37 protein-coding genes and 1 pseudogene are annotated in these 41,331 nt (G+C 72.8%); 28 read left to right on the forward strand and 10 right to left on the reverse strand.

Annotation, left to right across the window (positions count from 1 at the left end):
* Nucleotides 1-101 precede the first annotated feature (101 nt).
* Together ABZV06_RS26580 and ABZV06_RS26585 are read right to left on the reverse strand one after the other, a co-directional pair.
* Entirely contained in the window at nt 102-449 is a 348-nt protein-coding gene (locus tag ABZV06_RS26580; protein ID WP_355247584.1) for an Lsr2 family protein, read from the reverse strand.
* A 155-nt stretch (nt 450-604) separates the two neighbouring features.
* Nucleotides 605-973 (reverse strand): LuxR C-terminal-related transcriptional regulator, encoded by a 369-nt coding sequence (locus tag ABZV06_RS26585; RefSeq protein ID WP_355624892.1) that lies wholly within the window; start codon nt 971-973, stop codon nt 605-607.
* 142 nt (nt 974-1,115) lie between these two features.
* Here ABZV06_RS26585 and lon point away from each other — a divergent pair, with 142 nt between their 5' ends.
* Both lon and ABZV06_RS26595 read left to right on the forward strand, forming a co-directional pair.
* Nucleotides 1,116-3,446 carry an endopeptidase La gene (gene lon / locus ABZV06_RS26590; RefSeq protein ID WP_355624894.1) on the forward strand — a complete coding sequence of 777 codons (2,331 nt, stop codon included), beginning with the start codon at nt 1,116-1,118 and terminating at the stop codon, nt 3,444-3,446.
* A gap of 132 nt (nt 3,447-3,578) precedes the next feature.
* Nucleotides 3,579-3,983, forward strand: a complete 405-nt coding sequence (locus ABZV06_RS26595; RefSeq protein ID WP_355247576.1) for a DoxX family protein — start codon at nt 3,579-3,581, stop codon at nt 3,981-3,983.
* 48 nt (nt 3,984-4,031) lie between these two features.
* Here ABZV06_RS26595 and ABZV06_RS26600 read toward each other — a convergent pair whose 3' ends face one another.
* Together ABZV06_RS26600 and ABZV06_RS26605 are read right to left on the reverse strand one after the other, a co-directional pair.
* Nucleotides 4,032-5,753, reverse strand: coding sequence for a DEAD/DEAH box helicase (locus ABZV06_RS26600; protein WP_355247573.1), 1,722 nt, complete (start codon nt 5,751-5,753; stop codon nt 4,032-4,034).
* 64 nt (nt 5,754-5,817) lie between these two features.
* The gene (locus ABZV06_RS26605; protein ID WP_355624896.1) at nt 5,818-6,717 is read right to left on the reverse strand and encodes a hypothetical protein; all 900 of its coding nucleotides are present in this window, start codon (nt 6,715-6,717) and stop codon (nt 5,818-5,820) included.
* A gap of 131 nt (nt 6,718-6,848) precedes the next feature.
* Between ABZV06_RS26605 and ABZV06_RS26610 the strand changes: the two genes are divergently transcribed.
* From ABZV06_RS26610 to ABZV06_RS26640, 7 genes are all read left to right on the forward strand, one after another.
* The gene (locus tag ABZV06_RS26610) at nt 6,849-8,003 is read left to right on the forward strand and encodes a histidine kinase (RefSeq protein WP_355247568.1); all 1,155 of its coding nucleotides are present in this window, start codon (nt 6,849-6,851) and stop codon (nt 8,001-8,003) included.
* Entirely contained in the window at nt 8,000-8,605 is a 606-nt protein-coding gene (locus ABZV06_RS26615) for a response regulator transcription factor (protein WP_355247565.1), read from the forward strand. Before ABZV06_RS26610 ends, ABZV06_RS26615 begins: the two co-directional genes overlap by 4 nt.
* Nucleotides 8,606-8,687: 82 nt before the next feature.
* Nucleotides 8,688-9,197, forward strand: a complete 510-nt coding sequence (locus ABZV06_RS26620; RefSeq protein WP_355247562.1) for a 2'-5' RNA ligase family protein — start codon at nt 8,688-8,690, stop codon at nt 9,195-9,197.
* Between the two features lie 143 nt (nt 9,198-9,340).
* Entirely contained in the window at nt 9,341-10,309 is a 969-nt protein-coding gene (locus ABZV06_RS26625) for a DUF5715 family protein (RefSeq protein ID WP_355247559.1), read from the forward strand.
* 4 nt (nt 10,310-10,313) lie between these two features.
* Nucleotides 10,314-11,915 (forward strand): asparagine synthase-related protein, encoded by a 1,602-nt coding sequence (locus ABZV06_RS26630; protein WP_355247556.1) that lies wholly within the window; start codon nt 10,314-10,316, stop codon nt 11,913-11,915.
* A 55-nt stretch (nt 11,916-11,970) separates the two neighbouring features.
* Entirely contained in the window at nt 11,971-12,798 is an 828-nt protein-coding gene (locus ABZV06_RS26635; protein ID WP_355247553.1) for a MerR family transcriptional regulator, read from the forward strand.
* Between the two features lie 91 nt (nt 12,799-12,889).
* Entirely contained in the window at nt 12,890-13,366 is a 477-nt protein-coding gene (locus ABZV06_RS26640; protein ID WP_355624898.1) for a DUF1203 domain-containing protein, read from the forward strand.
* A gap of 6 nt (nt 13,367-13,372) precedes the next feature.
* On the opposite strand, the gene ABZV06_RS26645 is transcribed toward ABZV06_RS26640, so the two are convergent.
* Together ABZV06_RS26645 and ABZV06_RS26650 are read right to left on the reverse strand one after the other, a co-directional pair.
* Nucleotides 13,373-14,599: an SLC13 family permease gene (locus ABZV06_RS26645; RefSeq protein ID WP_355247547.1), complete on the reverse strand. Its 1,227-nt coding sequence runs from the start codon at nt 14,597-14,599 to the stop codon at nt 13,373-13,375.
* A gap of 139 nt (nt 14,600-14,738) precedes the next feature.
* On the reverse strand, nt 14,739-16,196 hold the full coding sequence (locus tag ABZV06_RS26650) for a hypothetical protein (RefSeq protein ID WP_355247545.1): 1,458 nt from the start codon (nt 16,194-16,196) through the stop codon (nt 14,739-14,741).
* Between the two features lie 140 nt (nt 16,197-16,336).
* On the opposite strand from ABZV06_RS26650, the gene ABZV06_RS26655 reads away from it, so the two are divergent.
* From ABZV06_RS26655 to ABZV06_RS26670, 4 genes are all read left to right on the forward strand, one after another.
* Entirely contained in the window at nt 16,337-17,035 is a 699-nt protein-coding gene (locus ABZV06_RS26655) for a DUF305 domain-containing protein (RefSeq protein ID WP_355247542.1), read from the forward strand.
* A 22-nt stretch (nt 17,036-17,057) separates the two neighbouring features.
* The gene (locus ABZV06_RS26660) at nt 17,058-18,260 is read left to right on the forward strand and encodes a histidine kinase (RefSeq protein ID WP_355247539.1); all 1,203 of its coding nucleotides are present in this window, start codon (nt 17,058-17,060) and stop codon (nt 18,258-18,260) included.
* Nucleotides 18,257-18,922, forward strand: coding sequence for a response regulator transcription factor (locus tag ABZV06_RS26665; protein WP_355247536.1), 666 nt, complete (start codon nt 18,257-18,259; stop codon nt 18,920-18,922). Before ABZV06_RS26660 ends, ABZV06_RS26665 begins: the two co-directional genes overlap by 4 nt.
* Nucleotides 18,923-19,069: 147 nt before the next feature.
* Nucleotides 19,070-21,556: an ABC transporter permease gene (locus ABZV06_RS26670; RefSeq protein WP_355624900.1), complete on the forward strand. Its 2,487-nt coding sequence runs from the start codon at nt 19,070-19,072 to the stop codon at nt 21,554-21,556.
* Between the two features lie 114 nt (nt 21,557-21,670).
* On the opposite strand, the gene ABZV06_RS26675 is transcribed toward ABZV06_RS26670, so the two are convergent.
* Together ABZV06_RS26675 and ABZV06_RS26680 are read right to left on the reverse strand one after the other, a co-directional pair.
* Complete coding sequence (locus ABZV06_RS26675; protein ID WP_355247530.1) at nt 21,671-22,933, reverse strand: nucleotide sugar dehydrogenase; 1,263 nt, start codon at nt 22,931-22,933, stop codon at nt 21,671-21,673.
* A gap of 104 nt (nt 22,934-23,037) precedes the next feature.
* Nucleotides 23,038-24,399: a protein kinase gene (locus ABZV06_RS26680; RefSeq protein WP_355247527.1), complete on the reverse strand. Its 1,362-nt coding sequence runs from the start codon at nt 24,397-24,399 to the stop codon at nt 23,038-23,040.
* Between the two features lie 503 nt (nt 24,400-24,902).
* On the opposite strand from ABZV06_RS26680, the gene ABZV06_RS26685 reads away from it, so the two are divergent.
* The 10 genes from ABZV06_RS26685 (at nt 24,903) to ABZV06_RS26730 (ending at nt 32,695) form a co-directional block, all read left to right on the forward strand.
* Nucleotides 24,903-25,607 carry an RNA polymerase sigma factor gene (locus ABZV06_RS26685; protein WP_355247524.1) on the forward strand — a complete coding sequence of 235 codons (705 nt, stop codon included), beginning with the start codon at nt 24,903-24,905 and terminating at the stop codon, nt 25,605-25,607.
* 16 nt (nt 25,608-25,623) lie between these two features.
* Nucleotides 25,624-26,394, forward strand: coding sequence for a hypothetical protein (locus tag ABZV06_RS26690; protein WP_355247521.1), 771 nt, complete (start codon nt 25,624-25,626; stop codon nt 26,392-26,394).
* A 177-nt stretch (nt 26,395-26,571) separates the two neighbouring features.
* Nucleotides 26,572-27,807, forward strand: coding sequence for an ergothioneine biosynthesis glutamate--cysteine ligase EgtA (gene egtA, locus ABZV06_RS26695; protein WP_355624902.1), 1,236 nt, complete (start codon nt 26,572-26,574; stop codon nt 27,805-27,807).
* A gap of 23 nt (nt 27,808-27,830) precedes the next feature.
* A complete protein-coding gene (egtB, locus tag ABZV06_RS26700; RefSeq protein ID WP_355624904.1) occupies nt 27,831-29,168 on the forward strand; it encodes an ergothioneine biosynthesis protein EgtB in 1,338 nt (445 codons plus the stop codon).
* A 28-nt stretch (nt 29,169-29,196) separates the two neighbouring features.
* A complete protein-coding gene (gene egtC / locus ABZV06_RS26705) occupies nt 29,197-29,943 on the forward strand; it encodes an ergothioneine biosynthesis protein EgtC (RefSeq protein WP_355247514.1) in 747 nt (248 codons plus the stop codon).
* 53 nt (nt 29,944-29,996) lie between these two features.
* On the forward strand, nt 29,997-30,962 hold the full coding sequence (egtD, locus tag ABZV06_RS26710; protein ID WP_355624906.1) for an L-histidine N(alpha)-methyltransferase: 966 nt from the start codon (nt 29,997-29,999) through the stop codon (nt 30,960-30,962).
* 218 nt (nt 30,963-31,180) lie between these two features.
* A complete protein-coding gene (locus ABZV06_RS26715) occupies nt 31,181-31,768 on the forward strand; it encodes a TMEM165/GDT1 family protein (protein ID WP_355247508.1) in 588 nt (195 codons plus the stop codon).
* Nucleotides 31,769-31,807: 39 nt separating this feature from the next.
* Nucleotides 31,808-32,170, forward strand: a complete 363-nt coding sequence (locus tag ABZV06_RS26720; RefSeq protein ID WP_355624908.1) for a DUF1622 domain-containing protein — start codon at nt 31,808-31,810, stop codon at nt 32,168-32,170.
* Nucleotides 32,167-32,490, forward strand: coding sequence for a hypothetical protein (locus ABZV06_RS26725; RefSeq protein ID WP_355624910.1), 324 nt, complete (start codon nt 32,167-32,169; stop codon nt 32,488-32,490). The genes ABZV06_RS26720 and ABZV06_RS26725 overlap by 4 nt, the downstream gene beginning before the upstream one ends.
* Nucleotides 32,491-32,494: 4 nt before the next feature.
* Complete coding sequence (locus ABZV06_RS26730) at nt 32,495-32,695, forward strand: hypothetical protein (RefSeq protein ID WP_355247500.1); 201 nt, start codon at nt 32,495-32,497, stop codon at nt 32,693-32,695.
* Nucleotides 32,696-32,716: 21 nt separating this feature from the next.
* On the opposite strand, the gene nhaA is transcribed toward ABZV06_RS26730, so the two are convergent.
* Nucleotides 32,717-34,078 carry a Na+/H+ antiporter NhaA gene (nhaA, locus tag ABZV06_RS26735; RefSeq protein ID WP_355624912.1) on the reverse strand — a complete coding sequence of 454 codons (1,362 nt, stop codon included), beginning with the start codon at nt 34,076-34,078 and terminating at the stop codon, nt 32,717-32,719.
* Between the two features lie 350 nt (nt 34,079-34,428).
* Here nhaA and ABZV06_RS26740 point away from each other — a divergent pair, with 350 nt between their 5' ends.
* A complete protein-coding gene (locus tag ABZV06_RS26740) occupies nt 34,429-35,892 on the forward strand; it encodes a polysaccharide biosynthesis tyrosine autokinase (protein ID WP_355247494.1) in 1,464 nt (487 codons plus the stop codon).
* On the opposite strand, the gene ABZV06_RS26745 is transcribed toward ABZV06_RS26740, so the two are convergent.
* Complete coding sequence (locus tag ABZV06_RS26745) at nt 35,873-36,427, reverse strand: low molecular weight phosphatase family protein (protein ID WP_355624913.1); 555 nt, start codon at nt 36,425-36,427, stop codon at nt 35,873-35,875. The two genes, ABZV06_RS26740 and ABZV06_RS26745, sit on opposite strands and share 20 nt — an antisense overlap.
* A 168-nt stretch (nt 36,428-36,595) precedes the next feature.
* Here ABZV06_RS26745 and ABZV06_RS26750 point away from each other — a divergent pair, with 168 nt between their 5' ends.
* From ABZV06_RS26750 to ABZV06_RS26765, 4 genes and pseudogenes are all read left to right on the forward strand, one after another.
* Nucleotides 36,596-37,852: a glycosyltransferase family 4 protein gene (locus tag ABZV06_RS26750; RefSeq protein ID WP_355624915.1), complete on the forward strand. Its 1,257-nt coding sequence runs from the start codon at nt 36,596-36,598 to the stop codon at nt 37,850-37,852.
* A gap of 179 nt (nt 37,853-38,031) precedes the next feature.
* Nucleotides 38,032-39,726 (forward strand): DUF4012 domain-containing protein, encoded by a 1,695-nt coding sequence (locus tag ABZV06_RS26755; protein ID WP_355247485.1) that lies wholly within the window; start codon nt 38,032-38,034, stop codon nt 39,724-39,726.
* Nucleotides 39,727-39,739: 13 nt separating this feature from the next.
* On the forward strand, nt 39,740-40,369 hold the full coding sequence (locus ABZV06_RS26760; protein ID WP_355624917.1) for a hypothetical protein: 630 nt from the start codon (nt 39,740-39,742) through the stop codon (nt 40,367-40,369).
* 624 nt (nt 40,370-40,993) lie between these two features.
* A pseudogene (locus ABZV06_RS26765) lies at nt 40,994-41,331 on the forward strand (hypothetical protein); the annotation flags it as partial.

Raw genomic sequence — 41,331 nt, forward strand, 5'->3', positions numbered from 1 at the left:
GACGACCCAGGAGGGCCTGCTCAGCGGTCGTGAGTTCGTGGTGGTGGCCACCCGGGGTGGCGGCTCGCCGAAACGGCGGGACCCCTTCGCTGTGTCGCGTGTCAGCGGCTCTTGTACGCTTCGACGACCTCTACCGGGATCCGGCCCCGCTCGGAAATCTTGTAGCCGTTCTTGACGGCCCATTCCCGGATCGCCCGGTTTTGTTCGCGGTCCATTCCCGCGCCGGTGGGTCGCCCCGGCCGCCGAACTGTCCGCGTGTTCTCCGCCGGGCCCCGACCGATCCGGCGACCCGCATTGATGTATGGGTCCAGCGCCTTACGCAGGACACCCGCATTCTCGTCCGAGACGTCGATGGTGTAGGCCACGCCGTCGAGACTGAACTCGACCGTCCGATCGGCCTTCCCGCCGTCGAGGTCGTCGGTCAGCACCGTGATTACTTTTCTCGCCATTGCCGATTACTCCCTGTGTGTGGCGGGATGTGTCCAAAGTCTGACCTACCACCCGGGGAATGCGCAACAATATGCGTCCCATTCATTTCGGCGCGTCGCGATTGGGTGCGGCACAAAACAGCGAACGGGCCGGAATCGCGGGCGTTGGCGCTGCGTCAATCGGTGAGCAGGCCCGCGTGACCGGCAACTGCCGCCGCCTCCGCCCGGTTGGAGACCCGCAGCTTGCGCAGCAGTGCACCGGTCATTCGTTTCACCGTCCGTTCCGAGACGTGCAGTTCCTCGGCGATGTCGACGGTGCTGCGACCGGCGGCGATCGCCCGCAGAAGGCGGCGCTCCTCGCCGTCGAGGTCGACGGACGCGGCCCGGGCGGGTCCGAGCAGGGCGCGTAGCAGCGCCGCCGGCAGGACCGCCCATCCGTCGAGGATGGCCAGCAGCTCCTCCGGCTCGCTGGTCTTGGGCAGGAACCCCTCCGTGCCGGCCCGCAACGCCCTCAGGGCTGGTGTCGGCTCGGTCGAACCGGACATGGCGACCACCCGTACGCGGAGAATGGCTGTTGCCGACCCGTCGACTCGCCCCGCGAAGTGGCCTGGGTCACACACCGGAACAAGGGGCACGCTTTGTTACTTGAGTGAGACACGCTCAACTCAACGCGATAGCAGGTGTTCGATGGCAACTCTTCCGGTACTTCCTCTGACCGACGCCGTGCTGCTGCCCGGCATGGTCATCCCGGTGACCCTCGACCCGACCACCCAGGCCGCCATCGACGCGGCGCGGGCAACCGGCGACCGCAAGCTGCTGGCCGTCCCGCGTATCGACGGCGAGTACGGCCCGGTCGGCGTGGTCGCCACCATCGAGAAGGTCGGCCGGCTCCCCGACGGTGAGCCCGCCGCGGTCGTCCGTGGCCTGTCCCGCGCGCGGATCGGCTCCGGCGTGCCCGGCCCCGGCGCCGCCCTCTGGGTCGAGGCGACCGAACTCGACGAATCCGCTCCCGCCGGCCGTGCCCGCGAGCTCGCCCGTGAGTACCGCGCCCTGGTGACCTCCGTGCTCCAGCAGCGCGGCGCCTGGCAGGTCATCGACGCCGTGGAGCGGATGACCGACCTGTCCGAGCTGGCCGACTCGGCCGGCTACGCGCCCTGGCTCACCCTGGAGCAGAAGACCGAGCTGCTCGCCGCGCCGGACGTCACCGCCCGGCTGGAGCTGCTGGTCGGCTGGGTGAAGGACTACCTGGCCGAGCAGGAGGTCACCGAGCAGATCAACAGTGACGTCCGCGAGGGCCTGGAGAAGTCGCAGCGGGAGTTCCTGCTGCGCCAGCAGCTCGCCGCGATCCGCAAGGAGCTGGGCGAGGACGAGCCGGACGGCTCGGCCGACTACCGCTCCCGGGTGGAGAGCGCCGACCTGCCGGACAAGGTCCGCGAGGCGGCCATGCGCGAGGTCGGCAAGCTGGAGCGGGCCAGTGACGCCTCCCCGGAGGCGGGCTGGATCCGTACCTGGCTGGACACCGTCCTCGAGATGCCGTGGAGTACGCGTACCCAGGACAACACCGACCTGGCCGCGGCCCGGGCGGTGCTCGACGCCGACCACGCCGGCCTGTCCGACGTGAAGGACCGCATCCTGGAGTACCTGGCCGTGCGCAACCGCCGCGCCGAGCGCAACCTCGGCGTGGTCGGCGGACGCGGCTCCGGCGCGGTGCTCGCCCTCGCCGGCCCTCCCGGGGTCGGCAAGACCAGCCTCGGCGAGTCCGTGGCGCGGGCGCTCGGGCGCAACTTCGTCCGGGTGTCGCTCGGCGGCGTCCGCGACGAGGCGGAGATCCGCGGTCACCGGCGCACCTACGTCGGCGCGCTGCCCGGCCGTATCGTCCGCGCGCTGCGCGAGGCCGGCTCGATGAACCCCGTCGTGCTCCTCGACGAGGTGGACAAGGTCTCCGCCGGTTACGCCGGCGACCCGGCCGCCGCCCTGCTGGAGGTGCTCGACCCGGCCCAGAACCACACCTTCCGGGACCACTACCTGGAGGTCGACCTGGACCTGTCCGACGTGCTGTTCCTGGCCACCGCCAACGTGGTGGAGTCCATCCCCGGCCCGCTGCTGGACCGGATGGAGCTGGTCATGCTGGACGGGTACACCGAGGACGAGAAGGTCTCCATCGCCCGTGACCACCTGCTGCCCCGGCAGCGGGAGCGGGCCGGCCTGACCGCCGACGAGGTGACAGTGGCCGACGAGGCGCTCGCGCTGATCGCGGGGGAGTACACGCGGGAGGCGGGTGTCCGGCAGCTCGAACGGTCCCTGGCGAAGATCCTGCGCAAGGTGACGGTGACGCTGGCGACCGACCCGACCCCGGTACGCGTCGACACCGACAACCTCACCGGCTACCTGGGACGACCGAAGTTCACCCCGGAGTCGGCCGAGCGCACGGCGGTTCCCGGTGTCGCCACCGGGCTCGCGGTGACCGGCGCCGGCGGCGACGTCCTCTTCATCGAGGCGACGAGCATGGAGGGCGAGCCGGGGTTGACCCTGACCGGCCAGCTCGGCGACGTGATGAAGGAGTCGGCGCACATCGCGCTGTCGTACCTGCGCTCCAACGGGCGTCGGCTCGGCATCGACCCGAACGCCCTGGCGGGACGGCGGATCCACCTGCACGTCCCGGCGGGCGCGGTGCCCAAGGACGGCCCCAGTGCCGGCATCACCATGGTCACGGCCCTGGCGTCGCTGGTCACCGGTCGTCCGGTCCGCCCCGAGTTCGGGATGACCGGCGAGGTGACGCTCTCCGGTCGGGTGCTGCCGATCGGTGGGGTGAAGCAGAAGCTGCTCGCCGCGCACCGGGCCGGCCTCACCGAGGTGATCATCCCGGCGCGTAACGAGCCGGACCTGGACGACCTGCCGACCGAGGTGCGCGAGGCGCTGACCGTGCACACCCTGGCCGACGTGGCCGACGTGCTCGCCCTGGCGCTGCGCCCGGCCGACGTCCAGGCACTGGACGGACCGGCGCTCTTCACGGTCTGACGCTCCACCACGATGACCCCCGCCGTCCATCGACGGCGGGGGTCATCGGCGTACGGGCATCGAGGGCTACTGTCTCGCTCGAAGCGTCAACCACCTCTCCGCCGCGAGGCGGTGCCCCCGGAGGTAACCCCCGTGAACCTGGTGCTCTGGATCATCCAGATCCTGCTCGCCGTCATCTTCGTCGGCGCCGGCCTGGCCAAGCTGACCCAACCCAAGGACAAGCTGCGCGACATGATGCGGTGGGTGGACCCGGTCCCGCCGTCGCAGGTCAGGGCCCTCGGCGCGGTGGAGGTGCTGGCCGCCGTCGGGCTGGTGCTGCCCCCGCTCACCGGCATCGCCACCGTGCTCACCCCGTTGGCAGCCGTCGGGTTGGTCATCGTCATGATCGGCGGCTTCCTGGTGCACCTGCGCGACAGGAAGAGGCGTGACACGGCGGCCGAGCGTCGGCTGGAGATCCAGGGCGCGATCACCTGCGCGGTGCTGCTCGTCCTCGCCGCCGTGGTGGCGTGGGGACGCTTCGGCCCGTACTCCTTCTGACCCGCGGCGCCGGCGACCGCCGTACCCGGTGGTCGCCGGCGGGCGCGTTCAGTGCTCGTCGCGTCCGCGGTCGCGGCGCACGGTGGCCTTGCGGCCCTTGATCGTGCTCTGGCGCAACCCGGAGATCACCTCGTCGGCCACGCCCTGCGGCACCTCCACCAGGGAGAACCGGTCGGCGATCTCGATCGAGCCGATGTCCCGGCCGCGGATACCGGTCTCGCCGGTGATGGCGCCCACCAGGTCCTGGGGGCGGACGCCCGCGCGTCGGCCCAGGCCGACGAACACCTGGACGGTGTTGCCCCCGCCGATGCGCGGCCGGCTGCCGCCGCGCCGGTCGCCGCCTCGGCCGCCCACCTCACCTCGACCCTCGCGTGGAGCGCGGACCGGAGCCTGCGGGATCTCCTCCTCGTCGTCGGAGCCCGGCGACGTCACCTCGTGGGCCAGCTTCACGGCGGCGAGGGCGACCTCCATCAGGTCGAACTCGTCGGTCAGCGTCTCGACGATCACCCGGTACGGGTCGAGGTCGTCCTCCAGCAGGCTCTCGCGCAGCGCCGCCTGGGTCAGCTCCAACCGCCGGGTACGCATGTCCGCCACGGTCGGGATCTTGTCGATGGTGATCCGCTGCCCGGTCACCCGCTCGATGGTCTTGAGCATCCGGTGCTCGCGCGGCTCGGCGAGGGTGATCGCCACGCCCTCGCGCCCGGCCCGGCCGACCCGACCGATCCGGTGCACGTACGACTCGGGGGCCGACGGCACGTCGTAGTTGACCACGTGGGTGAGCTGTTCGACGTCCAGCCCACGGGCCGCCACGTCGGTGGCCACCAGCAGGTCCGCCGTGCCCGCCCGCAGCCGGGACATCACCCGGTCCCGCTGCTCCTGGCTCATCCCGCCGTGCAGCGCCTCGGAGCGGTAGCCCCGGCCGTTCATCGTCTCGGTCAGCCGGTCCACCTCCTCACGGCTGCGGCAGAACACGATCGCCGCAGTCGGCGACTCCACGTCCAGGACGCGACCCAGCGCGGCCGGTTTGTGCGCGCGCGTCACGATGTACGCGCTCTGTCGGACCCGGGGCGCCTCACCCGCGACCTGCTGCTCCCGACCGATCTCGATCCGGACCGGATCGTTGAGGTGCTGGCGGGCCATCCCGTCGATCCTCGACGGCATGGTGGCCGAGAAGAGCACCGTCTGACGTTGCGCGGGGGCGTGCTCCAGGATCGCCTCGATGTCCTCGGCGAAACCCATGTCGAGCATCTCGTCGGCCTCGTCGAGCACCACCGTCGACAGGCCGCCGAGGCGCAGCGTGCCCCGGGCGATGTGGTCCAGGGCGCGCCCCGGGGTGGCCACCACCACGTCGACGCCGCTGTCCAGCGCGCGCAACTGCCGCCCGATCGGCTGCCCACCGTAGATCGGCAGCACCCGCGCGCCCAGGTCCTTGCCGTAGCGGTGGAACGCCTCGGAGACCTGTACCGCCAGTTCCCGGGTCGGCACCAGCACCAGCGCCACCGGGTCCCCGCCGTCGCGGTGGGCCGTCATGAGGTTCAGCAGCGGCAGCGCGAACGCGGCCGTCTTGCCGGTGCCGGTGGCGGCCTGCCCCAGCAGGTCCCGACCCTCCAGCAGCGGTGGGATGGCCTCCCGCTGGATGGGGGTCGGCTCCTCGTAGCCGAGGGCGGACAACGCGCCCAGCAGTTCGGCGCGCAGCCCCAGATCCGTGAAAGCGGTCACGTCGGGGTCGATGGCGGTCGGTGCGTCGTGCTGTGCAGGTGCGGAACTCATGGGTCAAGCTTTTCATCACGCCGTCGCGGCCGCTGCGCCGACCGGCACAACATGGCCGCGGGGCTCAGCCGTCGGCGGTCAGAATCGCCAGCACCATCACCGCGCCGAGGGACGTGTCGAGCACGGCGCACCACTCGGCGTACCCGTGCGGCACCACCCGGCCGGTGCGGTGCTGGACCAGGTCCCACCCCGCGTGGGCCAGCCAACCGAGCGCCACCAGCCACGCGGCGGTCCGCCCGCTGACCGCGACGGCGACCAGCGTCAGGGCGACCCAGACCGCCAGGCCGGCCAGGTGGATGGCGAGCACGCGCGGCCCGCGCAGCGTCCGCCGGGCCAGGCCGATCACCAGGTACCCGCCGGGCAGCACCAGCATCGTCCACGGGCTGAGCACCCGCGGGTCGATCCAGATGTCGACGGTCATCAGCAGCGCCAGGCCGGTCGGCCAGCGTCGGGCGAGCGCCACCACGGCCGGGTGCCGGCGTACCGCCGTCGGCGGGTGGTGCCGATGGCGAAGCGCCACCAGCACCATGGCCGGCACCATCAACAGGTGCCCGCCGAGCAGCAGGGCGTCGCCGTCCAGCAGACCGGCCCGGAACGGCACGAACAGCAGCAGGAACGGGACGTACATCGCGGCGGCCATCTCGACGACCCCTTGCCAGTGCTGTCCCCGGTGCCGCATCCACACCGACATGCCGATCGTCATGTTGGTCGCCATCACCAGCGCGGCCACCTCCGGGCGAGCCAGCGTCGCGCCCACCCCGAGCAGCGTGCCGGCCGCGTCCCACAGCGGTTCGAGCAGCACCATTCCGACGAGCATCGCGATCGCCATCTCGCCGAGGTGCCACCACCACCCCCGCCTGCCGCCGGTCGCCGCCCGGACCGGGGGCGCCGGCTGGCCGGTCGGCACGGGCCGGGCCGACGGTACGACGGGCGCGCTGTCTGCGTACATCTGTGTCTTGTCCATGCCTCGACCCTGCCGGCGGCGCGGCGGTGAGGGCAGATGCGTCCGTCACCGGAAGTTCGGGCGGGCCGCACGGTCGGACCGTGACATCTCGCATGGGTGGACCGTGCGCCCGGCGGTCCTAGGATCGGTGCGTGCTGACCGAGGCGGGGACTCCGCGGGCGGACCGCCGCCTGCGCCGGGCTCGCCAGGCGACGTTGCTGTCACTCGTCACCGGCGTCTGGGCGAGCGTCCTGTTGCCCGCGGTCGGTCTGACCCGCGAGCCCGATGCGACCCGGGCGGCGCTCGGCGCGGTAGGCGTTCTCGCCTTCGTGATCGCCCAGACCGCCGTGCTGTACGCGGCCGTGACCCCGTGGCTCGACAGGCGCTGGCGTCGCCGCGCCCACCTGGCCCTGGCCGGGGCTGCGGTGCTGACCGTTCCGCTGGTGGGGCCGGTGGCGGCCGGTGCCTGGCCGACCTGGGCGTGGCTCGGGGCGGCGCTGATCGGCATGGCGCCGCTGCTCGTCCGACCACCGGCGGCGCTCGCGCTGGCGGCCGCCGTCCTGCTGGTGTCGGTGGCCATAGCGTGGTGGACCGGTGGCTCGGTCGCCCGCCACCTGGCGGTGACCGGCGGGATCGGGGTGGCCGTCGCGGCCGTCAACGGCTTCCAGGTCTGGTTCTGGGACCTCCTGGTGGACGCCCGGCAGGGCCAGGCGGCGCAGGCCCGGCTGGCCGCCGCCGAGGAGCGGCTGCGCTTCGCCCGCGACGTGCACGACGTGCTCGGCCACCGTCTCACGGTGATCGCCCTGAAGGCCGAACTCGCCGCCCGGCTCGCCCCGGTCGACCCCCAGCGCGCCGGTCGGGAGGCCACCGAGGTGCAGCGACTCGCCGCGTCCGCGCTGACCGAGGTACGCGAGACCGTGCACGGCTACCGCGTCGTCGACCTCGACGAACAGCTCACCGCGATCGTGGGGGTGCTGCGGTCCTGCGGCGTACGGTGCACGGTCGGACCGCCGCCGGCGGACCTGCCGCAGTCCGCCGCCACCGAACTGGCGGCGGTGCTGCGCGAGGCCGGAACGAACCTGCTGCGGCACAGCCGGGCCGACTGGTGCCGGATCACCATCGAGCGGGAGGACGACGTGGCCAGGATGACGGTGGTCAACGACGGTGCCGACGACCGGGGCCCGGACGCGCACAGCCACGGCCTGCGCGGACTGGCCGATCGGCTCGCCGGCGCCGGAGGCGATCTGCGGGTACGCCGGGAGGCGGGCGTGTTCACGCTCGAGGCCACCGTGCCGGCGGCGACATGATCCGCGTCCTGCTCGCCGACGACGAGGACCTCGTCCGCGTCGCGGTCGGCGCGCTGCTCGGCCTGGAGCCGGACATCGAGGTGGTGGCGCACGCCGCCGACGGCCCGGCTGCGGTGACCGCGACGCTCGCGCACCGCCCGGACGTGGCGGTCGTGGACCTGGAGATGCCCGGCCTGGACGGCATCGCGGTCGCCGCCGAACTGACCCGTGCGCGCCCCGAATGTGCGGTGGTGGTCCTCACCGGACACGGCCGGCCGGGTCACCTGCGCCAGGCACTGACCGCCGGCGCCCGAGGCTTCCTGCCCAAGGGTTCGCCCGGTGGCGCGCTCGCCGACGTGATCCGCCGGGTGCATGCCGGCGGCCGGTACGTCGACCCGTCCCTGGCCGCCGACGCGTTGACGCTGCCGGAGTGCCCGCTGACGCCCCGCGAACTGGAGACGCTGCGGCTGGCCGAGTTCGGCGCGCCGGTCGCCGTGATCGCCCGTCGGGTGCACCTGTCCACCGGCACCGTGCGCAACCACCTCTCCGCCGCCGTGCAGAAGCTCGGCGCGACCGACCGCGCCGAGGCGGTACGCACGGCCAGGGACAACGGCTGGCTCTGATCCGTGAGCAGGGGCGCCCCGCAGACCCACCGGGATCGCGACGAAGCCGAGGTCGGTGACGCGTCCGGGCTAGCGTGTCTGCGTGCGTACGGTGGAGTTGGTCTGCTCGCCCGGGTTGGACGCCGCGATCCGGACGGCCTGGACGCGGCTGGCCGCCGCCGGGCTGCCGAGCCTGGCCCGCAACATCCATCCGACGAACCGTCCCCACCTGACACTGGCAGCCGTGGACGACTTCCCGTCCGGTGTCGGGCATCGCCTGGCCGAGGTGTTCGACGCCGCGCTGCCGGTGCCGGTGACGCTGGACCGGGTCGTCGTCCTCGACGGCAGCGCCCCGCTGGTCTGGCTCGTGCGGCCCACTCCGGCGTTGACCGCGCTGCACACCGCCGTCTGGGACGTCCTCGAGCAGGCCGACGGGCACCGCCCCTGGCACGCCCCCGGAGCGTGGGTGCCGCACCTCAGCCTGGCGCTGCGGTTCCGTGACGCGGACCTGCGGATGGCCCGCGCGGTGACCGGTGGGCAGCGCCCGACGGGCGCGTTCGTCGCCGCCCGCAGCTACGACGGTACGGACCGGACGGTCACCCCACTCGAGTGACCTGCCGCGCCGCGAGGGGTACGAAGCGCGGAGAGCTTCTTTGGGTGAGATCGGAGGATTGTTCGGTCTGCGCCAGGTCTCGGTGATTACGGTGTTTTTCAGGGTGATTCACTCAGCGCCGTGACCGGAGAAGGGACCCCGTCATGCGAGTGCCCAGCCGTAGTCCGGGGCAGCGACCCGGCCCGCCCGCGTCACCCACCGCGCCAGCCCGCCGCCGGCCCTCCGGCGCCGCCGCCCGTCGCCTGCCCAGTGCCGCCCCCGACCTCGCCGCCTACCGGGCGGCCGTCGCCGACCTGCTCGTCGAGGTGGGGGCCCTGGCCGATGCCACCAGCACCCGGGCCCGTCAGGTGCTCATCGACGAGCGGTTACGCGAACCGGCCCTGGCGGCCGTGCTCGACGCCACCCCGCAGGGCCTGCTCGGCGCGCGCGAGACGCTGCTGCTGGAAATGGCGCGCTACCAGCCGAACGAGCGCACGTCGGCGCGCGACCTCACCGCGCTGGTCCGGATCTACCTGCTCTCGCGCATCGACGTGCTGTGGTGGCAGGACGCGCCCGTGTTCCGCACCGACGACCAGGTCAACGGCAGCGCGGAGCTCGTCGACCTGGAGTGGCTGCGCCGCCGCGACCTGCTGCGCTTCCGGTACCAGGAGCAACCCGCGACCGTCCTGGGACGCGCCGCGCGCGGACTGCGTCGGCGGCTGCGCCCGGACGCGACGCCGCGCACCGCCGGACTGCTGTTCCGCCGCGCCCGCCGGGAGGTGGTCGCGCTCCTCAACGAACTGGGTCGGGAGTTCGCCGCCGCCGCGCCGCCGGGCACCCCGCCGCTCTGGGTGACCAGTCTGGTACGCAGCACCGAGCACCAGTACCGGCTGCGCCGCCTGGGTTACGCGGCGATGCTGCCCAGTGGACACTGCCTCGGCTACTCGGTCGACGTCGAGCTGGCCTGGTTCACGCGGTTCGGCGCGCGCGACGCCCTCGCGGAGTTGCTGCTGGCCCACCAGGAGGCCGGCGACCTGAACGTGATCGACGAGGGGCAGGCCTGGCACCTGTGCCTCGCGCCCACCGCGCGCGGTCGGTTGCGCCGGGCGTACGAGGCCGAGATGGGGATCTGAGCCCGTGTGCGGTATCGCTCTGAGTCTCGGCCCCGAGGCCGACCCGGCCACCTTCCGGCGGATGCTCGCCGTCCTCGCTCCACGCGGCGAGGTCACCGAGACCCGCTGCGAGACGGGCCTGCTCGCCGGCACCCGACGGCTGCGCGTCGTGGACCGCGACCGGGCCGTGCAGCCCTGGACGTCGACCGACGAGCGTTGGCTGCTCTGCTTCAACGGCGAGATCTTCAACCACCGGGAGCTACGCGCGCAGCTCACCCGACTCGGACAGGTCTTCCGCACCGAGAGCGACACCGAGGTGCTGTTGGCGGCCTTCCAGCAGTGGGGCGAGGCGGCGGTGACGCGGCTGCGCGGCGAGTACGCCTTCGCGGTCGTCGAACGCGCCACCGGCCGGGCGTACCTGGCCCGCGACCCGCTCGGGGTGAAACCGCTGTACTGGTCCCGTCGGCCCGGCTGCCTGTACCTCGCCTCCGAGGTCAAGGCGCTCGTCGGGCACCAGGCGCCAGTAACCGAGGTGCCTCCCGGTCACCACGGCTGGGCCGAGCCCGACGGGCCGGTGCGGCTGCGCCCGTACGTCGACCTGCTCACCATCGGCGAGGGCCTGCCGGTCATCGACGACCCGGACGAGGCCACCCTGCTCGTCCGGGCCGCGCTGACCGACGCCATCCGGATGCGGGTGGAGACCGACCTGACCGTCGGCGTGGTCCTCTCCGGCGGGCTGGACAGCTCGTTGACGCTGCGGCAGGTACGCGACATCCACCCGGACTGCGTGGCGGTGACGGTGGGCGTGCCGGACAGCCCCGACGTCGCGTACGCCCGGCGGCTCGCCGCCGACCTCGACGTGCCGCACGTGGTGGTCGAGCTGCGCCCGCGTGACATCCGGCTGGCCGACGTGCGCGAGGCGATCCGGATCTCCGAGCTGACCGAGTACGGCGACATCATCAACGCCGTCGTCTCGGTGCCGATCTTCCGGCGCCTGCGTGACCTGGGCGTCAAGGTGGTGCTCACCGGTGACGGCTCCGACGAGCTGTTCGGCGGGTACCCGATGTACCGCCAGGTCGACCCCATCGCGTCCCGCCGGCTGTTCCTGCACCGCATCCGCAACCTGTGCCGTACCGAGTTGCAGCGCGTCGACCGGGCCGCCATGGGGCACGGGGTGGAGGCGCGGGTGCCGTTCCTCGACCTCAGCGTGGTGGAGCTGGCGATGCGTCTGCCCCTGGACCTGAAGGTGCGCGACGGCCAGGAGAAGTGGATCGTGCGGCGGGCGTTCGCCGACGTGCTGCCGGACTACGTCCTGCGACGGCCGAAGCACCCGATGTCGTACTCCTCCGGTCTGCACGAGCGGGTGCGGCTCTACAAGCCACTGTTCGCCCGGATGCACCGGTCGTTCGGGTACGACCTGCTGGAGCCGGTCCGCCGCGACTTCGACACCGTGCTCAGCCGGTGCGGCAACGACCTGGACCGGGCCATCGCCGACGGGATGAACCGGCCCGACTACACGGTCCTGGAACACGCCCGCGACCTGGTCGGGGCGGCGAAGTGGAACGCGGCGCCGATGGTCCGCCGACTGGTCGGGCCACGCCCGCCCCGTCGCTCACCCGTCGGCTGAGCAGCCACCCGACGCTTGACTCTGACACCGTGTCAGGGACGAGCGTGAGGGGATCATGTTCACCATCGGAGACTTCGCCCGACTGGGCCGCGTGTCGGTGCGGATGCTGCGTCACTACGACAGCATCGGCCTGCTCCGCCCGGCCAGCGTCGACCCGCACACCGGTTACCGCTCCTACCGGGCCGAGCAGTTGCGTCGGCTCAACCGGGTGATCGCCCTCAAGGAACTGGGGCTCACCCTGGAGCAGGTGCGGGCGATCCTGGACGACGTCGTCGACGTCGTCGAGCTGCGCGGCATGCTGCGATTGCGGCGCAGCCAGCTGACGGCGCAGTTGGCCGCCGACAGCGCCCGGCTCGCGGCCGTCGAGGCGAGGCTCCGGATGATCGAATCGGAGGGTCGGATGACCAGCCAGGACGTCGTACTCAAGCAGATCGCGCCGGTGCGCGTGGCGGAGCTGACCGCCGTCGCGCCCAGCTACGAGAGTCAGGACATCGGTCCGGTGATCCAGCCGCTCTATCCGGAGCTGTTCCGCCGGCTCGACGCCGCCGGAGTCACCCCGTCCGGCCCGGCCATCGCCTGGTACGAACCGGCCGACGGTGCGGGCGAGGCCGTGGTGGTGCACGCCGGGGTGAATGTCGGCGGCGGTGTCGCGGCGATTCCCGACGTGACGGTGCGGGACCTGCCGGCGGTCGGGACGGCAGCGACGATCGTGCACCACGGCTCGATGGACGACGCCGACCGAAGCATCCAGGCGCTCGCCCGCTGGATCGAGGAGCACGGCTACCGCACCGACGGATTCGCCCGCGAGGTGTACCTGGAATATTTCCAGGACTCCCCGGAGCAGGGCGTCACCGAGCTTCAGCTCGCCGTCGACCGCGCCTGACGGTCGCGCCGGCGGTTGGTGCCCGGGCCGTCCCCAGCGTCAGGTCCGATCACCGCCAGCATCCGCACCGGCGCCTGGGCAGGCTGGACGCATGACGACCACCGCCACCTTCCTCGTCCACGCCGTGCCGGCTGCGGCGCTGGACCTCGTCCGTCGGACCGGCCGGGACGCCGCCGGCCAGCGCGTCGAAGGGCGCCTGGCCGGCGGCGGGGAGCCGCTGCGCTGTTGCCTGCGCGACGCCGAGGCGGGGGAGGCGATGCTGCTCTTCGGCTACGCTCCGCCGATCCGCGCCGTCGCGTACCGGGAGATCGGGCCGGTCTTCGCGCACGCCGCCGCCTGCCCCGGCCCGGCCCACGGCGGCGGCCACCCGCCGGACTGGCGGGGACGTCCCCAGGTTCTGCGGGCGTACGACCGGCAGGGGCGGATCTGCGGCGGCCGGCTGCACGACGGCACGGACCCGGAGGCGGTGATCGCGGAGCTGTTCGCCGACCCGCAGGTGCACCAACTGCACAGCCGCAACGTGGTCTACGGCTGCTTCATGTTCGTGGTGGAGCGGGCCGCCGGGTGACGGCCCTCAGCTGACCAGCAGCAGCGCGCCGACCGCCGCGAGGGTGCCGGCGACGGCGAGCAGGCTGCTGGTCAGCACGAACCGTCTCACCGGCACCGCCACGCCGGCCGCCCGGCACCGCTCGAACCACAGCAGGGTGGCCAGCGACGCCCAGGGGGCGGCCAACGGGCCGACGTTCGTGCCGATCAGCAGGGCCAGCAGACGGGTGTGGTCGGCGGTCGGCAGCACCGCCTCGCCGGCCAGGTACGCCGGCAGGTTGTTGACCGCGTTGGCCAGCAGCGCTCCCGTACCGCCGGCTCGTAGCGCGCCGGCCGCCCCACCGTCGGCGCCGACGAGGTCGGCGACCAGGTCGTCGAGCCCGTGTCGGCCGAGGGTCTGCACCACCAGGAACAGTCCGACGACGAAGAGCAGCAGCCGTACCGGCACCAACCCGGGGCGCAGCGTCGCGGGGGAGCGGACCACGAAGCCGACCAGCACCAGCGCGAGGGCGACGGTGGAGGCGAGCCCGATCTCCACCCCGGCGAGGATGCCGGCGACGAAGAGCAGACAGCCGGCGAGGGCGGTGCGGTGCAGCACCGGGTCGGTCGGCACGTGCGGGGCCGGCGGGACGAAGCGTCCACCCTCCGGCCGTTCCCGCCGCCACCAGCCGTACCAGAGGAGCAGCATCGTGACCGCCACGGCCGCGAGCTGCGGCAGCGCCATGCGCTCGGCGTAGGCCAGCGGGGTGAGGCCGACCCGGTCGGCGGCCAGCAGGTTCGTCAGGTTCGACACCGGCAGCAGCAGACTGGCGGTGTTCGCCAGCCAGACCGTGGTGACCGCGAGCGGCGCCGCCGGCACGCGCAGGCCGCGGGCCAGGGCGAGCAGCACCGGGGTGAGCAGCACGGCGGTGGTGTCGAGGTTGAGCACGAGGGTGGTCACCGTGGCGAGGCCGCCGCAGAGCAGGAACAGCGCCGCCCAGCGGCCCCGCGACGCGATGGCGAGCCGGCTGGCCAGTACGTCGAAGACACCCGCGACGGCGGTCAGCTCGGCAAGCACGATCACGGTGCCGAGGAAGAGCAGCAGCGGCAGGATGCGGTGCAGGGTGGCCGTGGTCTCGGCGCGGGGCAGCAGCCCGGTCAGCGCGCAGACCGCGCCGGCCACCGCGAGGACGACGGCCACCACGTCGAGCGGGTGGGGACGCCAGCGCGCGGTCGGCTCGGGCGGGGCCGGCGGCGCGCCGGCGGCAGACTTCACGGGTGACCACGTTGACACAGGGGCCGGTCAGGCGCTCGTCAACCCCCGCCTGGGTGACCAGGCCCACCGGCCGGGCGGGGGCCGACGCGGCCGGGCCCGGCCCCTCGACGAGAGGCCGGGCCCGGATCGCGCGTCGGTGCTACCAGCTCAGGTAACCGGGCTGGGTCTGCACGTTCAGCTCGTGGAACCGGGTCAGGTTCGCCGACCAGGTCCGCCAGTCGTTCAGCTCCAGGACGTCCAGGCCCTTCTGGATGTCGTTGGAGTAGATGTTGCCGTTGTAGTAGTACGTCGACCAGGCGCCACCCGTGACGGCCTGGGTGTCGGACAGCGGGCCCCGCTCCCAGTAGGCGATCTCCTTGGGGTGGCGCGAGTCGGTGAAGTCCCAGACGGAGATGCCGCCCTGGTACCACGCCTGCACCATGATGTCCCGCCCGAGCACCGGGATCAGCGAGCCGTTGTGGGCCACGCAGTTCTCGGTCTCGGCGTTGGTCCGGGGGATCTTGTAGTAGCTGCGGAACTCCAGCTTGCGCGCGTTACCACGGCCGGTGATGTCGTAGACGGCGTCCGCGCCCCGGTCGGGACCGACGGTCTCGTTGCAGGTGGCCGCGCCGCCGCCACCCAGCTCGTCGGTGAAGACGACCTTGGTGCCGGCGTTGTTGAAGGTGGCCGAGTGCCAGAAGGCGAAGTTGACCGTGTCGCGAACCTGGGTGATCACCTTGGGCGCTTCGCGGTTCTTGATGTCGAGCAGGACGCCGTCACCCATGCAGGCGCCGGCGGCGATGTCCTTCGCCGGGTACGCGGTGATGTCGTGGCAGCCGGTGGTCGCCGAGCCGGTCTCGCTGCCCGGGAAACCGCCGTCCGGGAAGAGGTTCGGCGTCGAGATCACGGACGCGTCGGTCGGCTTCTTCACCGGGACCTTGACGATGGAGATGGAGTCGTGCGGCGGCTGGCAGTCGGGGAATTCGGCCCGCGGGCTGTACGACGAGACGTACAGGTAGACGTTCTTGCGGTCCTTGCCCGGCACCAGCGTGTGGGTGTGCGAGCCGCAGGCGGTCTCGACGGACTTGATGTAGCGCGGGTTGGCCTTGTCGCTGATGTCGAAGACCTTGATGCCCTCCCACGACTCCTTCACCGACGCCGGCTGCGCCACGCTCGCGCACGAGTCGTCGCTACGCGACGAGTCGGTGGAGACGAAGAGCAGGTTGCCGTAGACGGAGATGTCGTTCTGCGAGCCCGGGCAGTTGACCTGCGCGGTGATCCTGGGCGCGCTGGGCCGGGAGATGTCGTAGACGACGAACCCGTTGTAGTTGCCGGCGAAGGCGTACTTGCCCTGGAAGGCCATGTCGCTGTTGAGCGCGGCCGTCGTGTCGAACGGCGCCTGCTTGGGGAGGTTGGCGATCTGCCGCAGGTTGGGGCTGCTGCGGATCTCGTCGACGCCCGGAATGTCGTTGGCGGCGGCGGCCGCTGGTGCCGCGACAGGGGCGGCCTCCTGCGCGTTGCTCGGCGTCGCCAGGGCGACGCTGGTCAGCAGCAGGCCTGTCGCGGCCAGGCTGACGATGCGGAGTTGTCGGAGCCGTGCGGTGGCCAACTTGATCATTGGCAGCGCCCTTCGAAAGGGGGGATGACGTTGTCGGTACCTTACCGAGCCACGGAGATCATCGATGTGACCCGGGTCACATCTACGTCGACTCGTCAATGGATAAGATCGCTGCGACCTCGACCTGAGGGGGGTGCGGCATGACCGTCCGACGTGGTCGGTTACTGGCCGTCGTCATAGCGACGGCCATCGTTGTGGTGTTGGTGGTGCTCGCGGTCCGCGCCGGTGGTGACCCCGGCCGGCCGGCTGCCGCGCGCGTCTCGGCGTCCCCCACGCCGACGACCGCCCCGACCGGTCCACCACCCCCGCCGGTGCTCGTGCCCGGCCGCCCGGGGGAGCCGGCCGTCGCCCGGTCCGCGCACGAGCTGCGCGACGACAGCCCACCCCGCTACAACGCCCTGGACACCGTCTACGTCCAGATGATGATCCCGCACCACCAGCAGGCGCTGGAGATGAGCACGCTCGCGAAGGACCACGCGGCCGACCCCCGCATCCGCGCCTACGCCGACCGGATTCGCGCCGGCCAGGGCCCCGAGATCAGCGTCCTGCGCGGCTGGCTCTCCACCCGTGGGCTGCCCGAGACGGCGCCCGGCCACGACCACGCCGGCATGCGTGGCATGCAGTCCCCCGAGGCGATGCGGCGGCTCTCCGCCGCCCAGGGCGTCGAGTTCGACAGACTCTTCATCGCGATGATGAGCGAGCACCACCAGGGGGCCGTCACGATGGCCACCGACCTGCTGTCGGTCGGGGTCGACGCGACCCTCAACGAGCTGGCCACCTCCCTGGCCACCGAACAGGCCATCGAGATCACCCGCCTGCGTGAGCTGACCCCGCCCTGACCGTCGGCGACCCGTACGCTGGGTGACCGTGAGACGCACGCTGTTCGGCCGCCCCCTGCGCGGCGTCGCCTTCGACGTGGCGGTCTCCGGCGTGGTGGCGTTCGTCGGTCTCGCCTCGGCGGTGGCACAGCCCGGCGGTTGGGCCGCCGGCGTCGGCGTCGGCATGGCGGTGGCGCTGCTGTTCCGCCGCACCCACCCGAGCGCGGTGACCGTCGTCGTGGCGGCGCTCGCCCTGGTCCAGGTGATCGCCGGCTGGGGTCCGCTCGCCTTCGACGTCGCCGTCCTCATCGCGCTCTACAGCGTCGTGAAGTACGGCAGGCGTCTGCGCGACGGCGTGCTGGCCGGCGCGGTCGCCGCCGTGGGCGTGCTGCTCGCCGCCGCGCAGACCCCCGGCGTCATCATGTGGTGGGTGACCGCGCTGTGGTACGCGCTGGTCACCGGCGCGGTCTGGCTCGTCGCGCTGAACGTGCGGACCCGCCGCCTCTACGTGCTCAGCCTCGAGGAACGGGCGGCCACCCTGGAACGCGAGCGGGAGGCCGAGTCCCGCGCGGCGGTCGCCGAGGAGCGCACCCGGATCGCCCGCGAGTTGCACGACGTGGTGGCACACAGCATGGCGGTGATGATCGTCCAGGCGGACGGGGCGCGGTTCATGCTCGACCGTGACCCCGAGCAGGCCCGGACCGCCGTGAAGGTGGTCGCCGACACCGGCCGCTCCGCGCTGGAGGAGATGCGCCGGCTGGTCGGGGTCCTGCGCGACGCGGGCCCGACCGGGGCGGGCGTGGTGGCCGCCGACCCGGAGCACCGCCGGCTGGCGCTGGCCGAGCTGCCCGACCTGCTGGCCCGCTTCCGCAACGCCGGGCTGCGCATCCACGACACCGCCACCGGTCAGCCGCCGGCCCTGCCCCCGGGCCTCGAACTGACCGTCTACCGCGTGGTGCAGGAGGCGCTCACCAACGCGCTCAAACACGCCGGCGTCGGGGCCGCCGTGGACGTCACCCTGGCGTACACCGCCGAGGCCGTCGTGGTCCGGGTCGTCGACGACGGCCGGGGCCGCCCGGTGGTCAGCCCGGCGCCGTCCGGCGGTCACGGTCTGCTCGGCATGCGCGAGCGGGTGGCGGTGTACGACGGCAGCCTCACCGCCGGGGCCCAGCCCACCGGGGGCTGGCAGGTGGAGGTACGGCTCCCGCTACCGTCGGAGCCCTCAGCGGAGGTGATCGCGGCATGACGGTCCGGGTGGTGATCGTGGACGACCAGGCGCTGGTGCGTGCCGGGTTCCGGATGGTGCTCAGCTCCCAACCCGACCTGGAGGTGGTGGGGGAGGCCATCGACGGCGCGGACGCCCTGCGGGTGCTGGCCCGTACCGAGGCCGACGTGGTGGTGATGGACATCCGGATGCCCACCATGGACGGGGTGGAGGCCACCCGCCGGCTCTGCGCCGATCGGCCGTCGGGCCCGCCCCGGGTGCTGGTGCTGACCACCTTCGACACCGAGGCGGACGCCTTCGCCGCGCTGCAGGCCGGCGCGAGCGGCTTCCTGCTCAAGAACGTCCCGCCGGAGGAACTGCTGGACGCCATCCGGGTGGTGGCGCGGGGCGACTCGGTGGTCGCCCCGTCGATCACCCGGCGGCTGCTGGACCGTTTCGCCGGTCAGCTCGGCGCGGGCCCGACCGTCGACCCCCGGGTGGCCCAGCTCACCGAGCGGGAGCGGGAGGTGCTGCTGCTTGTCGCGCAGGGCCTGTCCAACGCCGAGATCGCCGCCAAGGTGCACGTGGCCGAGGCCACGGTCAAGACCCACGTCGGGCGCATCCTGGCGAAGCTGCACCTGCGCGACCGGGTCCAGGCGGTCGTGCTGGCGTACGAGAGCGGCCTGGTCACGCCCGGCCGGTGAAACCCCCGTACGACCCGGGTCGTACGGGCGGGCGGCCGAGCGCTACCTCGGGCGTACGCGGGTCGAGCGTGCAGGTGGAGATCGATCCGGTCGGACCGGCCATAGCGTCGGAGGGGTCCGATCCGCGCCGGCACCGGGAGCCCGCACATGATCCGCTTGACCCTGCGCTCGCTGCGCGCCGAGGCGCTGCGCATGCTGCTCTCCGCGCTGGCCGTCGTGCTCGGCGTGGCGTTCATCGCCGGCACGCTGATCTTCGTCGACGGGATGCGGGCCGGCGCGTACGAGCGGGCCGGAACCTTCGACCGACACACCGACGTGGGCGTCTATCCGAGCGGCGACACGGAGCTGCCGGCGAGCCTTGTCGACAGGGTCCGCGCCGTCGACGGGGTGGCCGCCGCGGCCGGGGAGCTGACCGGCGCCGGGGGGCTGCTCGGCACGGACGGTCGGCCGGTGCTGGGCTACGCCGTGCTCGCCGCGATCCCGACCGAGGCCGCCCTGCGGTCGTACGACGTGGTGTCCGGTCGCCTACCCGACCGCGCGGGCGAGGTGGTGCTCGACACGTCCACAGTGGCCGAGGAGGGCTTCACCCTCGGTGCCCCGGTCCAGGTCGGTGGCACCGGCGGCGCTGCCCGTCCGTACACCCTGGTCGGTACCGTCGACGTGGCCGGCACCGTCCGTGACATCGGCGGCCCGTACATCGGTCTGGTCGGCCCGGACGCGCTCGCGGTCAGCGGTGAGCGCGGCTACGACCGGATCATGGTCGCGGCGCGGCCGGGCACGTCCGAGACGGTGCTGGCCGAGCGGCTCCGCGCGGTCGTCGGGGACGTCGACGCCAGCGTCAAGGGTCGTCAGCAGATCCTCGACGAGGCGGTCGACGACGCGGTCCGTGACCTGAACCAGTTCACGATGTTGCTGCTCATCTTCGTCGGGGTGGCGGTGGTGGTGGCCGGCTTCGTGATCGCCAACACCTTCGCGATCGTGCTGGCGCAGCGCACCCGGCGGACCGCGCTGCTGCGCCTGGTGGGCGCGACCCGGGGGCAGGTCTTCCGGGCCGCCGTGCTGGAGTCGGCGCTGGTCGGTCTCGTCGCGTCCGTGCTCGGGGTGCTGCTCGGGGTGGCTCTCGCCGCCGGTATGCGGCTGCTGATGTCCGCACTGGATGTGCCGTTCTCCGGTGGGCTGACCGTGGCCGGCTCGACCGTGCTGACCAGCCTGCTGCTCGGCACCGCGCTCACTGTGGCGTCCGCCCTCGTGCCCGCCTGGCGGGGGACCAGGGTCGCCCCGGTGGCCGCGCTCACCGACGCCGCGGTGCAGCCCGGTCGGGGCGCCGGCCGCCTGCGCCTGATCTTCGGCGCGGTGGTGCTCGGTGCCGGCGTCGCGGCGCTGGCCGGTGCCGCCAGCGCCGGTCAGGTGCTGCTCGTCGCCGTCGGCGGCGTGTTGGCGTTCTTCGGGATCGTCCTGTTCGGGCCGGTGCTCGTCCCGGCGCTGGTCCGGGCGATCGGTTGGCCGGCCCGGCGGCTGTTCGGGATGACCGTGGGCCTCGCGGTGGCCAACGCCGTGCGCAATCCGCGCCGGGTCGCCGCCACCGCGACCGCCCTGGTGATCGGGATCGGGCTGGTGTCGGCGTTCGTGGTCGGCGCGCGCAGCACCAAGGACGGCATCGAGCGCAGCGTCGATGCCCAGATCGGCACGGACTTCGTGGTCAGCGGCATCGGTCAGAACCTGCCCGCCGCGCTCGCCGGTGAGCTGGCCGCGCGTCCCGAGTTGGGTGTGGTGCACGAGCAGCGCAGCACCGTCACTGGTGACATCGAGGTCCGTGCGGCCCATCCGGCGCTTGTCGGTCGGACGCTGACCGGAGTGCTGGCCGGCGACGTCGGGCGACTCGGGCCGGGGCAGGTCCTGGTGCACCGGGAGTTGGCGCAGGCGCGCGGTTGGCAGGTCAGCTCCACCGTCACCATCGCGGGGCGACCGTTCCGGGTGGCAGCGCTCGTCGCCGCCGATGCGTCGGCCATGGTCGCCGGCGCGGTGCCCGAGGGGCACGTCGTCGAGATGGACGACGCGGACTTCGCCGCGCTCTTTCCCCGCGAGAGGGGTTTCCTGGCCGAGATCGACCCCGCCGGCGGCGTGAGCGCCAAAGCGGCCCGCGACGCGATCGGGGCGGTGCTGGCCCGCTATCCGACGGTGAACCTGATGGATCAGGGCGCGTACAAGAAAATGCTCACCGGCACGGTGGACATGCTGTTGGCCTTCGTCACCGCGCTGCTCGGCCTGGCCGTGGTTATCGCACTGGTCGGCGTGGCGAACACGTTGAGCCTGTCGGTGGTCGAACGCACCCGGGAGAACGGCGTGCTGCGGGCGGTCGGACTGACCCGGAACCGGATGCGGGCCATGCTCGCGGTCGAGGCGATCCTGATGGCGGTGGTCGGGGCGGTCCTCGGCATCGGGCTGGGCACCGGCGTCAGCGCGGCGGGGATGGCGCTGCTGGCCCGCCTCGGTGGGGACTTCCACGTGGTGCTGCCACTGGGCCAGCTCGGGTCGATCCTCGGCGTGGCCGTGCTGGCCGCTCTGCTCGCCTCGGTGCTTCCGGCCCGCCGGGCACTGTCGCGGCCTGTCGTCGAGGCCCTCGCCGACCAGTGACCGCCCGCTGCGGCGTCGTCGTCCGGGACCGGGCTGTCCAGCCTGTCGGGGGCGACATCCGCCGGCCGGTCCCGTCGCCTTCCCCGGCGGCGGGACCGGCCAGCGGTGCCGGGCCTAGAGGCGTTCGACCATCTCGCCGACGCACCGGTTGCGGGTGTCGAAGACGTAGCGGGCGTGCCGAACGACCAGGTCGTAGTCGAAGCAGTCGTGGTCGGTGACCACCACCACCGCGTCCGCGGTCCGCACCTCCCGCTCGGTGAGCCCGACGACGGTGACCCCGGCGGGAATCTGGTGGGCCTCCGCGTACGGCTCGACCGCGTGCACCTCGGCGCCGAGCGCCTGCAACCGGCGGGCCACGTCGACGGCGGGGGAGTCGCGCATGTCGCCGGTGTTCTTCTTGTACGCGAGTCCGAGCAGCAGCAGGCGAGCCCCGCTCACCGCGCGGCCGGCCCGGTTAAGCCCTGCCATGATCCGCTGCGTGACGTGCTCGGGCATCTCGTGGTTGATGTCGTTGGCCAGCTCGATGAACCGGAACTGCCGGCCGAGACGCCGTTTGACCTGCCAGGACAGGTAGCACGGGTCGATCGGCAGGCAGTGCCCGCCGACGCCCGGACCGGGCCGGAACGGCAGGAACCCGAACGGCTTCGTCTCGGCGGCGTCGATCGCCTGCCAGACGTCGATGTCCAGGTGGTGCGAGAGCATCGTCAGCTCGTTGATCAGCGCGATGTTGACCTGGCGGAACGTGTTCTCGATCAGCTTGGTCAACTCGGCGACGCGGGTGGAGTCGACGGCGACGGTCCGCTCCACGATGCGCTGGTAGAACCCCTGCACCTGGGCGAGGGACACCGCGTCGATGCCGGAGACCACCTTCGGGGTGTTCTCCAGTCGCCAGGTCGGGTTGCCGGGGTCGATCCGCTCCGGGCTGTAGCCGAGGTGGAAGTCACCGGGGCTGCTCAGCCCGCTGGCCGACTCCAGCAGCGGCCGGAGCAGCTCCTCGGTGGTGCCGGGGTACGTGGTCGACTCCAGGATGACCGTGCAGCCCGGCCGCACGTACGGGCCGATGCCGATACCGGCCTGCTCGACGAAGCTCAGATCCGGAGTCCCGTCGCGCAGCGGGGTGGGCACCGTGATGACGCAGATGTCGAAACCCTCGGCGTCGGTGTACTCGGTGCTCGGGCGGTACCGGCCGCTGCCCAGCGCGCGGCCCAGCCGGTCGGTGGGGATGTCCTCGATGAACGACTCACCCGACGCGAGCCGCTTCACCCGGTCGGCGTCGACGTCGAGGCCGACGACGTCCAGGCCCGCCTCGACGGCGCACATCGCCAGCGGCAGTCCGACGTACCCCTGGCCGATCACGACCAGCTTCTCAGCGCTCACCCGGGCTCCCGCGGCAGTCGGTGGAAATGACCTGCGGAGAGCCTAGAGTGGTTTTCGGCGACGTAAGTCCGTTTTGGGGATATCGGTGCTGGTGGGACGGCTGGTCAGTTGCCTGCCGGGTCCTCGGGGCCGGTCGGTGGATCGGTGGAGGGGCTCGGGTCGGTCGCCGGCGAGTTGCTCGGCGACGACGGGGTCTTCGGCGGGTCGCTGGGTGGCGGCGCGGTGGTCGCGCTCGGCGTCGGCGACGGCGGGGTGGACGACTGACTGGGCTGTGCGCTCGGGGTGGCGCTGGCCGACGCGGACGTGGTGGCGTCCGGGACGTTCGGCCGGTTCGGCCGGCTCGGATCGTCACTGGTCTGCTCGTTCGCCGCCGGCAACTCCGCCTGCTGGGTCGGCCTCTGCGACGGCGCGTTCGTCGGTAGCTTGACGGCCGGATCGTTGCCGGTGTTGCGCGCCGCGCCCAGCGCCGCGCCGAGGCCGATCAGCGCGACCAGCATCGCCACCGCCGCGCCGACCAGCGGCCCACGCCGCCGCTGACGTCCGGTGTCGGCCGTGCCCGCCACCGCCGCGCCGACCGGCACGTCGGTGCGGGTGCCCGGACCGGCCTCGCGCAGCGCCAACGCCGTCGGCGGCTCGCCGCCGGTGACCGCGGTGCGGGCCGCCTCGGCCATCGCCGACCCGCTGGTGAAGCGCTCCAGCGGGTCCTTCGCCAGGGCCCGCGACACCAGGGCCCGGACCGCCTCGGGGATCTCGTGCGGCAGCTCCGGCGGCTCGTCGTCGAGGTGCCGGACGGCGACCTGGAGAGGGTTGTCACCGGTGAACGGCGGACCGCCGGTGAGGCAGCAGTACGCGACGGCGCCGAGCGCGTAGATGTCGGTGGCGCCGCTGACCGGTCGACCGGCGGCCTGCTCGGGCGCCATGTAGAGAGCGGTGCCGGGCACCGCGTTGGTGCTGGTGATGCTCGTGACGTTGGTGGAGCGGGCGACGCCGAAGTCGACCAGCACGACCGTGCCGTCCTCCTGCACCAGGAGGTTGCTGGGCTTGACGTCGCGGTGCACGATGCCGCCCCGGTGCGCCGCGCCCAGCGCGTGCGCCGCCTGGGCCACGATCGACATCGTCTCGGCCACGTCGAGGCGACCGGCCGCCTCGATCCGCTTGGACAGCGGCTCACCCTCGACGAACTCCATGACCAGGTAGTCGGCCCGGCCGCCGTCGGGCAGGTCGTCCTCGCCGCAGTCGTACACCTGGACGATGCCGGGGTGCCGCAGCGCGGCCATGATCCGTGCCTCGGCCCGGAAGCGGGCGATGAAGTCCGGGTCGGAGACCAGCGCCGGCAGCAGGACCTTGACCGCGACCTGTCGGCCGAGGACCAGGTCGGAGGCACGCCAGACGTCGCCCATGCCGCCCGTGGCGACACGTTCGTCCAGGCGGTACCGACCGCTGAGCACGACCTCCGATGACAACACAGCATTACCGTACCCAGAGTGGCGGACAACGGCGCGCCGTGGTGGATCGGCCGTGTGGTCGTACCCGTCGGTCCACCGGGACGACCTGCGAGGGCCGGCTCGGTCTGTGACGGCACGATGACGCCAGGTCACAAAAAGTGACACATTCCGGCGGACGCTCGCCCGGTCGCCGCCGAAGTGAGCCGTCTGGGGTCGGGAGCGTCGGACGGTCGTTGGCCGTTACCGCGCCGCGCCGGTGGGACGGCTTGATAATTGTCACTCTTCCGTAATGCGTTCCCAACTTGTCGCGTCGGTGGTCCCCTCCTACCGTTAGCCCGGCTCGGGCCGCCCGACGGGCAGCGCGTCGAGCGCCATCGCGCCGGGTGTGGACGCCCCGGCCGGCCCGGACGCGGGCCCGAATCGGATTCGGTGGGGGAGGCGGGTGCGGTGTCGACGGTTCGCGAATCGCCCACGCCGCCGGCGTGTGTGGTCCCGGAGCGTTCAGGCCGCTCCGTGAGCCGCCGATGACGGGCGAACTGTCCGACGCGGTCACCGCCGCGCAGGCCGGGGACGAGGACGCGTTCCGCTTTCTGTACCGCAGCCTCCAGCCGGGCCTGCTGCGCTACCTGACGGCCCTGGTCGGAGCGGACGCCGAGGACGTCGCCTCCGAGGCCTGGTTGCAGATCTCCCGCGACCTGCCCACCTTCACCGGCGGCGAGTTCCGCGCCTGGACGGTCACCATCGCCCGCAACCGGGCGATGGACCACCTGCGGCGGATGCGGCGACGACCGTCGCTGCCGGTGCCGGTGCAGGCGCTCACCGACCTGGCCGGCGACGGTGACACCGCCGAGCGGGCCGGCGAGACGATCAGCACCGAGGCGGCGCTGGCGCTGATCGCCACGCTGCCACCCCGCGAGGCCGAGGCGGTGTTGTTACGGGCCGTGATCGGGCTGGACGCGGAGTCCGCCGGTCGGGTGCTCGGCCGTCGGGCCGGCGCCGTACGGACCGCCGCCCACCGTGGGCTGCGGCGACTCGCCGCCCTGCTGGACGGGCAGACCGTACCGACGCCAGCGGCCGATGGCGACGCCACGACCCAGGCCGCCGGTCTGCGGCGCACGGTGCCCGGAGCGCCGAGCACACCGCCGCTCGGCGCCGAGGTGGTTCCGCCGGCCCGTCGACGGATCGGCCGATCCCGGCAGACGTCCCACGCCGAGCAGGCGGACGGCTGACGTGAAGGGATTCCGCATGAACCCGTACCGGCCGGACCGGCGTGCCGGCCGCGCCGAGACCGAACGGATGTTCGACGCCACCCGCGGCGACGCCGTCACCGACCCGGACGCGTCCGTCGATCCACTGGCCGGGCTGCTCGCCGCTGCCGCGGGCCCGGTCCGGCCGGGGGAACTGGCGGGCGAGGAGGCCGCAATGGCCGCGTTCCGTGCCGCCCGTGCCGCTCCCGCACCCGCCGTGGCCCGACGCCCACGCCGTCTCCGGCTCACCACCAGCGCGGTCGCGTGGCTCGGCGCGCTCGCCGCCACGGCCACCGCCGGTGTCGCGTTCGCCGCGGCCGGCCTGGACAAGGCGCCCGATCCGCCGCCGCCGGCTGTGCCGACCAGCGCGCCACCGAGCACCACCGGCCCGGCGGCGACGGCCTCCACCGGGCCCAGCGGACCGACGCCGTCCAGACACCCCCTTCCGTCCGCCTCGCCGTCGGTCGGCACGACGCCCGACGGTCAGGTCCACGGGCTGTGCCGTGCCTGGCGGGCCAAGAAGCCCGAGCAGCGGGAGAAGGCGCTACGGACGCCCGCCTTCCAGCGGCTGGTGACGGCCGCCGGTGGGGTCGCCGCTGTCGAGGAGTACTGCCAGCGACTGGTCCCCGAGACGAAGCCGTCGTCCCCCTCACCGGCACCGTCCGCTCCGCCGGGACCGACGCCGGCCGCCGAACCGTCCCCGGCGGCGACGCCACCCGGCCCGAAGAAGGTCAAGCCCTCGCATCCGGCGGGACCGGCCGCCAACTGAGCGTACGACCGGCGCGGTTCGTTCTGCCCTGCACCAGGAAGCGCGTCTGTTAGACAGGAAATGGTGGCCCCGCCGACGCTGTCGAGAAAGCGTCGACGGCCGGGCCCGCGGTGGCGCGCGCGTTACCAGTCGAGGCACGGCGCCCGCGGTCGTCGCACGACGAAGGAGGCTGCACCGATGGTGACGTCGCCGGAGCTGGACCGGAGCGTGATCCTGCGCGACTCCGCCGCCGCATTCCGACATCTCGCACGCATCTGCTTCAAGACCGGCCCCCCGACGTACACGGGTGTCGAACTGGAATGGACCGTGCACGATGTCGCCGATCCCGCCCGCCCGGTCGACCCGGCCCGGTTGCGGGCGGCGCTGGGGCGGCACAGCCCCGTGACGCTGGATCCGGCCAGCCCCGCCGAGCCGCTGCGACACGGCGGCACGGTGACCCTCGAACCGGGTGGCCAGCTGGAGGTCTCCACCCCGCCGCGCACCTCGACCGGCGCGTTGATCCAGGCCACCGAGGCCGACATCGCCCAGGTGAACGGCCTGCTGGCCGCCGTCGGCCTGACCCTGGGTCGCAGCGGTATCGACCCGCACCGTCGGCCCCGCCCGGTGGTGGAAACCCCCCGCTACCGGGCCATGCGCCGCGTGTTCGACGAGCGCGGTCCGGCCGGCCGGACGATGATGTACAGCACCGCCGGCCTCCAGGTCTGCCTCGACGTCGGTGAGCCGGACCAGGTCGGGGCGCGCTGGGCGGCGGCCCACGCCATCGGTCCGCCGATGCTCGCGGCGTTCGCCTCGGCCAGCCGACACGCCGGGCAGCGCACCGGTTGGGCGTCCGCGCGGATGGCCGCCTGGCTGGCCATCGACCCGGCTCGTACCCGCCCGGTGTGGACGCCCGGCACGGCCGCCGAGAATCCGACGGCCACCTGGACCCGTTACGTGTTCGGCGCGCCGCTGCTCTGTCTGCGCCGGCCTGGCCAGGACTGGACCCCGCCGCCGGGTGTCACATTCGGCGACTGGCTCGACGGCGCGCTGCCCCGCCCGCCCACCACCGACGACCTCGACTACCACGTCAGCACCCTCTTCCCGCCGGTGCGGCCGCGCGGTTACCTGGAGCTGCGGTACCTGGACGCCCAGCCCGACCGGGGCTGGCGAATCCCGCTGGCGGTGCTGAGCGCGTTGTTCCACGACGGGGGCACCGTGTGCGCGGCGTACTCGATCAGCGAGCCGGTGGCCCACCGCTGGTCGACCGCCGCCCGGCGCGGCCTGTCCGACCCCGCGCTGGCCGCCGCGGCGGCCGCGCTGTTCGACCTGGCCCTGGACGCCCTGCCCCGGCTGGGTCTGCCGGCGGGCACCCACGACGAGATCCACGAGGGCGTACGGCGGCGACTGGCCGCCATTCGGAGGGCCGAACGGTGAGCGGCGAGACGGAGGGTGCAACCGTGAGCGCGAGTGCGACGGACCAGGCCGACGGGGAACGGTTGCGGGGGCGGATCGCGGGGGAGTTGGCGCGTGCCCGCTCCCGAACGGCCCTGCTGACCGAGGCGGTCGACGACGCCGACCTGATGCGCCAGCACTCTCCGCTGATGTCGCCCTTGGTCTGGGATCTGGCGCACGTCGGCAACCAGGAGGAACTCTGGCTGGTACGCGACGTGGGTGGCCGCGAGCCGGTCCGCTGCGACATCGACGACCTGTACGACGCGTTCAAGCAGCCCCGCCGGGACCGCCCGGCGCTGCCCCTGTTGCCACCCGCGGAGGCGCGCGCCTACCTGGGTACGGTCCGCGACAAGGTGTACGACCTGCTCGACGCGGTGCGCTTCACCGATCGGCCACTGGTCGCCGACGGGTTCGCCTTCGGCATGATCGTGCAGCACGAGCAGCAGCACGACGAGACGATGCTCGCGACCCACCAACTGCGCGCGGGGCCGGCGGTCCTGCACGCCCCGCCGCCACCCGAGCCGACCGTCCGTGTCGGCGGGGAGGTGCTGGTGCCGGCCGGTGAGTTCACGATGGGCACCGACACCGACCCGTGGGCCCTGGACAACGAACGCCCCGCACACCAGGTCCACCTGCCCGCGTACGTCATCGACGCCGTACCGGTCACCAACGGCGCGTACGAGGCGTTCATCGCCGACGGCGGTTACTCCGACCGGCGGTGGTGGAGCGCGGCGGGCTGGGAGCACCGGGTTCGTGAGCAGCTCGCCGCGCCCCTGCACTGGCGTCGTGACGGAGACCGCTGGACGTACCGGCGCTTCGGTCGATGGGACCCGGTACGTCCCGACGAGCCGGTGGTGCACGTGTGCTTCCACGAGGCGCGGGCGTACGCGGCGTGGGCCGGCAAGCGTCTGCCGACCGAGGCGGAGTGGGAGAAGGCCGCGCGGTGGGACCCGGCGACCGGGCGGTCCCGCCGCTACCCGTGGGGCGACGGCGAGCCGACCGGGGCGCACGCCAACCTCGACCAGCGTCACCTGCGGCCGGCACCGGTCGGCGCGTACCCGGTCGGCGCGTCGCCGCTGGGTGTGCACCAGCTCATCGGGGACGTGTGGGAGTGGACGTCGACCACGTTCACCGGTTATCCCGGCTTCACCGCGTTCCCGTACCGCGAGTACTCCGAGGTGTTCTTCGGCGACGACTACCGGGTGCTGCGCGGCGGCTCGTTCGGCACGGACCGGTCGGCGTGCCGGGGGACGTTCCGCAACTGGGACTATCCGATCCGACGGCAGATCTTCAGCGGCTTCCGCTGTGCCCGCGACGCCGCTGCGGAGGAGTCGCCGCGGTGAGGCACCCGGTGCCACGCGGGGTGCGCTGATGTGCCGTCACCTCGCCTACCTGGGACCACCGGTCACGCTGGCCGAGTTGCTGTTCGAGCCGGCGTACGCGCTGGTCCGTCAGTCCTGGGCGCCGCGTGACATGCGCGGCGGCGGCACGATCAACGCCGACGGGTTCGGCGTCGGCTGGTATCCCGACGGCGGCGCTCCGGTGCGGTACCGGCGTGCCCAGCCGATCTGGAGCGACCCGACGATCGCCGAGCTGGCGGCGGTGACCCGGGCCGGCGCGGTGCTGGCGGCGGTCCGTTCCGCCACGGTGGGGATGGCGGTGCTCGACGGCGCCGCCGCCCCGTTCGCCGAGGACCGGTGGCTGTTCAGCCACAACGGGGTGATCCGGGGCTGGCCCGACTCGATGGTGCCGCTCGCCGCCGGCCTGCCGGTGCGTGACCTGCTGACCCTGGACGCGGCCACCGACTCGGCGCTGCTGTGGGCGCTGGTGCGGCATCGGCTGCGCGCCGGCGACGACCCGGGCGAGGCGGTCGCCCGGACGGTGGTCGAGGTCGCCGCGGCTGCACCGGGGTCGCGACTGAATGTGCTGCTCACTGACGGGCGGCGGGTGGTGGCCACCACGTTCGGCCACGCGCTGTCGGTGCGCGCGGCGGCGGACTCGGTGGTGCTGGCGTCCGAGCCGCACGACGACGACCCCGGGTGGCGGCCGGTGCCGCAGCAGCGTCTGGTCGCCGCCACGACGGACGAGGTGCGGGTGTGCGAACTGCCGATCCGGTGAGCCGTGCCGGTCGGGCTGGGCGAGGTGTCTGACGACAGCAGGGAGGCGGGGGGATGAGCGCGGAACCGTTGGAGATCTACCTCGAACCGCGGGACCTGGAGCGTGGTCTGCGTGCGGACGTCCGGGCCGGGTTGACCGCAGAGGCCAAGTGGCTGCCGCCGAAGTGGTTCTACGACTCGCGGGGCAGCGAGCTGTTCGAGGAGATCACCCGGCTGCCGGAGTACTACCCGACCCGGGCCGAGCGGGCGGTGCTGGCCGCGCACGCTGACGACGTGGCGGCCCTGACCGGCGCGAAGACCCTGATCGAGCTGGGCTCGGGCTCGTCGGAAAAGACCCGACTGCTGTTGGACGCGTTCACCCGCCGGGGAGGACTCGGCACGTTCGTCCCACTCGACGTGTCGGTCAGCGCCCTGCTCGGGTCGACAGCGCAGATCGCCGCCGACTATCCGGGGCTGCGCGTGCGGGGGATCGTGGGCGACTTCACCCGCCAGCTCGACCGGCTGCCGACCGGTGGTCGACGGTTGGTGGTGTTCCTGGGCGGCACGATCGGCAACCTGCTGCCGGCCGAGCGGGCCGGGTTCCTGGCCGCGATGCGCGCCGCGCTGGAGGTCGGCGACTGGCTGCTGCTCGGCACCGACCTGGTGAAGGACCCGTCGGTGATCGTGCCGGCGTACGACGACGCGGCCGGAGTCACGGCCGAGTTCAACCGCAACGTGCTGTACGTGGTCAACCGGGAGTTGGGCGCGGACTTCGACCCGGAGGCGTTCACGCACGTCGCCCGCTGGGACCCGGAGCAGGAGTGGATCGAGATGCGGCTGCGGGCGACACGGCCGATGCGGGTGCGTGTGCTGGACCTTTCGGTGGCGTTCGACGCCGGGGAGGAGCTTCGGACGGAGGTGTCGGCGAAGTTCCGTCCGGAGGGGGTGGCCGCCGAGCTGGACGCGGCGGATTTCACGGCGGCGCACTTCTGGACCGACCCGGGCGGGCTCTTCGGGGTGACGTTGGCCCGGGCGCGGTGAGGTGCTGTTCACCCGCGACGTCCGGTGCGCCGGGGTGATCGGTTAGGCTGGTCGCGCGAAGGGGAGTAGCCCCCAATGTCGTGGTCGACATACTGGTGCGTTCCGCATCCGGCCACGCGGCCCCGGTCTCCGGGGCGGGCGAGACCTTCGGCTCAGGCTGTCGCAGCCGGGTCGAGGGCGCCCCCGTACCTCCTCCCGGCGGAAACCGGAAGGATGTCATGGAGGGATTCCTCGCCGCGCTGGTCATCAGCTTCGGTGTCATATTCGTCGCCGAGCTGGGAGACAAGTCCCAGTTGATGGCGCTGACGTTCGCCACGCGGTTCAAGCCGCTCCCGGTGCTGCTCGGTATCACCGTCGCGACGGCGGTCGTGCACCTGGCGTCGGTCGCCATCGGTTCGGGTCTCGGCGCGGTGCTGCCCACCGAGTGGATCTCCCTGGTGGCCGGCGTCGCGTTCCTCGGCTTCGGCGCGTGGACGCTGCGCGGTGACACGCTCACCGAGGAGGAGAAGCGCAAGGCCGAGAAGACCAGCAAGAGGGCGATCGTGGCGGTCTCGGTGGCGTTCTTCCTGGCCGAGTTGGGCGACAAGACGATGCTCGCGACGATCACCCTGGCCACCAAGTACGGCTGGTTCGGCACCTGGCTCGGCTCCACGGTCGGCATGGTGGCCGCGGACGCGCTGGCCATCCTGGTCGGTCGGATGCTCGGCCGCCGCCTGCCGGAGAAGACCATCAAGTACGGCGCGGCGGTGCTCTTCGCCATCAGTGGCCTCTGGCTGATCCTGGAGGCCGTCAACGAGCTGACCTGAGCGCAGACTAGCTGCCCCGGTGGCGGGTAACGCCTGCGGGTGGAGCCGGCGGAGCTGCTGCGCCACGGCGACGAGGTGCTGGTCGCCGTGGTGGAGGCGGCCGGCGCCCTGGTGATCGTCGTGGGTGCTCTCTGGGCGGCGGTGCGGTTCCTGGCCGAGGGGCTGCGGCACCGCACCGCCGCTGTCTTCACCCCGATCCGTCTGTCGCTGGGCCGGTTCCTGACGCTCGGCCTGGAGTTCCAGCTGGCGGCCGACGTCCTGCGGACCGCGGTGTCCCCGTCGTTCACCCAGATCGGCCAGCTGGCGGCGATCGCCACGATCCGGACGGCGCTGAACTACTTCCTGGGCCGGGAGATCCAACAGGAGCAGCGGCAGGTCGCCGATTGGCAGCGGCGGCCGTGATCGATGCCCTGGTCGAGGCGGTGACCGCGGTGGCGTTGGTCGCCGGGGTCGTCACGGCGTTGTGCACCGGCGACGTGCGGGTCGCCGTACGGGTGCTGTTGGACCTGCTGACGGCGGCCGGCCTGCTCCGGCTCGCGGGCGAGCCGGCCTGGGGTCGCCTGGCCGCCGTCGCGGCGATCGTCGCGCTGCGTCAACTGCTCGCGGCGGCGCTGAGTCACCCGCCACCCTGGTCACGGCGACAATCTCCGCCACGCTGCGGGGACGACGAGCACGGCCTACCGTGGGCGGTACCAGCGAAACAGTCGAAAGCGGGAGGATAACCACATGAGCCGGCACGACGAACCGAACGAGTACGGGTACGCCGGCGGCGCCACCGCTCCCGAGCCGCAGGCCGGCGGCAAGCCCGACGAGCAGGACCTCGCGGAGGAGGTGGCGGTGCCCGGCGACGACCTCACCGCGCCCACGGCCGACGCCCTGGCAGACGAGACCGAGGACCGGCGGCCCAGCGACGACCGCCGCCGCTGACCCGGCCGCCGGCCGGCCCGGTCAGTCGCGACCGGGCCGCTGATAGACATCGGGTACGCCGTCGCCGTCGGCGTCGAGTCGCTCCTTCTCGGCCACCCGCCGGTACGCGGTGTTGCGGCGGGCCAGCACAACGCCGGCGAGGATCGCGGAGATCACCGACCCGGTGAGCACCGCCGCCTTGACCCGTTGGTCGGCGGTGCTGCCCGCGCCGAACGCCAGGTCGCCGATGAGCAGGGAGACGGTGAACCCGACCCCGGCCAGCAGGGCGATCCCGCCCAGGTCGGGCCAGGTGATGTCCTCGTCCAGCTCGGCGCGGGTGAACCGGGCCAGCAGGTAGGTCGAGCCGAAGATCCCGATGCTCTTGCCGACCACCAGGCCGGCCACCACGGCGATCACCACCGGATCGGTCAACAGGGCACCCAGATCGCTGCCACGAAGTGTCACGCCGGCCGCGAAGAGGGCGAAGACCGGTACGGCGATGCCCGCCGACACGGGTCGCCACCGGTGTTCCAGGTGTGCGGCGAGCCCGCCCGCGTCCGCGTCGCCGGGCTCCGATCGGTCGGGCGTGGCAGGGGTGCCGCCCCGGGCTCGGGTCAGTACGGGAACGGTGAAGCCGAGCAGCACGCCGGCGACGGTGGCGTGCACACCGGAGGCGTGCACCAGGGCCCAGGTGGTGACCGCCAGCGGGATGAGAGCCCACCACCAGGTCCGGCCACGCTGCACCAGCCAGGCGAAGAGCCCGATCGGGGCGAGCGCGGCGAGCAGGGGTAGTGGGTGGAAGTCGGCGGTGTAGAAGACCGCGATGATGGTGATCGCGAACAGGTCGTCGACCACGGCGAGGGTGAGCAGGAAGGCGCGCAGGCCCTGGGGCAGGTGTGAGCTGACCACCGCGAGCACGGCCAGCGCGAAGGCGATGTCGGTGGCGGTCGGGATGGCCCAGCCCCGCAGTCCCTCGCCGCCGGTGCCGAGAAGCACCGCCACGTAGATCAGTGCCGGCAGCGCCATCCCACCCAGGGCGGCCACCACCGGAAGCGCCGCGCGTCGGGGATCGCGCAGGTCGCCGGCGACGAACTCGCGCTTGAGCTCCAAGCCGACCACGAAGAAGAAGATGGCCAGCAGCCCGTCGGCTGCCCAGGTCGCGAGACTCAGGTCGAGGTGCCAGCGCTCGCCGCCGGCCCACGGCACCCAGGCGCCGAGGCGGACGTACGCCCCGCTCCACGGCGAGTTCGCCCAGATCAGTGCGACGACGGCACCGAGTAGCAGCAGGGCGCCGCCGACTGTCTCGGTGCGCAGCACCTCGGCCAGGTGCCGGGCCTCGGGCCAGGACGACCGGGAGAGGGGCCGGACGCGCGGCCGATCGGTGGAGGGGGTGCGGCCGGTCATGGAGGGGCTCACCTCGGGTGTCGGGACGGCAGGGATCCAATCGCCGACCAGACTTCCCGGCACACCGCTGTCCACCCTATCCGGACGGCCGGAGGGCGCTGATCGGCATGGGTGAAACGCGGCGGCCGGGCGGGGCCGCGGGAAATCGGTCGCCGACTTTTCCGGCCATCGCCGCTGCCGAATGGCCCTTTGTCGGGTTGGTCATGCGGGCGCAGTTGGTCGCGCCGAAAATACATAACTCCGGACATAAGCCCTATGAGGGGCTTTAATGGTTTCACGAGTTGACAGACGACCTTGGGGGTTTTCGTGAAGTTCTTTGGCGTAACCGGACGCGCCCGGAGGCAATCCTGATGGACCTGCTCCGCCAACTGCGCCACGTGCGTCGGCACTGGTGGGTCGTACTGGTCACGGTCATGGTGGCCCTGGGCGTCTCGGCGTTCGTGACCGTACGGGCCAAGCCCCGGTACGTCGCCTCGGTGACCTTCTTCGTCACCACCCCCAACCAGGGCGTCACCGACGCCTACCAGGGCGGTCTCTTCCTCCAGCAGCGTGTCAAGTCGTACGCCGACCTGCTCAGCAGCGACCGCCTGGCGCAGAGCGTGGCCGCCGACACCCCGGTCGGGCTCACCGCGGACGAGGTGCAGCGCCGCGTGACCACCGCCACCGAGACGGGCACCGTCCTGCTGCGGGCCTCTGTCACGGACACCGACCAGACCCGGGCCCTGCGGGTGAGCGAGACCCTTGCCGCCAAGTTCGTCGAACTCGTGCAGAAGGTCGAGACGCCACCCGAGGGCAAGGCGCCCATCAAGATCGAGGTGGTCAGCGGCCCACGGGTCACCGCGAGTCCGGTCTCGCCGAAGCCGCTGCGCAACCTCATGCTCGGCGGCCTGCTCGGTCTGGTGCTCGGCGTCGGCCTGGCGATCCTGCGCGGCGTCGCCGACATCCGCCTGCGGGACGCCGCTGGCCTGCAACGCGCGACCGGAAGCCCGCTGCTCGGTGAGATCCCGTTCGAGAGTGCCGCCCGCACGGCCCCGCTGATCGTCGGCGAAGCCGCGACGTCGGCCCGCGCGGAGGCCGTCCGCAAGCTGCGGACCAACCTGCGCTTCGTGGACGTGCACGAACCCGCCCGGGTCATCGCCGTGACCAGTGCCCTGCAGGGCGAGGGCAAGACGACGATGTCCTGCAACCTGGCCATCGCGCTGGCCGAGGCCGGCTGGCGGGTGCTGCTGGTCGACGCCGACCTGCGCCGCCCGAAGGTCGACGACTACCTGGGCCTGGACGCCGGTGTCGGTCTCACCGACGTGCTCGTCGGTGACGTCCAGGTCGGTGACGTGGTGCAGCGCTGGGGCGACAAGTCCCTGCTGGTGCTGCCCAGCGGTTCCGCGCCGCCCAACCCGAGCGAACTGCTCGGCTCCAAGGCGATGGCGGACCTGCTGCTCGCGCTGCGTGAGTCCGCGGACATCGTGATCATCGACACCGCGCCGCTGCTCGCGGTGACCGACGGTGTCGTGGTGGCCGTCCAGGCCGACGGGGCACTGCTGGTGAGCCAGCAGGGCCGTACGTCGCGGGCCCAGGTTGCCGCGGCGGCCCGGTCGTTGCACTCGGTCTCGGTGCGGCTGCTCGGCTGTGTGCTGAACATGGCGAAGGTGGCCAAGGCAGAGGCGTACCAGTACGAGGCCTACCGGGTGGTCGCCTCGAACGCCGCGCAGTCGGTCCCGACCGACCGGGCCCCCGCAGCCCGGCACAGCGAGGGCGCGGGGGTCAACAACGGCGTCAGTGACCGTACCCAGGAACTCACCCGGTTGCCCCGATGAGCGCGGCGAGGGGTCGTAGCGAGCGTTCGATCTCCTCGGCGCAGCGTCGGAAGTCGGCGGCGGTGCCGCCGATCGGGTCCCGCAGGTCGTCCGCGTCCGGGGCGGCGGGTTGCAGCCGCCCCCGGGCGTGGGCGGCGGCGGCGATCGCGGCCCGCAGCGGATCGTCGGCCGATTCGGTCGGCGGCTCGGCCGCCGCCGCCAGCCGGCCGAACTGGCGCAGGGTGAACGTCCGGTGCAGCGCTCCCGGCGCCAGTGCGGTGCACACCGACCGCTGCCGGCGCGTCGCGGTCAGCACGAGGGTCGCTTCGGTCAGGTGTTCGGCCCGCAGCGTCCGACTGGCGAACGCCGCCGGATCGCCGCCCTCCTCGGTCGCGATCTGCGCCGCGTACGGGTGCATGGCCATCCCGTCCATCGCGTCGGTGCCGGCGCTGGACACCAGCACCGGCCGGTCGGCCAGCAGTCGGCGGGCCAGGAACTCGGCCATCGGCGAGCGGCACAGGTTGGCGTGGCAGACGAACAGCACGCGGTCGGCCATCGGAAGCCCTCTCGTGGGTGCGGACACGGACCGCCGCACCGCGAGGGTGGTGCGTCGGCGCCGGGGGACGCGCGGCGAGGGGTTGTCGGCATCGTACGCGGGCCGGCCGTCCGTCGGACGCGGTGCCGCGCCGGCCGAGATCGATCCGTGCCCACCGGCGGTGCTCCGGTGAAGATCGGCATCCTGTCGTACCACTTCCCACCCGAGCCGGCGTTCATTCCGGGCAGCCTCGCCGAGGAGTTGGCGGCGCGCGGGCACGAGGTCCGCGTCCTCACCGGATTTCCCGACTACCCGGGCGGCCACGTCTATCCAGGGTGGCGGCAGCGGTGGCACCACGAGACGCACAGCCGACGGCTGACGGTCCGGCGAGTGCCACGCATCTCCGGTGGGGCCGCTTCCCCGGGAGCGCGGATGGCCAGTTACCTGTCGTTCGCCGGGAGCGCCTCGCTGGCGGCACGGCGGTTCCTGGCTGACGTGGACGCCCTCTACGTCTTCCAGTTGCCGGCCACCACGTTCGCCACCGCCGCCGTGCTCCGCCTGCTCGCGAGGGTGCCGGTGGTGCTGCACGTACAGGATGTCTGGGCGCGCGACGGCGTCGACGCGGCAGGCGACGGACGCTGGTCCGCGCGGATGGGTGCCGCGATGACCCGCATCTACCGGTCCGCGGCGCGGGTCGCCGTGGCGGCGCCGTCGATGCGCGACCTGGTGGTCGCCGCCGGTGCCGACCCGGGCCGGGTCCACCTGGTCCTCAACTGGACGGACGAGCGCATCTTCTACCCGGCGACCCCCGGCGCGGCGGCCCGGCAGATGGTCCGCCGCGATCGCCGGTGCGTGGTCATGCATGCCGGGACCATCGGGCCTCGTCAGGGGCTGGAGACGGCGGTACGGGCGGCGGCGGCGCTGGACCGCACGATGGACCTGGTCCTGGTCGGGTCGGGCGCGGACGAGCGGCGGGTGCGGGGGCTCGCCGCCGACCTCAAGGCGGAGAACGTCCGCTTCCTGGATCGGCGCTCACCTGTCGACATGCCTGAGCTCTACGCCGCCGCCGACTACCAGCTGATCATGCTGCGCGACCTGCCCGAGCTTCGCGGCATGGTGCCGGGCAAGCTGCAGGCCGCGCTCTCGTGTGCCGCGCCGGTCGTCGCGTCGGCCGGCGGGGACACCGCCGATCTGGTCGAGCGCGCCCGGGCCGGGCTGTCCTGCCCTCCCGAGGACTGGGCCGCCCTGGCCGACCGGTTCTGGCTTGCCGCGACCATCCCGCCGCCCGCACGCACCGAGATGGGGCGCCGGGGACGACAGACGTACCTGCGGGAGATGTCCCTGCCGGATGGCGTGGACCGGATCGAACGCCTGCTGCACGAGGCCGCGGGCCGCGTACCGCAGGCGGCGGGACGTCGCGAGGAAACCTCGCGTAAAGGACGTTAATTGCCATAACAGTACGAGAGTCCTCGTAACGTGCTAAGAACGTCTAGGAATCCGACGGGCTGTCCGATTCCGGCAAACGGGAGTGTGGTGTGACGGAGAGCGAACGGCCGCGTCGACGGCGAAGCCGGTCCCGGCGTCGTCGGCGAGCGCGACTGCGACGTGCCCTGCTCGGTGCCCTGGTGGTGGGATCGCTGGTGCTGGCCGCGGGCGGATGGGTCGGCTTTCGCGGTTGGCAGGCGCGCGCACACCTGATCAACGCCGCCGGCCTGGCCCGGGAGTTGAGCGCCCAGGTCGTGGGCGGGGACACCGATCGCGCCCTGCGGACCCTCTCCGCCCTCCAGGAGCAGTCCGGCGCGGCCCGGGCCGCCACAGCCGACCCGAGTTGGAAGATCGGTCGGCGTACCCCGGTCGCCGGCGACGACCTCGACGCGGTCCGTCTGATCGCCGTCGCCATCGACGACCTGGCCCGGCGGGCGTTCCCCAGCCTGCTGCGCACGGACCTGACCAGCCTCGTGCCGGCCGGCGGCCGGTTGGACCTGGCGCGCCTCGCGTCGGTCTCGGCGGAGCTGACGCGGGTGAACGACGCGGTGCAGGGCACCCGTCGCGACCTGGCCAGCGTGCCGGCCGACCGGCTGCTCAGCCAGGTCCGGCAGGCGCTGACCGACCTCCGTGGCGAGATCGACCGGCTGGCCAGCCTCACTGCCGCCGCCGACCAGGGCGCGCGGCTGCTGCCGCCGTTGCTCGGCGGCGGTGGCCCGCGGCGCTACCTGCTCGTCTCGCAGAACCTGGCCGAGTTGCGGGCCACCGGTGGCATGTTCGGCGCGTACGCGATGATCGAGGCCGAGGGCGGACGGGTTCGGATGGGCCGCCAGGGCAGCAGCGCGTCCCTCGGCCAGTTCACGCCGGCGCTCAAGCTGCCCGCCGAGACCCGGGCGATCTGGACCGACCTGCCGGGCATCTACCCCGCGGATGTGAACCTCACCCCGCACTTCCCGACCGCCGCCGCCCTGTACCGGGAGATGTTCCGGCGCAAGACCGGAACCGCCGTCGACGGCGTGCTCGCCGTCGACCCGGTGGTGCTGTCCTACCTGCTCAAGGCGACCGGTCCGGTGCTGGTGCCCGGTGGGGTGCCGCTGGCCAGCGAGAAGGTCGTGCAGACCGTCCTCAACGAGACCTACCAGCGGCTGGACACCGCGCAGCAGGACGCCTACTTCGCGTCCTCGGCCGCAGCGGTGTTTGACGCCTTCTTCAAGAAGAATGTCAACCCAAGGGTGTTGTTGTCCGCATTTGACCGTGCTATCACGGAACGCCGGATATTGTTCTGGAGTGCTCACTCGGAAGAACAGCGGACGTTCGGCGACAGCCGGATGGCCGGGACGCTTCCGGAACAGGACACCGTGCCGACGGTCGGCGTGTTTCTCAACGACGGCAGCGGCGCGAAGCTCGGCTACTACCTGCGGCCGACGGCGAGCCTCACGGTCGGCGACTGCCGGCCCGACGGCCGCCGCGAACTCCGGCTGCGGGTGACCCTGCGCTCGACGGCGCCGAAGTCAGGGCTCAGCAAGTCGATCCTTGGCCTCGGCCTGGCTGGCGATCCGTACACCGTGCGCACGTTGGTGTCGATCTACAGCCCGGCTGGCGGCGCCGTGCTCGACGCCCGGCTGGACGGGGCTGAGACGGCACTGGGCAGCGGCACCGAACGCCGCCGCCAGGTGGCGACGGCGAACGTCGACATCGGCCCCGGCGTCGAGAGGGCGCTGGAGGTCACCGTCCTGACGGCCAAGACCGGCGTCGGGCAGGCCGAGCTGTGGCTGACCCCCACCGCCAGCCCATGGACCACCCAAGTTCATTCCGCACCAAGCTGTGACCAGTAGGAGGGAACCAATCATGCGGCTATCCCGCATCATCATGGCGCTCACGGTCGGCCTGGCCGTGGTGGCCGTGCCGACGGCAGCGGGGGCGGCACAGCCGCAGCCGACGCCCAGCGCGACCACCGATCCGCCCCAGCCGCCGCCATACCCGCCGGCCGCCGCGTCCCTGACCGTCAACCGGCCGACGATCTTCCTCGGCGAGACGGTCGTCCTGACCGGTACGGGCTTCGGCCCCAACGAGACCGTCGACATCTCCGTGACGGTCACGCCGCTGGCAGCCCCGGCCGCCGGCAAGGCGCCGGCCCGCCGCAGCGACGGCACCACCGTGGCCATGACGCCGGTGGCCTACCAGGCGAGTGCGCCGCTCACCTTCACGGCGTACACCAACGCCCAGGGGCGCTTCACCAAGAGCTACAAGCCGTCGGTGACCGGTCTGCTGACCTTCACCGCCACGGGCCGCGAGTCCGGCCGGACCGCGACCACCGAGCTGCGGGTGCTGCACCGCAAGCAGCCGCTGCCCGTCACCGGTGACAGCATCGGTACGCCCATGAAGCTCGGCGGCGGCCTCGTCGGCGCCGGCGCGATCATGCTGCTGCTGACCCTGGCCTGGCGTCGCCGCCAGCGCTTCGGCGGAGCCGCGCACTAACCGGCACCACCAATCGGGCAGTGCCCGGATCGCACCCTTTGGGCTGGCGCCCGTCGGATCTTTCGACGGGCGCCAGCCCCACGTCGCGGGTGGGACGTCCATGCCGGGTGGGGCGTCCATGCCGCCGTTGGCGTGATCGACTCCAGATCGCCGATGCGGGGGTATGGGCCGTGTGGGATGGCCCCACGTCGGCGATCTCGGGTCGATCATCTCGCTGGGGGGTATGTCCGGCTGTGGGGCTTGCGGGCGGGTGAGCGGATGCGATCGTGGGCGGGAATCGTGGCGGGCCGGGGGTCGTTACATACCCTGACGATCGCAGGACCACGGCCGCCCGGCCCGTTCGGAGCGGGTGGGAATGGCCGGCCGGGCCGGGTCGTTGTGCAGTGACTCGAACGACCGCGGGCCTCGCCGCCCGCCCGGCTCGACCCGGTCCCGCCCGGTGCACAGCCCCGGGAATGACCCCGGCCAGCCGGTCGTTACACCCGGTCCCGGCGCCACGAGCCCTCCGCTCGCAGGCCGCCGACCCAGACTTTTCAAGCGCCCGGACGAGGTGCTGACCCCCACGTCACCCGATCCCCCCGAGCAGGTGTGTGGGTGTTTCCTACCCCCGAAGGAGCTACCCCCATGAACACGATCTTCCGCAAGAGCATGCTGTCCGTTGCCGGTCTCGCGTTCGCCGGCGGTGTGTTCGCCGGCCCGATCGCCGCCCACGCCAACCCGGTTGATGCCAAGCCCGCCGCCGTGGCCGTGCACACCGCCGCGCCCAAGCCCCAGGGCGACCAGTCGCACATCACCCTGAACGACGAGCAGACCGCCAACGTCAAGGCCATCATCGCGGCCACGAAGAAGGCCGGCCTGCCCGAGCGCGCCGCGGTCATCTCCATCGCCACGAGCCTGCAGGAGTCCAAGCTGGAGAACCTGGGTCACCTGGGTGACGCCAACGACCACGACTCCCTCGGCCT

The organism is Micromonospora sp. NPDC005172 (genome assembly GCF_040608555.1).
GTDB lineage: Bacteria > Actinomycetota > Actinomycetes > Mycobacteriales > Micromonosporaceae > Micromonospora.

Excerpts from the sequence above, each read along its gene's own strand:
- ABZV06_RS26715 (WP_355247508.1), top strand. The coding sequence starts at position 31,181 with ATGGAGGGATTCCTCGCCGCGCTGGTCATCAGCTTCGGTGTCATATTC.
- ABZV06_RS26605 (WP_355624896.1), bottom strand. The coding sequence starts at position 6,717 with ATGGACAAGACACAGATGTACGCAGACAGCGCGCCCGTCGTACCGTCG.
- ABZV06_RS26635 (WP_355247553.1), top strand. The coding sequence starts at position 11,971 with ATGTTCACCATCGGAGACTTCGCCCGACTGGGCCGCGTGTCGGTGCGG.
- ABZV06_RS26655 (WP_355247542.1), top strand. The coding sequence starts at position 16,337 with ATGACCGTCCGACGTGGTCGGTTACTGGCCGTCGTCATAGCGACGGCC.
- ABZV06_RS26760 (WP_355624917.1), top strand. The coding sequence starts at position 39,740 with ATGCGGCTATCCCGCATCATCATGGCGCTCACGGTCGGCCTGGCCGTG.
- nhaA (WP_355624912.1), bottom strand. The coding sequence starts at position 34,078 with ATGACCGGCCGCACCCCCTCCACCGATCGGCCGCGCGTCCGGCCCCTC.
- ABZV06_RS26625 (WP_355247559.1), top strand. The coding sequence starts at position 9,341 with ATGCGAGTGCCCAGCCGTAGTCCGGGGCAGCGACCCGGCCCGCCCGCG.
- ABZV06_RS26730 (WP_355247500.1), top strand. The coding sequence starts at position 32,495 with ATGAGCCGGCACGACGAACCGAACGAGTACGGGTACGCCGGCGGCGCC.
- ABZV06_RS26665 (WP_355247536.1), top strand. The coding sequence starts at position 18,257 with ATGACGGTCCGGGTGGTGATCGTGGACGACCAGGCGCTGGTGCGTGCC.
- ABZV06_RS26690 (WP_355247521.1), top strand. The coding sequence starts at position 25,624 with ATGAACCCGTACCGGCCGGACCGGCGTGCCGGCCGCGCCGAGACCGAA.
- lon (WP_355624894.1), top strand. The coding sequence starts at position 1,116 with ATGGCAACTCTTCCGGTACTTCCTCTGACCGACGCCGTGCTGCTGCCC.
- ABZV06_RS26740 (WP_355247494.1), top strand. The coding sequence starts at position 34,429 with ATGGACCTGCTCCGCCAACTGCGCCACGTGCGTCGGCACTGGTGGGTC.
- ABZV06_RS26615 (WP_355247565.1), top strand. The coding sequence starts at position 8,000 with ATGATCCGCGTCCTGCTCGCCGACGACGAGGACCTCGTCCGCGTCGCG.
- egtD (WP_355624906.1), top strand. The coding sequence starts at position 29,997 with ATGAGCGCGGAACCGTTGGAGATCTACCTCGAACCGCGGGACCTGGAG.
- ABZV06_RS26585 (WP_355624892.1), bottom strand. The coding sequence starts at position 973 with ATGTCCGGTTCGACCGAGCCGACACCAGCCCTGAGGGCGTTGCGGGCC.
- ABZV06_RS26580 (WP_355247584.1), bottom strand. The coding sequence starts at position 449 with ATGGCGAGAAAAGTAATCACGGTGCTGACCGACGACCTCGACGGCGGG.
- ABZV06_RS26640 (WP_355624898.1), top strand. The coding sequence starts at position 12,890 with ATGACGACCACCGCCACCTTCCTCGTCCACGCCGTGCCGGCTGCGGCG.
- ABZV06_RS26600 (WP_355247573.1), bottom strand. The coding sequence starts at position 5,753 with ATGAGTTCCGCACCTGCACAGCACGACGCACCGACCGCCATCGACCCC.
- ABZV06_RS26685 (WP_355247524.1), top strand. The coding sequence starts at position 24,903 with ATGACGGGCGAACTGTCCGACGCGGTCACCGCCGCGCAGGCCGGGGAC.
- ABZV06_RS26745 (WP_355624913.1), bottom strand. The coding sequence starts at position 36,427 with ATGGCCGACCGCGTGCTGTTCGTCTGCCACGCCAACCTGTGCCGCTCG.
- ABZV06_RS26650 (WP_355247545.1), bottom strand. The coding sequence starts at position 16,196 with ATGATCAAGTTGGCCACCGCACGGCTCCGACAACTCCGCATCGTCAGC.
- egtA (WP_355624902.1), top strand. The coding sequence starts at position 26,572 with ATGGTGACGTCGCCGGAGCTGGACCGGAGCGTGATCCTGCGCGACTCC.
- egtC (WP_355247514.1), top strand. The coding sequence starts at position 29,197 with ATGTGCCGTCACCTCGCCTACCTGGGACCACCGGTCACGCTGGCCGAG.
- ABZV06_RS26670 (WP_355624900.1), top strand. The coding sequence starts at position 19,070 with ATGATCCGCTTGACCCTGCGCTCGCTGCGCGCCGAGGCGCTGCGCATG.